The organism is Stenotrophomonas sp. YJH_SMC_123, assembly GCF_059368215.1.
Genome location: NZ_JCAFRM010000003.1, coordinates 1 through 56255, shown reverse-complemented (window position 1 = coordinate 56255; position 56255 = coordinate 1). Strand labels below are relative to the sequence as shown.

Below are 56255 nucleotides of genomic sequence, written 5' to 3'. Positions count from 1 at the left end.
TTGGCATAGCGTGCGCGTCGCAAATTCTGCTGATTGGCCAGCTTGATCGGAAGAATTCCTCGGATGCTTTCTAGGATTTCGCCCTGCTGGCGTGCCGCATGAACAATCTGATCTTCGTTTGCCCTCCACAACGGAGCAAAGAACACCCATCGAAGCATCGTGTAAAGTAGAAATAGGCCCGCCACCAGCGCCGCCAATCCAGGGCTGTAGAAGGTCATTATCAAAAGAACGACAAGTGACATCAGCCCGTCCAACAGTGAGCCGATGAACTGGACTGTCAGCGTACTTTGGATGATCTGGACTGAGCCAAGTCGCGAGACGATGTCACCCACCTGCCGCTTCTCAAACCAAGCCAAGGGCAGCCGGAGGAGATGCCCAACCATGTTGCTCATCCATTGCGCAGATGTTGTTGCACTGATCCAGCTGAGTAGCCAGGCGCGTAGTGCCGTGATGACAACCTGGAAGACCGCAACAATTGCGAAACCAATCGCCAGCAGCGAAAGAAGATCTCTATCAGCGGATACGATGACCTGATCCATCGTCCACTGGAGATAGAATGGTCCAATGAGAATGAATGCCTCTAGCGCCAGTGCAAGCCCCAGAACTTGGAGGCAAGCCGGCACGAGTCCCTGGATGGTACCTGCCAGTCGCCGAAGTGAAATAGATGGGGATCTGTGCGCTGGACGGAAGTCGGCGCCTGGTATGAGCTCCAAAGCGACACCGGTGAACTGGCTTGACACCTCCAGAAGATCGAGCTTTCGGACACCTCGTGCCGGATCGTGAATTACAGCCGATCGAGGGCCAATCTTGCACAGCACAACGAAATGATTCATGCCCCAATGCAGGATACAGGGCAGCTTCAATCTTGATAGGTTGCCAAGATCGAGCTTCAGCGGGCGCCCCTCCATGCCGAGTGCCGTCGCCAAATGCATCATCTGCCTCAGCGTGACGCCCTTCTGGGACGATCCGAATTTCGCCCGCATTCCCAGCATATCCACATGATGACCGTGATGCCCCGCGACCATGGCTAGACAGGCCAGTCCACATTCAGCGGTCTCTGCCTGCAGAATCAATGGCGTATCGCGACGCCACCCAAAACGGAGTTCGGCCCGCACGTCCGCTCGCGAATGTCGATCGGGGCGCCTCCGCTCTGCCGATGCGGAGCCATCAGCCATTGGAGTTTTCCTCGAACACACGTCTCTGGATGCCAAAAAGCGGCTCAAACAACCATTCGATAAGGCGTCTCCGCTCTATAAGCACATCTGCTTGTAGCGCCATCCCAGGCCGGATCGACTCCTTGATCCCATATGCGGAAACGTACTGCCGGTCCAGCTCTACATCTACTCGATAGAGTGGTCCTTGATCCGCTGGCGGTAGTCGGCCAGTCAAAGCGGAATGTTCCGCTGGCGTCAGTGCGCTTCGGGAGACGATGGATACCCTTCCGTACTGCTGACCAAATTTCTGGTACGGAAATGCCTCATAGCGGAGGATGACGCGATTGCCTGGAGCGATGAATCCAATTGCACGACTAGGAATAAGGAGCTGCGCCTGCAGCTTCGCGTCGCCAGGCAGTATCGTTATCATGGGCTGACCGGCACTCACCATTTGACCGGTCTTAACAAGTAGAGCTGCGACGACACCTCCTTGTCTCGCTCTAAACAGTGTGCCGCGTTGTAGATCGTTTTGGGCCTGCGATTGAGCTACGTCGGCAAGCTCTCGCACGATTTCGTTTCGGCGAGTTGCGTCCTCTAGCGGAAGTTTCGCCAAGGACTCCTGGGCGGCAGCAAGCTGTTGCTGGAGTTCGAGCCCCTGCCGCTGCAGTTCTGCCTTCCGGGAGCGTGCGGCACGTACCACCGCTTGCTGCCGCTGAATCTCAAATGCCGAAATGTATCCACCCTTTCCCAAAGGCTCGATCCGCTCCAAGAGCGCCTGCGAGCCTTCAACTTCCTCAGCCTGCAATGCAACCTGTTCGCCGACTTGGTCCAGCTGTCGTCGTATGAGCGATTCGCGAGCAACCAGCGCCTCTCGCTGATGCCGGGCGACAGAATCCTGGGAAACGAGATCGGCCCTGTAGCGCCCCTCCTTTTCCGCAAGCTGCTCATCAATTGATGCTCGGGTTGCACCAAGTCGAACCGTGTCCTGATCGCTTGAGATCTCCATCAGGACTTCGTCTGCCTGTATGGATTGGCCATCTTCAACATGTAGTCGCGCGACTGTTCCCGGGCTAAGAGCGGTGATATTGATCAGTCCGCTAGCGGGCACCAGTTGACCCGTCACCGTTTCTCGGCGGGTGTATTGGCCTAGGACCAGGAACAGGCCCATAGCAGTCGTTAGCAGAAGGATCAGGCAAAGCCATAGCCAGCGAGAAGGTGGTCCGGCAAGCAGGGTCTCGCCGAGGCCACTATGCTGATCTTCAGGTGAAGCCTCTCTGCGAAAGAGGTTATCTGCCACGGCATACCTCGCGCCATTGATGCACAGTCGCGATGTCGCTCAGCCTCGAAATGAGGCGATGTCCGCAATCGGTTCCGGTGGCTATGCCCCCCCCCAGCCGGGCATCTGTCGCCATTGGCGTCGGGCCTAGACCAGCCCCGCTGGTCCTTGATCGCAGCGCACGCGAAAACAGGAAATGCCCCCATCGAATTTCTCCGCCACCATCCTTGTATGCAATTTCTTTATGGAAGTATTTGCATGGCGTCAACCCCTTCGGCGTGGAGCGTGGAGCGGGGTGCATCGAAGATGGTGGCAATGCTTTGATCTCACATAGTCACCCTCGGCGTTGCGGTTTACGCAGGTCAGCGCCAAGCAGGCGAAAGGCGACACAATGGTGGGGGTGCGCTTGGATCCCCTGCATCACCAGTTGACTTGGCCGCCTGAATCCAGCCGCTACGAAAACCGAAGTGAGGTTCGGGGGAGTGATGTAGGTGGGGGGATGTATCGGCCCGTCCTGACCAGTGCTGCAATCGGCATGACATGTCAGGGGCTCCCTTCCTTACTGCCATGTGGATTGCGACACGATCAATCGTGGAGACATTGCTCTCTTTCATCGCAATCAGCATCAAATTGTCGGCCTGTTTTCGGGGGCATAACTGAGACCAGTGCAGGCAATCGTGAATGATGGCGGCCCGGCCCTACCAGCGTGTCTTGGGAGTGGCGACATGTAGGATTCTCGGGATGGACGCTCCGTCATGCACGAATCCCGCGAAATGTGGGTAGTGTGAGTGCTGGTGGGCCCACCGCAGGAATGGCACTTGGGTTCCGCCCAGGTGCTCATTTTTGTGCCGCGGGCAGAATTCACGTGGGGCAGGAGCGCGGGGTTGCCAGCGGTCCAGGTGAGCCTGATCGTCAGTGTCACGGATGTCCATGGTCATACCCCTCACCTCTGCTATCACCTCCGAAACAGCGATTGGTCTCTGATGGCCGGTCTGTCTCTGAATGCAATGAAGGATGGCTCAACCACGATGGCAACGATTTACCTGGTCGAAGGGCCCGTCGGTGCGGGCAAATCCACGTTTGTTGCCGAGCTGCGAAGTCTGCACACGGCTGCAGGATTCATTCTGGACGCGTGGTTCGTACGGCTGTACAGCCCGGACCGTCCCGCCGCCAACCTGATGGAATGGTATGCCGCAAGGAAGGCGCGTTGCATGGCGCAGATATGGATCACAGCCTGCGAAGTGCTCGATACGGGTCGCGACGTTGTACTCGAGCTGGGTCTGGTGGAGAGAGCCAGCCGCGAGAGCTTCTACGCGCAGGTCAGGAGGCGGGCTACGATCTGGCCGTGTATCTCCTGGATGCCCCACGTGACGTTCGTCGTGATCGCGTCCGCCAGCGCAATCGCGAGAAAGGCCCAACGTTTTCCATGGATGTGCCGGATGCCTTCTTTGAGTTGGCGAGCGACCATTGGGAGCCCATGGACCAAACCGAGTGCGAGATCTACGATGTCCAGGTAATCACCTGGAATCCAGGGTCTGCTTCTGGTGGATGAGGGATATCAAGGCTGCCGGGTGCTTCAGGAGCGATGCGATGGCGTGTCATCTGCCCTGCAGCCGCGATTCTGGTTCAAGGAAGGCGACAGCGGCAGCCGCCATGCGGCTGCCGCGCATGTGGACGTCCTGCTGCTTGCAACTACTTCGGCATCAACACCGTGTCGATCACGTGGATCACGCCATTGGACTGGCCGACGTCGGCGATGCTGATCCCCGCCTTGCCGCCCTTGGCATCGATGACCCACAGCTTGCCGTCATGCAGTGCGACGGTGAGGGATTCACCTTCAACGGTCTTCAGCGTCGCCTTGCCGCCGTGCTTCCTGGCATCGGCCATCAGCTGCGCTGAACTGTAATTGCCTGGCACCACGTGGTAGGTCAGGATCTTGGTCAGTTGTGCCTTGTTTTCAGGTTTCACCAGCGTATCGACCGTACCTGCGGGCAGCTTGCTGAAGGCTGCATTGGTGGGCGCGAAGACGGTGAAGGGGCCGACGCCATTGAGGGTATCGACCAGGCCCGCTGCCTTGACCGCAGCGACCAGGGTCGTGTGGTCCTTGGAGTTGATGGCGTTCTGGACGATGGTCCTGGTGGGATACATCTCCGCTCCGCCGACCATCACGGTACTGGCGGCGAAGCTCATTGAAGTGGCTGAGACGAGTACGGCGAAGCTGACTGTGGCGGCTATCCGCTGAAGGGCTTTCACGGCGCGTTCCTCTATAGGATGCCCGCAAGGCGCGGGCATCCTACATACGCGCTGGCGCGGCCCTTGGATGCAGGCAGATGCATCAGTGCGCGTTGTCGCTTGAAACGTCGCAGCGTTGTAAAAGCCGAGTGAACGACTGCCCCTGCCGGCGGCTACGCAGTACGAACTGCGCGCCGCTCAGCGGCGCGGATGGCGGATGTCGGAAGCGCAGCCAGAAAGGCGCGCGTTGCTGATGGCCTGGCGGACACCACAGCCACGGCATGACAGCACGGTTCCACCGGCAACGTGTTCCATCTCATGCTCGTCCCACACGCTCGTCGATCCGCAGGCGGTGCAGGTGGCGACGATCTGCAGTGCGCGGGCCAGGTCGCCCTGCTCCCCAGCCTTGTAGGTGAGATCGGTGATCTGAAAAATGCCGGTATGACTCATGGGAATGCCGGGGGGTGCTTGTTGACGAACGATAGGGCCCACCGGGTATCGGTCGTGTCGGTGCTGTGTTGATGGATGGTTGAAGTGCAGGCTATTCGTCGCTGCGTCGATTGAGCTCTTCAAGCCGTGCGCGGCTGACTGACTGGTGATTGCCGCAGGTTGGGCAACTGAGGGCGGCCGCACCGTCGAGATCGACAAGGCCATGGTTGGGAATGGCCCTGAACTGCCAGGAACACTTGATGCAGGAGCAATCGATTCGGGTGACCTGCAGCAGGGTGCCGTCTGCCCGCGTCACTCCCTCGACGCTGATTACGTAGAACTGTCCGATGTCACGCATGAAGATGAACGAAATCCCTGAATCCGTAGGGCGCCATCATGCTGTTTTGTGGGCCATCTGGGACAAAGGTGGCTTGGTCGAATTCTGAAGAGTTAAGAATTCGAGTGACGGTGCGGACTCGCAGCGGGACAGGTAATCCAACGCCGCGCGAGTGAGAGTTGGATACGACGACGTGAGCGCCTTCCTCAAGGTGTTCCAGAGCATTGTCGGCATGTCCCCGTCCGCATGCCGGGATCATTTCCGTATCCGGCGGCGTGCACAGGGGGAAGGCCGACGTCGGGGGGCGTGGTTGACGGGATGGTGTCGACCCATCGCCAGCATGCCGGTGTCACCGCGCGGGGTCGTCGACCACAGGCATGCTGGGCGTGCGGATGTTGATTCCGATCCCGACAGGAGATCGCATGATGCGCAGTGCTTGTGCGTTCTTCGTTCTGGCTGCATCGCAATGCGTTCGGGCATTCGCGTCCGACGCTGGCGAATCACCCAGGTCAAGACGCCGGCGCCGATCATCGATGGCCTGCAGTACAAGCGCGCCTTCAATGTGGCCGGACCCTCACAGCCGAGGGTTACGGTGCCATCGAGTACCTGCATGCACAGGGCAAGGTGATCCACACGCTGGCGCCAGAGGCCGAACTTCGCCGCTAGCGCGTGCACACTCCGAATCGAGGCTTACCCGCGCCGACCGCGCCCGTCGATGCTGTAGCGCCCGGCCCCGGTGCAGGCCAGCAGCAGGAACCCACCGGCCAGCCCCAGGTTCTTCAGGAACATGATCTGCTGGGTCTGGTCGGCGAAGTTGTGGTGGAAGATGAAAGCGGTGACCAGGCTGAAGCCCACCAGCACGATCGACACCAGCCGGGTCTGGAAGCCAAGCAGGATGCACAGGCCACTGCCGATCTCGAAGGCGACCGTTGGCCACAGCAGGATGCCGGGCACGCCCATGGCTTCCATATAGGCCTGGGTGCCGCTGAGATCGCCGAGCTTGCCCAGCCCGGAGACCAGGAACAGCGCCATCAGCAGGATGCGCGCAAGCAGGTAGGCAAGCGAATGCGATGAGGTGCTCACAGGGATGTCCTCGGGGATGGCCGACGAAGGCGATCGGAGCCCACCCGCAGTGAAGCCCGTGTCTACGCGGGGGCAAGCCGCCTTGACAGGCGCCGCGCGGCAGTAGACCTTTCCAGCATGACGATCGATATTGAATCGCTCAGCCTGCGGGAGCTGGGCGCCTTGGTGGTTGCCGCTGAACAGCGGAAGCAGCTGATTTCCAACCGCCGTCCTGCCAGCGCGGTGCGGCGTATGCTGAAAGCCGCCGCGGCGGAAGCGGGATATACCCTCGAAGAACTCTTTGGCGATGAAGCCATCGAAGCGGGCGCACCCAGCCGGAAACCGGCACGGCGCAGAACCGGCAAAGTGGCCGCCAAATACCGAGACCCGAAATACAAGCGGCTGACCTGGTCCGGCCGCGGGCGCATGCCGCGTTGGCTCGCTTCCAGGATCCAGAAGGGCCACAAGGTCACCGACTTCCTGATTCCCGGGTTGGCGCGACCGACGGCGCGCAAGGGCAGCCCGATCGGCAAGCGCACGGTCTTCAAGAAGGATTGAACCTGCCACGCTGCTACCCTGCCGGGGTCTTTGAACGAAGGAGCACGGGATGACACACGATGCAGGCAGGACGATCACGCCCACGATGCTGTATACCGCCGCGGCCGCGGCCGTGCTGGTCAGCCTGCTGGCCTGGGCGGTGGAATGGAGCGGGATGGCCTATGTCTGCCCATATTGCCGCGTGCAGCGCACGGTCATCGGCGTGCTGGGCCTGCTGACGCTGTTCGCGCGCCCGGGCGGCATCGTGGTGCCCTGGCTGTCGTACAGCGCGGGCGCCTTCGCGTTCGTGGTGGCGGCGATGCAGCACTTCAACGGTTGGAAGCGCATTTCCGCCGGCGACTTCAGTTTCAACGAACAGTGGTACATCGATCCGTGGCTGCTGTCGGGCTGCGCGATGCTGGTCCTGGTGGCGCAGCTGATGCTGGTGCAGGCCGCCTGCCGGCGCAGGTTGCACTGACAGTGTCGTCGCTGAGGGAGAAGTGCCGGGTATGGCAAGCGCTCTCAATCCTTCAAAGCGGTAGTGACATCGCGTGTGGCGCGCGATGCTCATGAAGTATGCCGTCGCACAGGATCCTCTACATACTGAATCCATCGGGCAACATGGCACGAAAGTTCAGCGTCATGCGTGATCGTGAAGGCGGCATCCGTTGCGACGAAATGGAACCCGGCGCGATGGATTGCGAACCCTTCGTCATCATCGACGAGCTCCCGGTCGAGCAACCGGCGATCAACTATCTTCAGTTCAAGCGCATAGTCGCTCAATCGGTGATCAGCCTGTCTGAGCCCGGCTACCCGACCAATGTGTACGATGACATCCAGAATCCGCAGAGAAGGGATGCGGTCAGCCAGCATCTGGGGCAGCGTTTCGAGACTTACATCTACCTGGCTTCCGGCGCGTACTCGCTTGGCATCGATGTCTGGGCGCCGCAGAAGATCCGCTATGCTGACGGGTCTACCGCTTCCTACAACTACAGCATGATCAACCGTCGCTGGGAGCCCAACGCCCTCCTTTACAAGGACAGGTTCGGTAACTCCATTCCGCTTAGCGTTACACAGTTGAGCGAGGGGCGAGGCGGCGTTACGCATCGCTTCGAATTCCCGAATGGGAATGCCACCGATATGGGAAGCTTCGTCAATGCGCTCAACAACATCGGTGTCCCGGTGACGGGGGCGGGCAATCAGTCTGTCACCTGCACCAGCACGATCAGGCTGACCGAGGTCAAGGTGACCTGCAACCGGAACTGATGAGGAATAGATCGATGCGAGTTTCACCAGGCCTGGGTTCCACGGTCATATTCGGTACTTCCTTTGTGGGAGCACTGCTATGCGGGTTCGTGTTTCCATCCATGTCGGCAGGTTCCCCGGAGCTGACCCCTTGGATGTTCAACGGCCTGCTGGCGTGCGGTGCGGTTGCGCTTTTTAGTGCTCCCTTTGGCTGGCGGGGCTACCTGAACTGGAGATCGCGTCGATTGAAGTAACGCATGGGGCCTGCGTGACTGCTGGCCCCTTGTTACCTGGGAGGAGGCGCAGCGCTAGGCGTCCTGGAAAACCGCCAGCTGCGCAGCAAACGCACGCTGGTAGGCGGGCCGCTGCGTGGCCCGGGCCACATAGGTGGCGACCTGTGGGTACTCGTCGAGCAGGCCGCTGCTCTTCAGGCGCAGCAGCACCGAGACCATCATCAGGTCGCCCACGCTGAATTCGCCGTCCAGCCACGTTGTCCTGGCCAACCACGTCGATAGTTGGGCCAGCCGCGTCCGGACCCGCTCATCGAGCATTGGCAGCCGTTGCGCGTACCAGGGTTGCTCGCGCTCAAGCACCCAGGCCATGGAGCGCTCGACGATGGGGGGCTCCACCGTGTTCAGCGCAGCGAACACCCACATGATCGCGCGCATGCGGGCGTCCGGATCGCGCGGCAGCAGGCCGGGGTGCTGTTCGGCCAGGTGCAGGGCGATGGCGCCGGATTCGAACAGGGTCCGGTCGCCCTCCTGCCACGTGGGAATCTGCCCGAACGGATTCCGTGCCAGGTGCGCGGGCTGCTTCAGCTCGGCGAAGCTGAGCAGTTGTACGTCATAGGCCACGGCCAGTTCCTCCAGCGCCCAGCGCACGCGCATGTCACGGGCCAGGCCCTGGCCGCGGTCGGGGGAGGCGGCGAAGGCGGTGAGGATCGGTGGCATTGGAGCGCTCCTGCAGGCCGATGGGCCTGCCTTTCCTGTTCCGACGAGCGACGGGGCGGGAAATCGACAGCCCTCGATGCGGGCCTTCACCCGGCCCGATGCTGCTCCCGATACTGATCGGGCGTGCACTGCGCGTGCCGCTTGAACATTTCGGCAAACGCGCTGACGCCTGAATAGCCCAGCTCCCCGGCGATGCGGCTGATCGGCTTGCGTGTGCACAGCGCCTCGGTGGCGCGCACGAACTTCACACGCCCACGCCGGCCGCCGAGTGACATGCCCAGTTCACTGCGCGCCATGCGCTCCAGCGTGCGCACGCTCATGTGAGGCCGCTGCGCGATCTCGGCCACGGATTCGGCCGTGCATTTGCCGCCTGCATCGTGCTGATGCAGCGCCGGAAGATTCCGCTGACGGTGCTGGAGTCACTGTTCCTGCAGGCCACGGCGGCGTCGCTGATCCTGCTGCCGGTGCAGCTGCCGGAGTGAACAACCTGACCGCGGTGGGCTGTTTCGGTTTCGCTGCGGTGTGTGCATCGATCCTTGCGCCCCTCAGCTGGATGACCGGTCTTTCGCGCTTGGGCGCGGCGCGCGTTTCGGGATTCTTCAACCTGGTGCCGATCGTGACCGCCGCACTGGCGGTGATGCTGCTGGGTGAGTCACTCAGCGGATGGGGTGCTGGGTGGCAGCCTGCTGGCGGTGTCGGGTGTGGTACTTGCTGAATATGCCGCCAGGCACGGGTGCGGAAGGCCGATGCGGCCCGATATTCCAGCAAGGTCTGCACGAAACGTGCACCTCACGTCGACGTTGTGCGATGCCGTTGCGCTTCAGTCTGGCAACCCCATTCCCCGCCCGCGCAGGAGCCCATCGATGAATACGCCTGGAAAGCCGAGACCCACCTGGAAGCAATGGCACGTGCTGCTGGTGATCCTGGCAATCGCGCTGCTGGTCACTCTGATCATCGTCACCGCACCGTGGTAACGCGTGCAACGCGCTCAGATTCCGTGAAAGCCGACGATGTTTGAAATGACGAAGTCAGCAGGTGTTTCGCATGGTGATGCGTGCATCAATTCGTGCTCACCTGGTTGGCACACGCGATTGCACACAGTGGGGTCGAAGGCAATGCAGATGCACTGCCATTCTCCACTGAATTTCGAGCACACAGGAGCGACGCCATGAGCACCCAGTCCACCATCGAACATCGCCTCAACGACCTGATCGAAATCGCCCGCGATGGCAAGTCGTTCTATGAAGAAGCGGCCACCAAGGTCAAGGATGCCGAGCTGTCGGCACTGTTCACCCGCATCGCTGGCGTCAAGGGCCGCATCGTGGCAGCGTTGAGCGGCTCAGTGGCCGCCAGCGGTGGCAAGCCGGCCGAACATGGCACCGTGGTCGGTTCGATGCAGCAGTTCTACGGCAAGGTTCGAGCCGCTTTCGGTGACACCAACTATGGCTACGTGGCTGAACTTGAAGAATCCGAGGACCGCCTGCTGGGCGCGTTCAAGGATGTGCTGCAGGACAACGAGCTGCCGCCGGCCGTGCGCCAGGAAGTGACCCAGCTGCTGCCGGAAGTGCAGGAATGCCATAACGTCATGCGTGCGCGAAAGCACGCAATGAAGGCCGCCTGACCGCATCGGTCGGCCCAAGCAGCGGGACTGGCAGCCGGGGCGGTTTACCGCCCCGGCTGTTGCATTTGCGGCCCGCGCCGATGGCCTTTGATCAGGCCGCGTCGTCGTTCAGCATGTAGCCCAGCCCACGCTTGGACTCGATGCTGACACTGGCCGAGCGCAGGGCACGGCGCAGGCGTGATACGTGCGGATCCAACACGGTGGTACCGCCATCGGCGCCGGCCAGGTGCACGGCAGCACTCAGCACTTCATGGCGGACGATCCGGCCCTGGCGGGCGCAAAGGGCTTCCAGCAGCAGCAGCTGGCTGCGCGGCAGGCTCAGGGGCGCACCGCCTACCAATGCCATGCGGTTGGAAAAATCGAACGTGAAATTGCCGATTCTCAGAATGTGGCTGGCATCAGCGTCGAGGCGCCGGGTAATCGCGCGCAGCCGCGCGGCCAGTTCGTCGAACTCGAACGGCGTGGGCAGGTAGTCATCGGCACCGGCATCCAGGCAAGCGATGCAGTCGGCAGCGTGGTTGTGGCGCCCCAACAGCAGAATGGGCAGCCAGGTACGCAAGCCGCGCACGATCTGCACCAGCTTCAGTGAATCGCCTTCGGGCAGCCAGCGGTCGAGAATGAGGGCGCGGTACTCCACGGCCTGTACCGCGGCCTTGGCCAGTGACCAGGTTGCCACGAGGTCCACCAGCATGTTGCGGCTCTGCAATACGTTGCGAAGCGCCTGTGCAAGTTCGGCGTCGTCCATGGCCACGAGGATGCGCATGCTGCGTCTTTTCCTGATTGCTGGATCCGGCGGGCGTGCAGGCGCACTGCGTAGCGTCCGTCATGGTGGTGAGGTCGCAGCGGGGCCGAGCAATGGTCACGGCTGCAGCACGTGCTGCAGCTGGCTGATCATCCCCCCCCCGGGATGCCTGTCCTGGCATTGGCAGATGCAGGACGCGCAGCGCGGGCAGCGGACGGCTGCCTGCCAAGCGATCTCTACGTCGTATGGAGACCTGCCACGTGGCGGTGCATCACGCTGTGGCAGATGTCGAGGTGGTGGGCGCGCACCACCACCTCAGGCAAGCCGGAGAGGCTTAGCCGTTGCAGCAGTTGCTGTCGGAGCTGCTGCAGCTGTTGCCCAGGTTTTCCTGCTGGTTTTCGATCATCAGGCGCTGCAGATTCAGGACGCGATTCATATCAACTCTCCTTAGTCGTACATGGGATCGGGAGGCATGCGTGCCTCCCACGCGTTGCGCAATGAAATGATTCACTGCGCGATTGCACCACGCAATCTCAAAGCCCTGTTGCAGTTGCTGAAGAACCCCGGTCTATACGTGGCGGATGGAAAATGGCATTGCCGATTGGAATGAGTCAAGTCAATTGTGGAATGAGAATCGCCTGCGCAATGTAGCGGCAAGGTACGGTGGCAATCATCGATCTGCAGGGACATTCCGGGCGGCTGCATTGCAGCGATAGCCGGCGGATTTCACGCCGTGCTTACGAATGAAGCAGGCAGGGAATCCACATTCCGCATTTTGCGATGCCTGCAGGCTGGAGCGCCCGCAATGCATCCATCGCGCATGTGCGAGGCGTTCGGGGATGTGTGCACCGGGCAAATGAGCCGTGGAACCGACCAGGGAGAGACGATGTCAGCGCGTCAACGATCACTGCGTGAAGCACGCCACATGGACAAGGCCGCCTATGTGGGGGGCGACGAGCGGTTCTACGAATTGAGCTACAACCAGTACCGGCCCAGCGAAGATTTCCGCAGTATCGTTGAAGCGGAGATCGAGGCGGCCGGCATGGCGTGGACGATCCATCGCATCGGTGTCTGGTCGCACCTGGCGACGCATGGCGACCCGGTCGCCGGCAACCTGCCGCCGCAAGGCTGGAAGATCCACGTTTCAGCCACGCAGGACAACTGCCAGCGGTTGCTGCGCACCGTCACCCGGATGGCCCTGGCCGAGCGCGTGAAGTTCAAGTTCGCCAATGACATGAACACGATGCGCATGATGAGCTCCAAGCGTTGGCCACGCGGTGGCTCGGGCAAGTTCATCACGCTCTATCCGCTGGACCTTGCGGTCTTCACGCGCTTCATCGAGCAGCTGCATGGGGCGCTGAAGGACGAAGATGGCTCGTACATCCTGTCCGATCGACGCTACAAGGACTGCCGCTGCCTGTATTACCGCTATGGCGGCATGCGCCAGGTGTACCGGCTTGATTTCATCGGCCAGAAGGTGCCGATGCTGGTCGCGCCCGACGGCAGCCATGTTCCCGACCTGCGCAATCCCTATTTCGAGGTGCCTGCCTGGGAAACCGACCCGTTCCCCAGCGAGGATGATCCCGGCGAGATGACGTTGAAGGAGGGCCGCTATCAGGTGCAGGCCGCGCTTGGGTTCTCCAACACGGGCGGGGTCTACCTGGCGTTGGATCAGGTCACCGGGGAGGAAGTGGTCATCAAGGAGGCGCGGCCCCATGTGGAAATGCACGGGGAAGGGCTCGACGCCACCAGCCGCCTGGCACGCGAACGACGCAATCTGGAGTTGCTGGGCCCGGTGGGCGCCTCGCCGCGCTGCCTGGATGCATTCACCGATTGGGAAAACAGCTATCTGGTGGAAGAGCGCCTGGATGCATTCGATCTTCGCGAGCTGATGCTCAAGCATTCGCCGCTGATGAAGGCCCGTCCCAGCGCATGCGATGGTAGTGACTACTACGGCATGTGCGTGACCATCTTCACCGGTCTGCTTCGCGCGGTCGACCGCGCACACAAGGTGGGAGTGGTGATCGGTGACATCTCGCCGTCCAACATCATGGTCGACCGCAGCGACATGCGTGTGCGCCTGATCGATCTGGAGGCCGCGTTCCTGGACGGCAGCGATGAGTGGGATGACATCCACACGCCCGGATTCCGCCGGATCATGAAGGGGCGCAAGCGCGCCAGCTGTTTCAGGGATGACCGTTACGCGACCGCAGTGGTGATGTTCTACTGCCTGTTCCCGCTGATGGCCATGGCCTACATCCGTACCGACCTGTTCGAAAAGGTGCTGCCGGTGATGATGGAGGACATCGGCTGGCAGCACACGCCAGTGGCCGAGGTCATCCAGGCGCTGGTGGACGACCGTATCGACCTGGAAGAGGCCGCACAGCTGCTGCAGCAGCCGGCGACCCTGCAGGCGCCGTTCTCGTCGCCGCAGCGCCCGTTACCGGCGCCGCGCCAGTGTATCCGGCGGCTGCTCGCGTTCATGGATGCACACAGCCGGCTGCAGCCGGAGCGGACGCTGTTCCCACTTGATCCGTTCGCGCACTCCACCAACACGATGAGCCTTGGTCTGGGGGCGACCGGTGTGATCCACGCCTTCCATGGGGTGGGTCATCAGCCGTCGCCGGCGGTGATGGAGCGCTATGCGCAGGAGCTGCAGGCCCTGGATCGCACATCGCTACCGCCGGGGTTCCTCACCGGCCTTGCCGGCATCGGCTGGTCGGCGCTGCTGCGTGGCGAGGTGGAACTGGCCCGCAGCCTGCTCGACAGCGCTGACGGCAGTGACCTGTTGCATGCGCATCACTCGCTGTATCACGGCATGGCGGGTATCGGAATGGCGCACCTGGCCATGCATCACGCGACCGGCCTGCCCGGGCATCTCGACAGGGCGCTGTCGCTGGCGCGGCGGCTTGCAGACACCGTCCACCACGGAGAGCGGGGTGCCTACTGGCAGGACGAAGGTGGCGTCCGCATCGGCATGGGTTACGGCCAGGCCGGCGTGGCGCTGTTCCTGCTGAGGCTGTCGCAGCTCAGTGGTGATCCGGCATGGCGCGTGCTTGGCGAGCAGGCACTGCGACACGATCTCTCCTACGGCTTCGAGCTGGAGACCGGAGTGACCACCTTCCCCAGCTCACCGGAAGAGGTCAACACCTATGAACCCTATCTGGAGCAGGGGACTGCGGGCATCGCCAAGGTCGCGATCCGTTACGGCCTGTGGCAGGACGTAAATCGGCTGGTGGATGACTTCCATCGCAAGTATTCCGGCTTCTGCGGCCTGTTGTATGGCCTGTCGGGCATGCTGGATGTGTTTGTCGACGCCCATCTCTACTCCGGTGACCCTAGGTACCTGCAGATGGCGGAGCGACCGTACCAGGGCATCGTCGATCTGTATCTGTTCGAGGAGGAGGAGGGAATGGCGGCGGTGCCGGGCGAGAATCTGTTCCGCATTTCCTTCGACCACGGTACCGGCATCGCCGGAGTGATCCGCGCCCTGCATCGGTACGACACGCTGGCGCCGGATGAGTTCTTCCTGGATGCACTCGATGTGCATGGCGCGGTGGTACGGGAAGTGGACGGAGTCGGGGTGGGGCAGGCGGCGGTTGCATGAATGCGCGCCCGCACCCGGCCGGACAGCCACTTCAGCGCGAGCAGACCGCGCAGCGGCACAGTGTGCGCGCCATCCTCGCCAGCTTCGCGATCCTGCTCGGCCCCCTCCGCGGGCGCTACCTTGCGGTGGCCGCCACCACCGCGATGTTCGGCGGACTGGGCGGGCTGCTGCATCCGCTGCTGATCCGCGCGATCTTCGACGAGGCCGCCAGCCGGCAGGATTTCAATCGCTTCCTGCTGCTTACCGGTGCATATCTGCTGCTGTGCCTGGTGACCAACCTGGGCAACTACAGCTGCGCGCTGTGGCAGCAGCGCGTGGATAACCGCATCGTGGAGCGGATCGGGACCTCGTTGCTGACCGCCTACTATGGCCGCAGTTATGACGAGGTGGTGCAGAAGGGGGCTGGCTACTATGTGGCGCGGATCCGCTCGGACGTGAAGGATGGCGTGGTGCCGATGCTGTCGGTCGCACGCACCACCCTGACCCAGGCGGTGACATTCGTCGCCTTGATCGCAGCCCTGCTGATCATCTCCTGGCGTGCGTTCCTGGTGCTGATGGCCATCATTCCCATCGCCACCACGGTCAGCGTGCTGGTCGGCCGACGCATCCGCGAGCTGACCGTGGTGGAGCGTGACCGCGAGGCCGAACTGGTTTCTTTGCTGACCCGGGCCGTGTCTGCCTTCAAGATGGTCTGTACGTTCGGCCTGGGCCCCAGGACGGTGCAGGCCCATGACCGCAGCCTGCGCGAGGTGCTGGATTCGACCTACCAGCGCTTCAGGGTGGTGAGGACCCTGCAGGGTGCGAGCGACCTGACGATGGTGATCTCGGATGTCTGCTCGATCTTCGTCGGCGCACTGTTCGTGTTCCGCCAACAGATGACACTGGGTTCGTTCATCGCCTTCATGAACGCCTTCTGGCGCTCAGCCACGACGCTCATCGGCATCTTCAAGAACATTGCCGAGATGCACAGCCACGGTGTGGTGGTGGTGCGGGTGGCGGAGTTCATGACCGCGCCGGCAGCCGCGGCGTCGGCCACGCACATCGAGGGTGGTCTGCTGGCGACGTCGATCGGCTACGGGTACGGCGCCACTCCCGTGTTTTCGGATTTCACCCTGGCCCTTTCACCCGGTGAACGTGCACTGGTGATTGGCGACAATGGCAGCGGCAAGACGACCCTGGCCAACGTCCTGGCCGGGTACTTCCAGCCCGTCGCCGGCCAGCTGCTGCGACCGGCGCGTATCCGCGCCATCACGCTTCCTCTGCAGTTCCCTCCGCTGAAGGTGCGCGACCTCGGCGCCGATCCGGTGCTGCTGGCGCGACTGGGGATGGACGGCGACGGGATCGCCGACAGCCTGCCGGAAACCCTGTCGGCAGGGCAGCAGCAGAAGATCGCCTTGGCGATGGTGCTGGGCGAGGACGCCGACCTCTACATTCTTGATGAGCCGGTCGCCAACCTCGATACGGCCAGCCGCGAGATTGCGATGGACGCGATCTTCGCACGCAGCCATGGCCGCATGCTGGTGATGATCATGCACGGCGCCGAGGCCTACCGCGCCCGATTCGATCACGTACACGAACTTGGCAGGTCCATGTGGCAACCGGCACGGGTCACGCCCGTGCACGTCCGGGGAGAGGCATGACATGAAGTCGATACAGGGTGCAGAAAAGGGTGCGGGCATGCGCAGGCTGGTCTACTGCGCGCAGGTGGCGCTGCACAATACACTGCGGAGCAAGGCCATCACCGCCCTGATGGTGCTGGCCATCGCGGTGGGAATTGGAGCCAGCATGACCACCTTGACCGTGGTCTACCTGCTGTCCGGCGATCCCTTGCCCGGGCGCAGCGGTGACCTCTACTACCCCCAGCTGGATGCCAACCCGAACTCGAAGGGCCGCGAACCGTACGACGTGCTGGACTATCGCTCGGCCTTCGACCTGTGGTCGTCCGGGCGCGCGGACCAGCAGACACTGGTGGTTGCCAATCCGGTCAAGCTGCGGCCCGATCAGGGCAGCGCGCCACCGGTCATCCGCTCATCGATCTCCACCACCACCGACTTCGCGACGATGTTCGCGGTGCCGCTGGCGCATGGACGCTGGTGGTCACGCGAGGAGGATGACGCGCGCGCACGTGTGGTGGTGATCTCGTCGGAGCTCAACGAGCAGATGTTCGGTGGGGGCGACAGTGTGGGGCAGACACTGCGGGTCAAGGACACCGCGATGCGCATCGTGGGCGTGCTCGCGCCCTGGCGACCCTCGCCGCTGTTCTACAAGGTGCGGGGCGGCCGCTTCAGCGGCGGCAACACGTCGGGCTTCTTCGCCTCGGCCGACGATCTGTTCATGCCGCTGACCTCCAGCCTGGAGATCAATGACGGCGACTTCGTGCCGTTCACCTGCTGGTCCACGCCGGAGGAGCGCGGCCGGCTGCAGACCGCGCCGTGTGTCTGGGTACACCTGTGGGTCAAGCTGGACAGCGCCGCCAAGGTGGCCGCCTATCAGCGGTTCCTGCAGAACTATGCCGCGGAGCAGAAGGCCCTGGGCCGGATCAGCCACGCCGACAACACGCGGCTGCGCTCATTGATGCAGTGGCTCGACTTCAACCAAGTGGTACCCAGCGACGTGAAGCTGCAGGCCATCCTGGCCTTCGCCTTCCTCGGGATCTGCATTGCCAATGTGGTCGGTCTGCTGCTGGCGAAGTTCCTGCGCTACAGCGGTGAGATCGGCTTGCGTCGCGCACTGGGCGCAAGCCGCGCGGCGATCTTCCTGCAGTGCGTGGTCGAGGCCGCGCTGGTGGGGGCACTGGGTGGCACGCTGGGCCTGTTGCTGACCTGGCTCGGCCTGAGCGCGGTGCGCAGCCAGCCGGTGGCCTATGCGGACCTGGCGCGGCTTGATACCACCATGCTGCTGTTCACCCTGGCGCTGTCGGTGCTGGCCAGCCTGCTGGCGAGCCTGATTCCCGCGATCCGTGCCAGTGCGGTCCAGCCCATCGCCCAACTGAAGCTTCTGTAGAGGAACCACCATGCAGATCGGCATCGTACTTTCGGCCCTGCGCCGGCACCGCCTGGCGACCTTCCTCATCGCGATGGAGATCGCATTGGCCTGCGCCGTGCTGTGCAACGCGATCTTCCTGATGATCGAGCGGAACGCTGCAATGCAGCTGGTCAGTGGCCTGGACGAGTCACGGCTGGGGGTGATCCAGCTCGACGGCATCGATGCCGAGCGCGCCAACGATGTCAACGCGCGGGTCGTTGGTGCATTGCGGGGGCTGAGCGGCGTGACGGCGGCCGGGCTGGTCAGTGCCATGCCGTTCGGCAGCCCGGGCATACGCGCCGGCGTCAACCTGGACGAGGACCAGCAGGTGCCCGGCGGTGTTCTGGATTTCTACCTGGCCGATGCCGTGGCCCTGGACGCGCTGCAGTTGCACCTGGTGGGGGGGCGCATGCCCGGTGCGGACGAGTTCGCACCGACCGATGAACTGGTGCCGGCCAATCCCCCGGCGCTGGTCACCCAGGAGCTGGCCCAACGCTACTGGCCCGGCGAAAACGCCGTGGGCAAGAGCCTGTGGGCGATGGACACCCGGCTGCGGGTGATCGGCGTGGTCGAGCACATGGCCGTATCCCGCCCCGGCCGCGGTGAAGCCAAGGGCTCGGACTGGTCGGTGATCGTGCCCGCATCGCAGGGGCCGCGCCTGACCGGCCGCTATCTGGTGCGCGCCGAGGCCGGCGACATGAACCGCGTAATGCGCGATGCGCAGCAGGCAATCCGCCGTGTCGCGCCGGACGTGGTGTTCGATGCCGAGGGCAGCCGGCGGATCTCCGAACTGCGCGAGCGGCATTTCGAAGGTGACCGGGTCATGATGGGGCTGCTGGGCGGTGTCATCATCGCACTGCTGGCTGCCACTGCCCTGGGCATTGTCGGACTGGCCAGTTACTGGGTGGAGCAACGTCGCAAGCAGATCGGCATCCGCCGCGCGCTGGGGGCCACGCGCACCGATGTGATGCGCTATTTCCAGATCGAGAACCTGCTGATTGTCTCCATCGGCATCGCGGCCGGGGCTCTGCTGGCCTACGCGATGAACCTGACCCTGATGCGCTTCTACGAACTGCCGCGCCTGCCACTGCTGTACCTGCCGGTGAGTGCGGTGATCCTGCTGCTGCTGGGCCAGGCGGCGGTACTGCTGCCGGCGCTGCGTGCCGCGGCCATCGCGCCGGTGTCGGCAATCCGTTCGTTGTGAGTCCCGCAGCTGCCTTGGCCGGTCGCTGCTTCCATCTGCAAGCGAGAATTCCCATGCTCAGGATGCAAGGCGTCAGCAAAGTGTTCCAGGTGGGTGAAGTCATGACCCATGCATTGCGCTCCATCGACCTGTCGGTGCAGGAGGGCGATTTCCTGTCGATTACCGGCCCTTCCGGCTCCGGCAAGTCCACACTGCTGAACATCCTCGGTCTGCTCGAGGGCTTTTCCGGCGGCCACTACGCGATCGGTGGCGTGGATGTTGGCGGCATGCGCGACGCGGCGCTCAGCGCGCTGCGCAACGAGAAGATCGGCTTCGTGTTCCAGGCGTTCAACCTGATTCCGGATCTGACCATCCAGGCCAATGTGGAGGTGCCGCTGCGCTACCGTGGCATGGCGGCAGCCGAATGCAGGCAGCGTGTGGTCTCGGCACTGGCCCAGGTCGGACTGGGCAGCCGCATGTCGCACTATCCCGGCGAACTGTCGGGCGGGCAGCAGCAGCGCGTGGCGATCGCCCGCGCCATCGCGGGTACGCCGGCCCTGCTGCTGGCTGACGAGCCGACCGGAAACCTGGACTCGCAGATGTCGCAAGGGGTCATGGAGATTCTGCGTGAGCTCAACCAGGGCGGCATGACCATCATCATGGTGACGCATGACAAGGAGCTGGCGGCGTGCGCGGGTCGCAGCGTCCACATCGTGGATGGGCAGATCGTCGAGGTCACAGCGCAGGCCATGCAGGCGCTGTGCGCCTGAGCTGAAAGAGCGTCACCCGCAAGCAGAAGGGGCGGCCGATCGGCCGCCCCTCCTGTTTTCATCGCACTGCAGGCACAGATCAGAAACGCACGGACCAGCGTGCATTCGCACCATGGTCACGGCTTTCGCTGCCGAACTGGCCGCTGTAGCCCAGCTCCAGCTGCTGGCGCGAGGTCAGCCACGCCGACAGGCCCAGTTCGGCCACCACCGCGTTGTCGGCGATCGGCGCGCCGTTGACCGCGAACGTGGAGCTGCCATTGGCAAACGCAAGGTTGGCGACCTGGCTGCGATCCCCCGAGGCACGACGATAGCCGACGCCCCCGCGCAGGTGCAGCCAGCTGTCCTGCTGGAACGAAGCCTTCAGCCCCTTGTCGAAGCGCACGCCGGCGGTGGCGATCGTGGTTCCGGTGTCGTCCACCTTGCCCTGCAGCGCCGCTGCTCCACCGCGTTCGCTGATGCGCTTGAGGTCCACTTCCACGCGCGCCACCTGCAGGTACGGCTCCAGCCCGGCTTCGGGGCCACCGAAGCGATAACCAGCTTCGATGAAGGCCTGGCGGGTGCGGGCGTCGTAACGCGCGCTCAGGCTGTCACTGAAACCTGCGAAGGCGACTTCACGCGTGCTCTTCACCTCGTGCTTGCTCCACGCCACACCACCGCGCAGGCCGAAGCCGCCCCAGGTGTGGCTGGCATAGGCACCGAAGTGCGTGTTGTCGATCTTCGACTTGGCGCGGCGGTCCTGCTGCTTGACGTCGGTACGGCCGGTACCGGCCAGCACGCCGACCTGCCAGCCGGAGAACTCGCGGTCGATGCCGACCAGCAGGCCGTTGCTGTTGGCCTCGGTGCGGGCGGTGTTGAAGTCACCGTCCAGCCTGCTGTTGCCACCGATGGCCTGCACCCATGCGCCCGTCGCATCACCCACGTCGCTGCCGGGTGCGGCGGCGCCGGCCCGGCGTGACAACGCGGCATCGCGCACGTAGCGGCTGCCCTCGACCAGGGCGATGGCCGTGGCCGGATGCAGCTCGCCGCTGAGGCCATCGAGCACGCCACCGACCTGCTGCGGGAACAGCTGGGTCAGCGGCTTGGGCAGGCCCTGGGCGATCGGCAGCAGGTCGGCGGCGGCCGCCACCGCACGCTGGTTGGGCGTGTTGGCAGCCGTGGCCAGCGAAGCCCCACGGGCAACGTCGATGCGCGTGCCATTGGCGCCGTAGGCCAGGCTGAACTGCAGGAAGGGCGAGAACGCACTGAAGTCGGTCTTGGCGAACTGGCCGCTGATGCCACCGTCGGCACGCAGGACGTTGAACTGTTCGCCGAGGTAATACACGCCCGGTTCCGGCAGGGCGACCAGGGTGCCGCCGAGGGTGGCGGTGCCGGTCACGTGCAGCTGGTCACTGCGACTACCCGGTGCCAGCTCCGCCGCATACACGCCGGTGGCGCCCTGCACGTAGTTGCCGTTGATGGTCAGCGTGCCGATCGAGTTCCCCGGCGCAATGATGCCGTCCACGCGGGTGTTGCCGAGCGTGCCGACGCCCTTCAGCAGGCCATTGGCGCCGACGGTGGTGGTGCCACCGGCCTGCGTGCCGTTGAAGGACACCACGCCGCCGTTGACCACCAGGTTGCTGTTATCCAGCACGCCGCTGGTGCTGACCGTGCTGACGCCACCGGTGGTGGTCAGGGCGGTGGAGACCAGGCTGCCGTTGAGCAGCAGCCGGCCACCCTGGACCTCGACCGCCGAGGTGAGCGTGTTGGCGCCGTTCAACTCCAGCATGCCGTCCTGCACCACGGCGCCGTTGAAGCTGTTGTTGCCGCTCAGGCGCAGCCAACCGATACCGGATTTGGTCAGCTTGCCGGGGCCGCCGATGTCGTTGGTCCAGTTGTCCCACGCATCGCCTTCCCAGACCTTCAGGCCGCCGGCCCTCTGGTTCATCACCACGTTGGTGTCCACGCGCAGCGAGCCATAGCCTTCGATGGCCTTGCGCAGGTCGACCATGCCCCAGCCGTAGATTGCATCGATGCCTGGCGCGCCGAGATCGCGTGCGGTGGTCAACAGCACGTCGCGGACCTGGGCGTTGTCCAGGTACGGGAAGCGCTCCATCAGCAGGCCGAGGGCGCCGGTGATATGGGGGGCGGCCATCGACGTGCCGGTCTTGGTGCCGTAGACGTAGTTGGTGTTCTCGCTGTCGATGATCAGCCGCACGTAGGCGGAGGTGTTCTCGATGCGGCCCTGGATATCGCCGGAGACGATGGTGCTGACGATATCGGTACCGGGGGCCGAGATGCACCAGTTGGCGGCAACCCCGCAGATGCTGGAACTGCCATCGATCACGTAGTCGGTTTCACCTGCGGCGGCGTCGGGCCGGCGGACATTGGCGACCGCCAGCCAGTACGGTTCCAGTTCGGGCTTCCAGCGCGGCATCGAGGCGGTGATGCCGGCAACCGCACCGCTGCCGTTGCCAGCCGACCACACCTGGATGAGAGTGGAGCCCGGGGTATCGCCGTTGTTGGCGTAGATGCTGCCGTACACGCCGTAGTCGGCACCGATGCTGGCGTACTGCTGGTCCAGCGCGGCGGCGGTCATGTTGCGCGTGGAAATGCCCCAGCTGTGATTGATGGCGCGTACACCCTGCGCCTGGATCTGCGCATACATGTCCAGCGTGGCGGCATCATCCGGATCGGTGCGGTACACCGCGCGCGGACGATAGAACCTGTCCGGGTCCAGGCGCCACTCGTAGTAGGTGTCACCGAACACGCGGGCGGCAGTGAGATCCGCACCAAAGGCCACGCCATGCATGCCAGTGCCATTGCGGTTGGCGCCGATGGTGCCAAGCACATGCGTGCCGTGATCGGCGTAGCTGAAGCCATAGGGCTGGCCGGCGGCGATCAGGCGTGCCGCCAGTGAGGCCGGAACGCCGGCGCCCAGTCCGTAGTAGTTGTAGCCGGGCTGTTCGCCGCGGGTCTGCCCGCAGGCGCCGGCCCCTGCGACCACGCCCGGCGTCGCACAGTCGGCACCGATGGTGATGCTGGAGGTATTGCGTCCTGCAAACTCCGGATGCGCCAGTGCGGAGCCCGAGTCGAACAGCGCCAGGCGTACGCCCTTGCCGGTCAGGCCGCGCGCATAGGCGTAGTCCGCGCCCATCGCGCCCAGGCCCCAATCGGCGTTGAATTCATCGCTGCGCCAGCTGGCCGGATCGCCGGGGTTGCCAAGAACGGCGGTGCTGCTGGCGGCGGCTGCAGTGGCCGTGGTTGCAGGTGCGGTGCTGGCAGCGGGCTGCGCCCACGCGGCCTGCAGCTGGCGCTGCTGCTGCCAGGCCTCGAGTGATTCGCTGGCCATGGCTGGCAGTGCGGTGGCCAGCAGCAGCGAGCTGGCGACGGCAAGCGCCAGCGGGCGATGCGACAGGGAGCGGGACGAACGGCCGTACAGCGGGTGATTCATCGGACAACTTCCTTGGTTGACGGACAACAAGGCCGTTAACGCCAAGGCATGGCGATATCCCCCAGTAATGTGAAGAGAATTTTATGAACGTGTTAATGTTTTGTGATCGGTGCATGGTGCGGCTCCAGCGGGCAGGGCACCGTGACCCTTCCTTCCGAGGCTTCGGAACCGCCCATGCGTACCGCATTCCGTAAACCACCGTTGGCGATATTGGGCGATGCCGATCCTGGCAGCGACGCGTTCGAGCGCGCAGCTGGTGGCCAGGTGCCCAGCGTCATCCCGGAAGGCAGCATGCCGCCGGCCGACTGGCCGGCCACGGTGGTGGTGCCCTGTGGCATGGGGGATGCGCGCAACCTGATCATGGCCCTTGCCGGTGATGCCTGCATCGTCAGCGGTGGGCGCGCCTGCACGATCTCGGAGGTTTGGCTGCACAAGCGGCCGCTGCTGCCGCTTGCAGGGGCAGGTGGCGGGTCCGACGCGCTGCCGGACACCCCGCCGGACGAGCGCGGCAATTCGCCGATCCTGCCGTGGCGCAACAGTGATGAGCTGGCCGGGCAACTGCGTGTCCTGGGAATGCTGCAACACTGAGTCCAGCCGCATCCGCCTTCACCCAACGTCCCGTGTGCAGCGCTAAGGTTGCCCGGCCTGGGCTCACCAGGCTTATCAAGGAGTGATGTCGATGCGTACTTTCAGGAAAGTGATCGCCGGTGCTGTGTTCGCGTTGGCCTGTAGTGGGTCGGTGGCCGTGGCCGGACCGGTCCAGCCCTGCGATTTTCCCTGCTGGAAGGCCTACCAGGCGTGTGTAGCCGGTGGGGGTGATGCCATGGAATGCCAGTACGAATACGATCGATGCGTCATGGAGCGCTGCGGCGCGGTGTAAGCCCAGCCATGATCGGCTGATGACGGGCCCCGTCCATGACGGGGCTCTTCTGTTTGTGCGCAGGGTCGGGCACTCTCGGCGCATTCTTCCTGGTGGAGTGGAACATGGCCGTCATGCGTGTCGTCGCCAACATCGCCACGTCTGATCCCGCCCGCGCCGCTGCATTCTATGGCGAGCTGCTCGGCATGCCGGTGGTGATGGACCATGGCTGGATCGTCACCCATGGCGGGCAGGGCAGTGCGCTGGCGCAGGTCAGCTTCGCCAGCGAAGGGGGTTCCGGCGCACCGGTGCCGGACCTGTCTATCGAAGTGGACAACCTGCAGGAGGTGCTGGAACGCATGCACGCGGCTGGCATCGCGCTGGACTATGGCCCGGCCGACGAGCCCTGGGGCGTGCGGCGCTTCTTCGTCCGCGACCCGTTCGGCCGGTTGTTGAACATCCTCGCCCACGCCTGAGCGACGGCGGGCGCTTCAGCGACGGGTGCCGCCACGCTTCGGCGCCGGCGACACGCCGACCATGCGCAGGCAATCGGCCACCACCGCCGCAATGAAGGTGTCGGCGTCCTGCGTGGGTGCAGCGATCAGGTCATCGGTGGCGCCGTGTACGCCGGCATAGATCAGCGAGGCCGTGACCTGCGGTGCCGGCAGCTGCCACAGGCCTGCACGGGTGCCCGCCTCGAGGATGTCGAGCAGCTGCTGCTGGATGGCGTTGCGCTCGGCATTGCCGCGCTGGTGGTGGTGATGGTTGGCGTAGACGACGTCGTGCAGTGCGTGCGTGCGCACATAGGTCTCGATGTTGGCGCGGATCCAGGCGCGCAGTCGCGCCACGCCATCGTGGGCAGGCTGCTGCTGAACGGCATGGTCGACCTCGGCCATGAACTGCAGCGTGTAGCGCTGCGCCAGCGCCTGCAGGATCTCGGTGCGCGAGGCGAAGTAGGTATAGAACGTGCCCTTGGCCACGTCGGCGGCGGCCACGATGTCACTGATGGTGGTCGCTTCCACGCCCTGTGACAGGAACAGCGCCTGCGCGGCGTCCATCAGCTCTTCCTGGCGGGTTTCAGCGGGTTTGGTGCGGGGCCTGGCGACTGCGGGAATCTGCATGGGGCGGGGTCCGGGTGCGACGGTCGCCATTCTAGCTTCCTCCGGCAATGACTGACCGCTGGTCATTGACTGACGGTCAGTCAGCAAACTACGATGCGCGCACGCTCCCTCCCGGCATCCGCACATGCAACGCTTCCGACGGCCGGCCCTGGTGCTGGCGGCCTACCTGGGCACCTTCCTCGCCTCGCTGGACATCAGTATCGTCAACGTCGCGCTGCCGACGCTGCAGCAGGCACTGCACACCGACATGGCCGGGCTGCAGTGGGTGATCAACGCCTATGCCATCGCCCTGTCCGCAATGATGCTGTCGGCGGGGCCGCTGGGTGACCGCTATGGCCACCGCCGCATGTGGCTGCTCAGCGTGGCGACCTTCACCGTGGGCTCGCTGCTGTGTGCCTGCGCAGGCAGTCTTTCCGCACTGGTGGCGGGGCGGGCGGTGCAGGGGGTGGCCGGCGCCCTGCTGATCCCGAGTGCGATGCCGATCCTCAGCCATGCATTCCCTGATCCGCGCCAGCGTGCACGCGCGATCGGGGGCTGGTCGGCGTTCAGCGCGCTGGCGCTGGTGCTGGGGCCGCTGCTGGGAGGCGAACTGGTGCAGCGCGCAGGTTGGCCCAGCATCTTCCTGATCAACCTGCCGCTGGGCCTGCTTGCACTCGCGCTGGGGGCCTGGGGCATTCCAGAGCGACGGCATCCGCAGCACGCCGCGCTGGACCCGGCCGGGCAGCTGCTCAGCATCGTCGCGCTGGGTGCACTCAGTTACGGCCTGATCGCGATCGGCGAGCACGGCCTGCTGGCACCTTCAACCCTGCTGGCGCTCGGCATCGCAGCATCCGGCCTGGCGCTGTTTGCGTGGGTCGAGCGCCGCGTGGCGCGGCCGCTGCTGCCGCTGGACCTGTTGGCGAAGCCGGGTTTCGGCATGCTCAACCTGGCCTCGTTCGTGCTTGGATTCACCGCTTATGCGAGCCTGTTCTTCCTGTCGCTGTTCTTCCAGCAGGCGCAGGGACATGGGGCTGCGCAGGCCGGTGCGCAGCTGGTACCGCAGTTCGTGCTGATGGCGGTGGTGTCGCTGCTGTTCGGCCGTCTGGCGGCGTGGTTCGGGCTGCATGCCGCGCTGGTGACGGGCTATGCAATGACAGGCATGGCGCTGTGTGCGATTGCCACGTTCGAGCCGACTACAGCGCACGGCCAGGCCAGCGCACTGCTGATGCTGCTCGGCACTGGCATGGGACTGGCGGTACCTGCGACCGGCATGGCGGTGATGTCATGCGTACCGGCCGAGCGTGCCGGCATTGCGTCGGCCACGATGAACGCGCTGCGCCAGGCGGGCATGAGCCTTGGCATCGCGCTGCTGGGCAGCCTGATGGGCCTGCGCGCGGTATGCCAGTTCACTGCGACCGCGCAGGCGGCAGGGCAGCCCGCAGTGGCCGCACAGGCGCGCACGCTGATCCTGCAGCCGTCTTCACTGCTGCCGGGGACGCAGATACTGGCCTGGTACCGCGGCGCGATGGCCAGCGGTTTCGGCTGGGCGATGGCTGTCGCCGGCGTGCTGGCCCTGTTGGCGGCGCTCGCCCTGTACCGCCAGTGCAGGCGCGCCTGAGCACGCTGCGGTCAGCCCTGCTGGCGTTGCGGCCCTTCCTTCGTCGGCGCGGGTTCGGCCGCGTGCTGCCGCTGTTGCCGTGCATTGGCGTGGCGCGCGTGCCCGCCTTCGCGGCCGATCGCTGCCATGTGCTGGCGATTGCGGCTGATCGCCTCGCCGCCCTTGCGGCCTGCCACGCGTGCCTCGGCCGGGCTGAACTCATGTGCATTGCCGGACGCATGCGCGGCGCGTCCACCCTTTGCGGCGATCGCGCGCTGCTTGTCCCGGTCCATCGAAGCGAAGCCACGATGGGAGGTGCCGTGATGCTGGTCAGCCATGTGAAGGCTCCCGGTGCATGGAAGGGAGCTCATCCTTGCGTGTGCCCGGCTAAGGCAGTGTCCGCACCGGCGGTGCTGCCCTCACGCCACGCCGCACCGGCTTTCACGGCGCAACTACGCCGCTGCGCGATGAGCGCCGCTTGGCTAGGATGGACCGGCATGGCGGATGACCGCCCAGACAGGAAAGGACGCCGTGAACAGATTCGGATGGCTTGTACTGCTGGCCTGCGCTGCACCGGCCCATGCGGACACTGCGCTGCTGAGCGGCAGTTTCGTTCACTTCGGTTACTCGTCCACCGATGAGCAGCTGCCAGCGGCGCAGCTGCCGCTGTTCCTCGACGAACTGCGGGACCTGGGCAACGACACGCTCATCATCGGCCAGACCCGCGCCACCCGTGCCGGCGTGGGCTGCGCCAGCAGCGCGCAGGATTTCGAATGGATCGCCGGCTTCCCGGCCAAGCTGGGCACGGTGCTGGACGCGGCCGCAGCGCGTGGGATGAAGGTCGTGGTCGGCACCACCTACAGTTCGGGCCAGTGTGCGGCGTTCTGGCAGGGCTCGAACGCTGCAGCGGTGGCGCAGGACGCAGCGCAGTCGATGGCGCAGCTGGCCCAGCAGTACGCGATGCATCCGGCATTCGCCGGCTGGTACATCACCGATGAGCCCGCGCAGGTACCGGCCGAGCGTGCGTCGTTCTATCGTTCAATCGTTTCCACACTGAAAGCGGCGACGCCATCCAGGCCGGTGATGGTGGCGCCCTATCTGGCATCCTCCAGCGTCGACCCGGCCAGCGTGGCCAGTGCTGCGCTACGGTTTCGCTCTGCCACGGGGGTCGACGTGCAGATCTGGCAGGACGGCATCGGCGCGGCGTCGCACGCGAAACTGTTCCAGTGGGATCGACCGGGCTATTCCACCGAGCAGTACTACCAGGCGTTGTCGGCGCAGCTGGGCGCCAGCGCGGTGTGGGCCGACATCGAGCTGTTCAACCATGGCAGCCCGCTGTTCCTTGATGCCGGTAACGGCCTGTCCGGTGCATACCGGTCGGCGTCGGTGCAGCGCATCAACCAGCAATTGTGGAGCGCGCGTTCGGCTGGCAAGCGCGTTGCCTGGCTCAACCAGTACCACATGTCCGAAGTGGTCGGCCCCGGCCAGGGCTACGGCGAGGCGCCGCGGATGATGAACACCTATCGCGGGTTGTACGGGTTGGGTGCCTCGTACATCGTCGATCCGGTGCAGACCACCTATCACTACAGCGTGGCGCCGGCGACCAGCTATCCCGACGGCAGCGGCCATGAGCTGTTCGACCGCCGGGTAGGCGACCCGCGCAATCCGATGGACGCGGGCTGGGTAGGCGTGCACGGCAACGTCAGCATCACCATCGACCTGGGCCAGCGCCGACGGGTGGACTGGATCGGCCTGCATACGATGACCCGCCCGGCCTGGGGCATCGTCACGCCGACTTCGGTGGAGGTGATGTGCGCCGAGCCCGGAACTGCCGCCGTAACCATCGGCACGCTGTCGGCACCCTTCACCCAGTCCGGCGTGATGGGCTCGACCGAAGAGGAGTACGTGCTCGGCAATGCAGCCCCCCTGGCTGCGCAATGCCGCACGCTGGAGCTGCGCGTGGCCAACGGCAGCTGGACCTTCCTCAGCGAGATCGAGATGGCTGCAGAGCAGTAACGCCTCAGCGCCGGCGGGCGTCCTGCAGGCGCTGTGCGAAGGGCCGTTGTTCGAGCGCCACCAGTGCTTTGCGCAGCACCTGCTCCAACGACTGCCCCAGATCGGCATCGAGGCTGCGTGCCGCCACTGCGGTGGCCTGCCATTGCGCCTGCAGCACAGGCATCGCGCGCTGCGCGCGCGGGCTCAACTGCAGGATGCGTTCGCGCCCGTCGTCACCATTGGCAGTGTGCAGCCAACCATCGCGCACCATCGCCGCCACGGTCTGGCTGAGCGCCGAATGGCTGAGCCCGCAGGCCAGCGCGAGGTCCTTGATCCGGCAGGGGCCCTGCGCCATCAGCGTGCGCAGCACCGGCGTGTAGCGCGGCCGGTAGTCCAGTTGCAGGTGCCGGTAGGCCTGCTCGACGGCCGGGTCCAGCTGGTCGAGCAGTGCGCGCAGCAGGGTACCCAGTGTGGCGTGTTGGAGATCCATGAGTGGGATGATATATAAGCGCTTATATATCCTCAATGCGGGGTGGATGATGGCGGTCTCCTGGATGCTCGGCGCGCTGCTGGCGACGGCCTGCCCGGCGCAGGATGCGGTGCTGCAGGCGGCCGCCAGCGCCGTGCAGGCGCAGTACCTGGACGAGGCGGAGGCCGCCCGCATCGCCGATGCCCTGCGCAGCTGGTCGGCGCAGCAGCGCTATGCGGACAGCTGTTCGGATCCTGCTGGGTTCAGCGCACGCCTGAACCAGGACCTGGACATGTTCGATGGCCACTTCCACGTTGAGCGCGTGGACGCAGCTGCCGGCCAGGACGACTGGTTGATGGCCTGGCGTGCCGATGCCCGCAGCAATGGTGCCGGTGTGCGCGAGGTGCGGGTGCTGGAAGGCAACGTTGGCTACCTGCGGCTGAGTACCTTCTATCCGCTGGATCTGGCGCGCCCGAAGTTCGCTGCGGCCTTCACGCTGCTGGCCGACACCGACGGCCTGGTGCTGGATCTGCGCCAGAACGGGGGCGGCGACGATGCAAGTGCCGACCTGCTGGTGCGCACGCTGCTGGACGCGAAGATCGGCGCGGTGCAGCAGCTGGACCAGCGTGGCCGGCGCACGCCGGTACCGCTGCCGCCTGCCAGCCTGCCTGTGTACCTGAAGCCGCTGGTGGTGCTGATCGACCGGCGTACCGGTTCGGCGGCCGAGTTCGTCGCCTATTCGCTGCAGGCCCTGGGCCGCGCGCGCATTGTCGGCACGCGCAGTGGCGGTGCCGCGCATATGTTTGGTGATCCTGTGCTGCTGCCCGATGGCTATCAGATCAGCATTCCCGACCGGCAACCGATCAATCTGCGCACCGGCGGCAATTGGGAAGGCACCGGCGTGAGGCCTGATGTGGCCGGCGGCGACGATCCGCTGTTCATCGCGCGGCAACTGCTGGCGCCTGCGAGGTCGTCAAGATGAACGCACGATTGCATGGCTGTCCTATCGCAGATGCGCGAATGCATGCCTAGAATCGAAGCATCCCGGTAGTTCCCGGGCGCTTCGAGTGAATGGACTCAATGAAGATTCTGTTGACCGGCAGTTCCGGGCGCATCGGGCGCGCGATCTTCGGTGCGTTGGCGGCCGCCCACGAAGTGGTGGGGCTGGACCGCAGCCCGTTCGCCACCACGCGCATCATTGCCGATGTCACCGATCGCCAGGCGGTCACGCGTGCGGTGCAGGGCGTGGACGCGGTCATCCATACCGCGGCCCTGCATGCTCCGCATGTCGGCCTGGTGCCGGACGCGGTATTCCAGCAGATCAACGTGGAGGCAACCGCGCACCTGCTGCAGGCCGCACGCGAAGCCGGCGCACGGCGTTTCGTGCTGACCAGCACCACCGCGCTGTACGGCCATGCCGTGGTAGCCGGTGGCTGCCGTTGGATCGACGAAGACACCGAGCCACTGCCGCGCACGATCTACCATCGCACCAAGCTGCAGGCCGAGACCCTGGCTGAAGCTGCCGCCACGCCGGGCTTCAGCGTTCGCGTGCTGCGCATGGGCCGGTGCTTCCCGGAACCGCCCGAGCGCATGGCGATGTTCCGCCTGCATCGCGGCATCGACGCCCGCGATGTGGCCAGCGCACACGCTGCACTGCTGCTCGACGAAGGCGCCCGATTCGCCCGCTATCTCGCCTGCGCACCGACGCCGTTCCGGCGCGAGGACTGCCTGGAACTGGCCACCCACCCGCGCAGCGTGCTGGCCCGTCGCGCGCCGCAGCTGCTGGCCGAGTTCGAACGCCGTGGCTGGCCGCTGCCATTGAGCATCGACCGTGTCTACGACAGTGCCCGCCTGCGCAGTGAGCTGGGCTGGCAACCGTGCTTCGGGCCGGACGACGTGCTGCAGCAGTATGCCGTCGGCAGCATCGAGGTACTGCCGCGCGCGCAGTGGATCAAGGACCGCGTGGCCGAGTGAGGCCATCGCGACGGACGGGTGGCTGACCCGACCCTGAGCAGATTCAGGAATGTGCAGGCCGGTCGCCTCAACCTCGTTGGCGGGCGGCCGCTAACCCGGTGCGCTTCCAGCGCCGGGCCCGCCCGGCGGCCGGTGGCCTGCGCGACGGATCGCGCGCCTGCGCGGTGCCTTCGTGGTGCCGGTCGTCCTGAACTGCCTTGCGGACCCTCCCATGCCTTCTTCCCGTTCCGCCGCTGCCCGCCGCCCGGGCAGCATCGCCCACAAGCTGATGCTGGGCACCGCCGCGATCGCGCTGCTGTGCTTCGGCCTGACCGCGTTCCTGATCTATCGCCAGGCCAGCGCCAGCCTGATCAGCGCCTCACGCCAGACCATGACCAGCGAGGCGACCGCTGAGGCGCGCCAGGTGGCGGCCGATCTGGGCACCGCCTTTGCCAGCAACGATGCCATGGTTGAAAGCGTGCTGGCCCAGCGCGCCCGTGGTGACGTGCCCGACCGCGCCAGTCTGGCGGCGGTGCTGGGCGAGCAGCTGCGCGCCCATCCCGAATGGCTGGGCAAGAGCACCATGTGGGAGCCCGATGCCTTCGACGGCAAGGATGCCGAGTTCGTCAACACCGAGGCGCACGATGCCACCGGCCGCTACATGAGCTACTGGGCCTGGCAGGAGGGCAAGCCGCAGCAGTCGGTGATGACCGATTACACCGAGACCGCCAGCGGTTCCGGTGACTGGTACATGGTGCCCAGCCGCGACAAGCTGCCGAAAGTGAGCGAACCGTATGCCTATGACATCGCCGGGCAGCAGGTGCTGATGAGTACGCTGAGCACGCCGATCATCGAGAACGACAGGTTCCTCGGTGTCTTCACCGTCGACTTCTCGCTGGCAGCGTTGCAGAAGCACCTGGCCACGCTGAAGCCGATGGGGGCCGGCCGCGTCGAACTGCTGTCGCCGAAGGGCGTGGTGCTGGCCTCGGCCAATGCCGCCGAAATCGGCAAGCCTCGCAACGATGCACTGACCCGCAGCATGCTGGCCGAGATCGCCGCCGACCGCCCCTTCGAGGCCTTCAGCCCCGATGCGGCCGGCAACGTGCGCGTGTATGTGCCGCTGCGCGTGGGCGATGCCCCGCAGCGCTTCGCGCTGGGCGTGGTGATGCCGCATGCGGTAATCGTGGCCGAAGCGCGCCAGCTGCTGTGGCTGACCCTGCTGGTCGGCGTGATCGCCGCGCTGACCCTCAGCGCCGGTGTCTACATACTGCTGCGCCGCCTGGCGATCCGCCCGCTGGCCGAAGCGGTGCGCGTGGCCGGTGACGTCGCCGCCGGCAAGCTGGACAGCACCCTGCCGGCGCGCAGCAACGACGAAGTGGGGCGCCTGCTGGACGCGATGCAGGGCATGCGCGGCCAGCTGCAGGCGGTGATGGCTGCGCAGGCCGAAATGGCGCGCCGCCACGATGCCGGTGAACTCAGCTACCGTATGGATGCCGCGGCGTTCCCGGGCGAGTACGGCCGCATGGTGGCCGACAGCAACCAGCTGGTGGCCTCCAGCAACGCGGTCACCCAGCGCCTGGTTGAAGTGATGCAGCGCTATGCCGTCGGCGACCTCAGCGTGGACATGGAAGCACTGCCGGGCGAGAAGGCGGTGTTCACCGCTGCGATGGCGACCACCAAGCGCAACCTGGCCGCGATCAACGAGCAGATCCAGCAGCTTGCCGCTGCGGCCGCCGCCGGTGACTTCGCCGTGCGCGGTGATGCACTGCGCTTCGACCACGATTTCCGCCGCATGGTGGAGACCCTCAACACCATGATGGAAGTCAGCGACCACAACCTGGCCGCACTGTCGACGCTGCTGCGCGCGATCGCCGGCGGTGACCTCAGTACCCGCATGCAGGGTGACTTCCATGGGGTGTTTGCGGTGATGCGCGACGATGCCAACAGCACCGTGCAGCACCTGACCCAGATCGTCGGCCAGATCCAGCAGTCGGCAGCCAGCATCCGCCTGGCCGCCGGTGAGATCGCTGCCGGCAACAGCGACCTGTCGCGCCGTACCGAACAGCAGGCTGCCAACCTGGAAGAAACCGCCGCGTCGATGGAAGAACTGACCTCCACCGTGCGCCAGAACGCCGACCACGCGCTGCAGGCCAACGCGCTGGCCGGTTCCGCGGCGGGCGTGGCCAGCGAAGGCGGCCAGGTGGTCAGCCAGGTGGTGCACACCATGGAGCAGATCGAGGCGTCTTCGCAGCGCATCGCCGAGATCATCTCGGTGATCGATGGGATTGCGTTCCAGACCAACATCCTGGCGTTGAACGCAGCAGTGGAAGCGGCGCGCGCCGGTGAGCAGGGCCGTGGCTTCGCCGTGGTTGCCAGTGAAGTGCGCGCGTTGGCGCAGCGTTCGGCGGGTGCTGCGAAGGAGATCAAGGAGCTGATCGACGCCTCGGTGGCCCAGGTCGGTGCCGGTGCGCAGCTGGTGCACGGCGCGGGGCGCACCATGCAGGACATCGTCGGTCAGGTCGGTCGGGTCAACGAGATCATGGCCGAGATCTCGGCCGCGTCGCGCGAACAATCGGCCGGCATCGAGCAGGTCAACCAGACTGTGGTGCAGATGGACGAAACCACCCAGCAGAACGCCGCGCTGGTGGAGGAAGCCAGTGCCGCCGCGCGCGCGATGGAGGAGCAGGCCGAGCAGCTGGCGGTGGCGGTGTCGCGCTTCCGCCTGCAGGCCGAGCCGGCGGCCGTGGCACGCCGCGCGGCCTGATCGCGCAAATGAAGACGCCCGGCGGGGGCCGGGCGTCGGTTGCGTCCTTGCCGCGCATCCCTGCGCCGGTCTGATGGCTTAGAACATTCCTTCAAACGGGTTCCAGCTGGTGCGACCTTCCACCTTCTCCAGGTAGTAGCTGTAGTTGGTGCTGGAGGCGACCAGCAGATTCATCGCGATGAACAGCATGCGCCCGACGACGTCGGGAAGGAACATGCTGACGATGGCCAGCGCGATGTTGATGCCGATGACCACCAGCGCCTTGCGCCACATGCCCAGGATCAACAGGTAGATCGCACCGAAGAACAACGCGAAGAAGTTCAGGTTGATCTTCAGGCGGTCACCGAACGACAGCGCCTTCCAGGCCTGCTTGAAACCGGGATTCTTGGGCGCGCCATGCTGGCGGAAGAAGTTGAAGCGGAACTGCCACTTCGGGCTGAACTGGGACAGGTCAGTGGTATTCATTTGGGGGAAACATCCCTGTGAGAAAACGTTTTCATGATAAGGCAAGTCCTATTCAGGATCCAAGGGCTGCCGTCAAAAATGTGACGCGTGCCGTGTTCCACAGGCTGCGGCCGGGTGCCGCACCGTCACCCGCCCGCCTTGTTTTTAGGATAGGGTGCGCAGTTCCGCTGCCGCCCCGGTTGGACCCGTGCGGCGGCGGGATGTCCATGGAGGTTGCATGACCACACCTGCTACACCGGAAAACGCACCGGGACCGGTGCTCCTGCCGACACCTGAAGTGGTGCAGGCACAACAACTGCTCGCACGCCAGCAACTGGCGGTGGCGATGGACCGTGCGCGCACGGCCGCCACGCGGGACGCGGCACCGGCCGCGCTGGAAAGCGAGTAACCCGCAATACCGTCGATCGCGCTGGCATGTCGCCAGCGCGATCACGGCGCGTGCCGCCGGTCAGAAGCGCGCGGTCATGCTGAGGAAGTAGCTGCGCCCGGCGACGAAGTAGTCGGTGGAGCCTTCCGCATACAGCTTCCTGTCGGCCAGGTTGCTGACGCCACCGCGCAGGGTCAGCACCTCGTTGACGTTCCATGCGACGGTCAGGTCATACAGGGTGTAGGCCTTGAGGAAGGTCGTGGCGGTGCCGGTCTGCTTGCCGGTGTACTGCGCCGACAGGCTGCCGGAGAACACCGTATTCGGCGACCAGTCCAGCGACGAGTAGCCGGAGAATTCCGGCGTATCGATCAGGTTGCGGCCGGTGGTCAGGTTCCTGGCTTCCTTCATCCAGGTCGCCGAGGTGCGCCAGCGCCACTGCTCACCGAAGCGGACGTTGAAGTTGCCTTCCATGCCGCTGGTGCGCGCGCGCTGCACGTTGCTCATGCGCGTCCACCAGATGCCGTTGAAGCGGCCCAGCGGTGCGTATTCGATCTTGTTCCGGAAGTCGGTGTGGAAGTAGGTCACGCCAACATCGATCAGGTCATTGTCGAAGCTGATGCCGATCTCGCGGTTGGTGCTGGTTTCCGGATCCAGGTCCGGGTTGCCGGCCATGTAGCACCCGCCGCGGGTATAACCCAGCGGGATCAGCGAGGTGCAGCCACGGCCGCCGGACTGGGTGGCAGCGGTGGCCGAGTTCTCGGTCAGGCTGGGCGCACGGAACCCCTTGGAGACGCCACCGCGGATGGTCCACTGTTCGGCCGGATGCCAGACCAGGTACGCACGCGGGCTGACGTGGCCGCCGAACTTCTCATGGTGGTCCAGGCGCGCGCCCACGGTCAGGGCCAGGGTGCGGTGCAGCTTCAGTTCGTCTTCGACAAACAGCGCCCAGGTATCCACTTCCAGGCTGGAGCCGCTGACGGCGTTGCCGGCGTAGTCGATCGGCGCGCGGCCGATGGTATCGGTGTTGGTCAGTTCCTGGCGCTTCCACTGCCCACCCACGGCAAACTGGTGTTCAACGCCCAGAGTGAACGGCGTGGTCAGGCTGCCTTCGATGATCGTGTCGGTGGCCTCTGAGCGGCCGGTGGCGCCGATGTCGTTCTTGTATTCGGTCCAGTACGCGCTGAGCCTGGAGGTGCCGAAGCTCCACGTGCCATCGTGGTTGAGCGCCAGCGAGCTGCGCTTGAGCTCACTGGCTCCCCAGGCGCCTTCGTCCTGCTTTTCCAGCGACGCATCGATGAAGGCCTGCTGCACGCCATGGCCGGCTTCCAGCGACAGTTCCTGTGCGTCGCTCAGCTTCCACTGCAGCAGCGCATCGACAGTGCGGTCCTTCTCGCCGGCGTAGGCATTGCCGTAGACACCGTGGTTGGACTGGTCCGAATCACGGCGCATGCTGTTGGCACCGATGCGCAGGCCGAAGCGTTCGCCCAGTGGGCCGGAGAAGGTCGCGCCGATCTGCTGGGTATCGCCGCGCTTGCCATCACCGGGACGGGTGTAGCTGTGGGTGGCGCTGCCGTTCCATTCGTCGCCGATGCGCCGGGTGATGATGTTGATCACCCCGCCCATGGCGTCGGAGCCGTACAGCGAGGACATCGGCCCACGCACCACTTCGATGCGTTCGATCTGGTCGGGCGAGATCCAGTTCAGGTCCTGGCGGCCGAGGTCGGGGCGGTAGTTGGTCGCGGCCGAGCTGCCCATGCGCTTGCCGTCCACCAGCACCAGCGTGTAGTTGGACGGCATGCCGCGCAGCTTGATCTTGGACTGTTCGCCGACGGCGCTGAGGCCGCCGGTCACGCCCGGCACGCGGCTGAGCAGGGTGGCCAGGTCGGGAACCGGCTGGCGCTCGATGTCCTCACGGCTGATCACGCTGATGCTGGCCGGGGCATCCTTGATCCATTGCTGGCTGCCCGAGGCGGTGACCACCACGGTATCCAGATCCTTGGTGGAGGCATCGGTGCCGGCCTCTGCAGCGGCCAGGCCTGGCAGGGCCAGCAGGCAGGCGGAGGTCAGGGCAGGGGCCAGGCGGGTGCGCGGCAGGCGCGCGGAACGGGAACGGGACGATGGGGACATGGCGGCTTCCATGGGAGGTGGGGTGACCCGGTGGAAGCAGCAGGCGCAGGCAGACAGCAGGCAGCCACCCTTCCGTGGGTCGTCGGTGCGCGCGGTGTGGACCGGCGCAGCTGGGTGGGTCGCGGCCGTGCGGAAGACGGTGACCTGCCTGGTTAATGAAATGATAACCGTTCGCGTTTGATACGATCCAGTACCCGGGGCGATGCAATGACATCTGGCCATCCCCCGACGTGATCGCCTGCTATTTGCTGAATGGGGATAAATCCCGGCGTAGGCCTTCGCACCCGGCTTACATTCAGCGCCCTAGACTGGGCCGCATTTTCGATTCCGCCCCGTTGGAGATCGTGTGGGTTCCGGTAGTGACAGACATCGACTGTGCGGCCTGAAGCCGACACAGTCTGGACAAGTGCGGGCGCCGGGAAAGCGCGCCGGGAACCTTGGTGCATGCAGCCCGGCCGGGATAGCCGGCCGTGCCGACGGCGCGGAGTAGGCGGCGATGGGGGTGCAGACCATCCATGCGGAAGCAGAAACGCCCCGGCTCGACGCCGGCTGGGCGCTGCTGCCCGCTGAATCTCCGTTGCAGATGCCCGAACAGACCCTGCGCGAAGGTGCACTGAAGGTCCGGCGGCATCGCACGTCGCCGCGCCTGATCGGCCTGCGCCGGCTGTACATCTTCGGTGGCACGCTCGGCATGACCGCCGTGGCCACGCGGATGATGTGGCGGGTGCTGTCGGCCAATGGCATCAGCGTGCTCGAAGCCTGCCTGCTGGTGCTGTTCGTTGGCCTGTTTGCCTGGATCGCGCTGTCTTTCGCCAGCGCCCTGGCCGGCTTCCTGACCGCCGTGTTCGACCGTGGCTATCGCCTCGGCATCGACCCGGACAAGCCGCTGCCGACCGTGCACAGCCGCACCGCGCTGCTGATGCCGACCTACAACGAAGACCCGCGCCGCCTGCTGGCGGGCCTGCAGGCGATCTACGAGTCGGTGGCGGCCACCGGCCAGCTCGGCCGATTCGATTTCTTCGTGCTCAGCGATACCCGTCGCGAGGACATCGCCGCTGCCGAGGAGCGGGTGTTCGGCGAGCTGCGCGAGCGGGTGCCGGACGGCCAGACCCGCCTGTTCTACCGTCGCCGTGGTGACAACAGCGGGCGCAAGGCCGGCAACATCGCCGACTGGGTCCGTCGCTTCGGCGGTGCCTACCCGCAGATGCTGATCCTCGACGCCGACAGCCTGATGACCGGCGACAGCATCGTGCGCCTGGTGGCCGGCATGGAGCACAACGCCGACGTCGGCCTGATCCAGACCCTGCCGTCGGTGATCGGCGGCCGCACCCTGTTCGCACGCATGCAGCAGTTCGGTGGCCGCGTGTACGGGCCGGTGATCGCCCGTGGCGTGGCCTGGTGGCATGGCGCCGAGAGCAACTACTGGGGCCACAACGCCATCATCCGTACCCGCGCCTTCGCCGACCACGCCGGCCTGCCGGCGCTGCCGGGGCGCAAGCCGTTCGGCGGCCACGTGCTCAGCCATGACTTCGTCGAAGCAGCGTTGATGCGTCGTGGCGGCTGGGCTGCGCACATGGTGCCCTACCTCGGTGGCAGCTATGAAGAGGGCCCGCCGACGCTGACCGATCTGCTGGTTCGCGACCGCCGCTGGTGCCAGGGCAACCTGCAGCACGGCAAGGTCGTGGGCAGCCGCGGCCTGCACTGGATCAGCCGCACGCACATGCTGATCGGCATCGGCCACTATTTCACCGCACCGATGTGGGCAATGCTGATGCTGATCGGCATCGCCATCCCGCTGTTCCAGGAGGGCATCGACTTCAATGCCCTGCTGCACCTGTCGCCCAGCGTGTACTGGCGCGCACAGGACGAAGAGCAGGTGCTGCGCCTGTTCGCCGCCACGATGGCGGTACTGCTGCTGCCCAAGGTGCTCGGTTACCTGGCGATGCTGCTGGACCCGGTCGACCGCCGTGGCTGCGGCGGTGCGATCCGTGCCTTCGTGTCGATGCTGGTGGAAACCGTGCTGGCCGCGCTGATGGCGCCGGTGGTGATGTACGTGCAGTCGCGGGGCGTGGCCGAAGTGTTGTCCGGCCGCGATTCCGGCTGGGATGCGCAGCAGCGTGACGACGGCGGCATCTCGTGGCTGGCACTGATCCGCGGCTACGGTGGCCTGGGTGTGTTCGGCGCCTTCATGGGCGTGCTGGCCTGGGCCGTGTCGCCGTCGCTGGCGGCGTGGATGGCGCCGGTGGTGATCGGCATGGTATTGGCCATTCCGGTGGTGGCGCTGACCTCCTCGCGTGGTCCGGGCGCCTTCCTGCATCGCCTGGGCCTGCTGGACATTCCCGAAGAGAACATCCCGCCACCGGTACTGGTCCGCGCCGCGCAGCTGCGGCGCGAAGCGGCCGAGCAACCGCCGCTGTACTGATTGCCCCACGCCAGCGGCATAATGCGGCTCGAACTTGAAGGAGCCGCATCATGCTGCAAACGGTGGAACAGGAAACCGGCGCCTCGCCGCAGTGGTCGGTGATCTGGCTGCACGGCCTCGGCGCCGATGGCCATGATTTCGCGCCGATCGTGCCGGAGCTGGTGCGGCCGCACTGGCCGGCGCTGCGCTTCGTGTTCCCGCACGCACCGGTGCGGCCGATCACGATCAACAACGGCGTGCCCATGCGCGGCTGGTACGACATCGTCGGCATGGACTTCCGGTCGCGTGCCGACATGGCCGGCGTGCAGGAATCGGTGGTGCAGCTGGACGCGCTGATCGCGCGCGAGATCGAGCGTGGCGTCGCGGCGGAGAAGATCTTCCTGGCCGGCTTCTCGCAGGGTGGTGCGATCATCCTGACTGCTGCGCTGTCGCGCACCGCGCCACTGGCCGGCCTGATCGCCCTGTCCACCTATCTGCCCGAAGCCGACAGTGCCACGCGCGTTGAAGGCGCGGTGCAGGTGCCGGTGTTCATGGCCCATGGCAGTGGCGACCCGGTGATTCCGCAGGCCGTGGCGGCCCACAGCGCACAGGCGCTGCGTACGCTGGGCCTGGACGTGGCGTGGCACAGCTACCCGATGGCCCACCAGGTCTGTGCCGAGGAAATCCGGGCGCTGGGCGACTGGCTCCAGGAACGGCTGGGCGCGGCCTGAGCCATGTCCCCGGCCAGCCCATCGCCGTGGATGCCGGAACTGTGCCGCCTGCCGCGGCTGGCGGCGATGCTGGGCCTGGCCGAGCTGGTGGTGGTGGTGCTGGCGCTTGCGCCGGATGGCAGCCGCCACTGGACCGTTGGCGAGCTGCTGTCGGCCAGCGGCTTCGCGCTGTGGCTGGCGCTGGCCGTGACCGCCAGCCTGTGCCTGCTGCGGCAGGCGCTGTCCAGGCTGCCGCAGGTGATGGGGGCGGTCGCTGCCATCGCACTGGCGGCCCTGATCGCGGTCGTCTGCGCCGGCATCGTGCACGCGCTGTACGCGGTGCTGGGTGACAGCTTCGCCAACGGCATCAGCTTCTGGCGCTTCACCCTCGGCAGCGCCGCCACCACCGCGCTGATCACCGCGCTGGCGCTGCGCTACTTCTATGTCAGCGACCGCTGGGCCGCGCAGGTGCAGGCCAATGCACGCGCCCAGGCCGATGCGCTGCAGGCGCGCATCCGCCCGCATTTCCTGTTCAACAGCATGAACCTCATCGCCAGCCTGCTGCATCGGGACCCGGCGGTGGCCGAGCGTGCCGTGCTCGACCTGTCCGATCTGTTCCGTGCTGCGCTCGGTGCAGGTGAGGGCGATTCCACCCTGCGCGACGAATGCGAACTGGCCGAGCGCTACCTGTCGATCGAATCGCTGCGCCTGGGCGAACGCCTGCAGGTGCGCTGGCAGCGTGACGAGCCGCTGCCGTGGGACCTGCCATTGCCAAGGCTGGTACTGCAGCCGCTGGTGGAAAACGCCGTGCTGCATGGCATTTCGCGCCTGCCCGAGGGCGGCACCATCGAGCTGCAGCTGCTGCGCGAGGGCAACGATCTGCAGATCCGCGTGCGCAATCCCGCGCCTGATCCGCAGGCGCCCGGGCTGGCCCTGGCGCGGGGGGCTGGCCATGCCCAGCACAGCATCGGCCATCGGCTGGCCTGGCGCTTTGGCAGTGCCGCGCGGATGACGGCTGGCTGGAGCGAGGGCTACTATGCCTGCCAGGTGACAGTGCCGATCCAGTGAGGGGACGATCGTGAGGGTAGTCATCGCCGATGACGAACCACTGGCGCGTGAGCGCCTGCGCAGCCTGTTGGCCGCACAGGACGGCGTGGACGTGGTGGCCGAGGCCGGCAACGGCGAGCAGGCCCTGCACGCGTGCGCGGAGCTGCAGCCGGACCTGGTCCTGCTGGACATCGCAATGCCTGGGCTGGACGGCCTGGAAGCAGCCCGCCACCTGGCCAGCTTCGAACCGCGGCCGGCGGTGGTGTTCTGCACTGCCTACGATGCGCATGCGCTGTCGGCCTTCGAAGCGGCAGCCATCGATTACCTGATGAAGCCGGTGCGCGCCGAACGCCTGGCAGCGGCGATTGCACGGGCACGCACGTTCCTGGCCGGTCGCGATGGCCAGCCGCAGGCGCACAGCGGGCAGCAGGCACGCAGCGTACTGTGCGCACGCCTGCGCGGCAGCCTGCGGCTGATTCCGCTGGACGACATCCACTACCTGCAGGCCGAAGAGAAGTACGTGGTGGTGCACCACGCGCGCGGCGAGGACCTGATCGAGGAATCGCTGAAGTCGCTGGAGGAAGAGTTCGCCAGCCGCTTCATCCGCATCCATCGCAACTGCCTGGTGGCGCGGCACGAGCTGGTGGAGCTGCGCCGCGGCTCCGGCGGGCAGGTGCAGGCAGTGCTGCGGCATGGCAGGCAGCCGCTGGAAGTCAGCCGCCGCTGTGTGGCGACGCTGAAGCAGGAACTGCGGCATCTGTGAGTGGTCCCGCGCGGCCTGCGGCCGCGACTGCTTACAGATCAACATCAACATCAAGATCAACAGCAGGTTGGCCGGCTCGTTGTTCTTACGTGCTGGGTCGGGCCGGGGTGGGGTGGCGGGACACGCCGTAGACCCATCCCTGGGGGCTCGATGGCGCCATCCATGGCGCCAACGGTCCCGCCACCCCACCCCGGCCCAACCCTCTCGTTTTTCCCGCGTCGGACGGCAAAGGCATTGTTGTTATCGGGTGGGGGAAGAGGGGTCAGATCCCTTTTCCTGCGGAAAAGGGATCTGACCCCGGAAGCCGTCGGCTGTTGCCTTTGCTTCTGCACTCTTTTTTTGATCTTCCGTGGCTGGCGCACACGGAAACTGTCAGAGGCCGGGCGGGGTGGGTTCGCGGGGGTGTCCGCGGCATGGGCCCGAGGCATGCCTCGGGCGGGTTGGGCAGGACGCCCAACCCCGGTCTTGCCGTGTGCGCAGGACAGCGCACACGAGCAAGCCGCGGCCAAGCCTCCACGGACGGATTCACGGCGTCCCCCGCGAACCCACCCCGCCCGGCCAAGCGCGGCTGTTGCTTTCACGACCCCTCCGCCAGCCACGAGGGGCTCCGCCGTTGGCCGTATCCGCGCCGAAGGCGCGATAATGACCGGATGGAAACCGTCCGCATCGCCACCCGCAAGAGCCCGCTCGCCCTCTGGCAAAGCGAACACGTCGCCAACCGCCTGCGCCAGGCCCATCCCGGGCTGCATGTGGAACTGGTGCCGATGAGCACCCGCGGTGACGAGGTGCTCGACCGCTCGCTGGCCGCCATCGGTGGCAAGGGCCTGTTCCTGAAGGAGCTGGAGCTGGCCATGCTGCGCGGTGAGGCCGACTGCGCCGTGCACTCGCTGAAGGATGTGCCGATGGAACTGGACGAACCCTTCGCGCTGCCGGCGATGCTGACCCGCCACGATCCAGCCGATGGTTTCGTCTCCAACCTGTACGCCTCGCTGGACGCGCTGCCGATCGGTGCGCGGGTCGGCACCTCATCGCTGCGCCGCCAGGCCCAGCTGCGCGCGCTGCGCCCGGATCTGGAATTGCTGGACCTGCGCGGCAACGTCAACACCCGCCTGGCCAAGCTCGACAATGGTGGTTACGACGCCATCGTGCTGGCCGTGGCCGGCCTGGAGCGCCTGGGCCTGGGCGGGCGCATCGTCGCGCGCCTGCAGCCGCCGCAGTGGCTGCCGGCACCGGCGCAGGGCGCGGTGGCGGTGGAGTGCGACGGTGGCAATACGCGCCTGATGGCGCTGTTCGCCACGCTTGATGACGCCGCTACGCGCGCCTGCGTGGAAGCCGAGCGGGCGATGAACCGCGCGCTGCATGGCAGCTGCCACGTGCCGGTGGCGGCCATCGCGCAGTGGCAGGGCGACGACCTGCACCTGCAGGGCCTGGTCGGCAGTGCCAGCGATGGTCGTGCGGTGCGCGCCGAGGCGGTGGGACCGGCCCGGGATCCGGAGGCGCTGGGCCAGCGCGTGGCGAAGATGCTGCTGGAAGCCGGTGCCGGCGAACTGCTGAACGTCTGAGCTACCGCCGGTAGTGCCGGCCGCTGGCCGGCAACCGCGTGCCCCAGTTGAATGCAGTTGCCGGCCAGCGGCCGGCACTACCGGAAGAAGAACGGGCGCCCTGGGCGCCCGTTCTGCTTACTTGAACTTGTAGACCACGTTCATCGTGGTCAGCGTATCGGTCTTGCGCTTGTCCTCGGCCACGTCACTGTTGTAGCGCGCCTGCCAGCCGGCCTTCAGTGCCAGGTGCTCGTTCATGCTCACCGAGACACCGAAGTCGTTCTGGCCGAAGGTGTTGTACGAACCGGATTCGACCAGCAGCGTGTTGACCAGGTCGGTGTTGTCAGTCAGCGAATACTTCATGTCGAACAGGCCACGGCCGATCAGGCCGGTGCGGGTGCGGTCGTCCTCGGTGCTGTGGGTGCGGCGCACACCGGGGCCGATCTGCGCGTCGAACGAGAAGCGCTCGGTGTTCCACAGGCGGGTGCCGTAACCCAGACCGAACGAGCTCTGGCGGTCGTAGGTGGCGAAGTCGTCGCGTTCCGTACGCACCGTCGCGGTCAGCTGGCGGTGTTCGCCCAGCTGCAGCGCGCTGCCGGCACTGCCGGTGTAGCGGTTGGCGGTGGTGTTGTTGCGGCGGGTGGTGGTGCCGTCGTCGTTGGTTTCGGTCACCTTGGAGCTGGAGCGCAGGCCGAACAGGTCCATGCTGTGCACCCAGTCACCGTCGGTGTAGCGCAGGCGCAGGCGGCCGTTGAAGCTCTCGGTGCTGCTGTTGCCGCGTGCCGAGGCAAACCCGAGCTCGCCACCACTGCCACTCCACGGCGAGGACATCGCCGCCAGTTCGGAGGCATCCTGTGCGTATGCGAGCGGCGCACACAGCAGCAGGGGGACCAGCAGGGACACGCGCAGGGACATCGAGGCTTCTCCGGAACGGTTGACAGCCGGTGATGATACTGGAAGCGTGATGGCGGTCCGAATCGATCCAATGCGCGCTTCAGCGAACGTTGGCGCGGTTGCCTATTCAGGGCAGATCGACGCGCACCTCAGGGTCGTTGAAGCGCGAATAGCGCAGGCGCAGCTGGAAGCTGCGGCCATTGCTGCTGCCGCTGCGTACGATCTGGCGTGGCAGGCCCTGGGCATCCACCCAGTACTCCAGGCGTTCCCCGGGCTGGGCACCGCGCAGCCGGTAGTGCCGGGTCTGCACCCCGTCCAGCGACTGGCTGCCGAGATCTTCGGCCTTCAGTTCGGCGGGCAGGCCATCGGCGGGCAGCGGGTTGCGCCATTGCTCGAGCAGGCCGGGCGGGGTCGGCACCTGGCGGATCGCGCCGTCGGCCTGCAGGAACATGGTGTCGCCGATGATGGTCTGCGGCCCCGCCGGCGTCTCCACCCGGAAACGATCGGGCGCGACGAAGTCCATGGCGCTGCGCACCGGCTGTGGTGCGCCCAGCACCTCCAGTTCGGCGTGGAAGCTGCGCAGGGCCGCGAAACGCTGGCTGGCGCCCAGCACCGCCTGCGTCGGATCGGCGACGGGTACCGGGGGCTCGGCGCCGGCCGGCGCCGGCGCGCGATCACAGGCGGCCAGCAGCAGGCAGGCCAGCAGGGACAGGGCAGGCAACCGGCGCATCGGGCATTCCATGGGGGTGGGGGCGACCACGATAGCCCAAACGTCCCACACAAGACCCGCGACTCGGACATAATCGGGGGTATGGACCGATACGAACGCATCACCGCCCTGCATCGTCTGCTCAAGTCCGCGCGCTATCCGGTGACGGTGGCGACCCTGCAGGACAAGCTCGGTTGTTCCCGCGCCACCGTCTACCGCGACCTGGCCTTCCTGCGCGATGCGCTGATGGCACCGATCGAGGGCGACGGCGAGGCGGGCTTCCGCTACCAGGCTGACGAGAGCGACCGTTTCGAGCTGCCCGGCCTGTGGCTCAGCTCGGAGGAGCTGCATGCCCTGCTGGCCTCGCAGCACCTGCTGGCGCGGACCGGCGGTGGTGTGCTGTCGTCGGTGCTGGCACCGCTGCAGCAACGCATCGAGAGCCTGCTGGCGGCCCAGGCCGGCGTGTCCAGCTGGCCGGTCGACCGCGTGCGGGTGATTCCGCACCGTGGCCGCAAGTTTGACGAAGGCAGCTTCCGCAGCGTCGCATCGGCCGTGCTGGAGCGCCGCCAGCTGGCGTTCGAGTACCGTGCCCGTTCCACCGACGAGCCGACCAAGCGCACCGTCTCGCCGCAGCGCCTGACCCACTATCGCGACAACTGGTACCTGGATGCCTGGGACCATGACCGCGACGCCCTGCGCAGTTTCGCGGTCGACCGCATCCACAAGGCGCGGGTGGTCGACAGCACCGCGCGCGACGTCGCCGACAGCGAGCTGGACGAGCAGCTCGGCGCCAGCTACGGCATCTTCTCTGGCGCGCCGAAGGGCTGGGCGACCATCCTGTTCAGCGCCAAGGCCGCGCGCTGGGTGGCCGACGAGCACTGGCATTCCAAGCAGCAGGGCCGCTTCCTGGCCGACGGCCGCTATGAGCTGAAGGTGCCGTACAGCGTCTCGCGCGAGCTGCTGATGGATGTGCTGCATTACGGCTCGGATGCCGAGATCGTCGAGCCCATGATGCTGCGCGAGCAGGCCAAGGCGTTGCTTGAGCTGGCCCTGAGCAACTACGAAAACTCCTGACACTCCCCCGAGAATTCAATCCCCCATGAAAAAGACCCTGTTGCTGCCCCTGCTCGCCGCTGCGCTGGCCCTGACCGCCTGCGGCAAGTCCGGCGAGCCCTCGCAGAAGCTGGTGGTGGCCGCCACGGCCGTGCCGCATGCCGAGATCCTCGAGGTGGTCAAGCCGATCCTCAAGCAGGAAGGCGTGGACCTGGACGTGCGGGTGTTCAATGACTACGTGCAGCCCAACGACCAGCTGGTGCAGAAGCAGGTGGATGCGAACTACTTCCAGACCGAGCCCTACCTGGATGCCTACAACCGCGACCGCAAGACCGACCTGGTGAAGGTGATCGGCGTGCACATCGAGCCGTTCGGTGCGTACTCGCGCAAGGTCAAGTCGCTGGCCGAGCTGCGCGAAGGCGCCGACGTGGTGATCCCGAACGACCCGAGCAACAACAGCCGCGCGCTGATCCTGCTGCACAAGGCCGGCGTGATCGAGCTGAAGGACCCGACCAACGCACTGGCGACCCAGCGCGACATCATCGCCAATCCGAAGAACCTGAAGTTCCGCGAGCTGGACTCGGCGATGCTGCCGCGCGTGCTGGACCAGGTCGACCTGGCCCTGATCAATACCAACTACGCGCTGGACGCAGGCCTCAACCCGACCCAGGATGCGCTGGCGATCGAGAGCAAGGACTCGCCGTACGTGAATTTCCTGGTCGCGCGCCCGGACAACAAGGACGACGCCCGCGTGCAGAAGCTGGCCAAGGCCCTGACCAGCCCGCAGGTGAAGGCGTTCATCGAGACCAAGTACAAGGGCGCGGTGCTGCCGGCGTTCTGACGCCAGCGCCCATTCGCCTGTAGAGCCGAGCCTATGCTCGGCTCTGCTTTTTGCGGTATCCCGCCAGCAGCAGCCGAGCATGGCTCGGCTCTACAGTGTCACTCCACGTGCCGCAGCAGGGCAGGGCATTGCCATTTCAATCGACGTGGAAGGCGAGGGTGGCGGCCACCGCCTGCTGCCATCCCGCATACAGTTTCTCGCGCCGGGCCACCTCCATCCGTGGCTCGAAGCGCCGGTCCAGGCCCCATTGCGCGGCGATCTGTTCGCGGCTGTTCCAGAACCCCACTGCCAGGCCGGCCAGATAGGCCGCACCCAGCGCGGTGGTCTCGGTCAGTCGCGGCCGCAGCAGCGGCACACCGAGAATGTCGGCCTGGAAACCGGCCAGGAAGTCGTTGCCGATCGCACCGCCATCAGCGCGCAGCTCGGTCAGCGCGATACCCGCATCGGACTGCATCGCATCGAGTACATCGCGGGTCTGGTAGGCCATCGCTTCCAGCGCGGCGCGCACGAAGTGCGCCTTGCGGGTGCCACGGGTCAGGCCGAACATCGCACCGCGCACATCACTGCGCCAATAGGGCGCGCCGAGGCCGACGAACGCCGGCACCAGGTAGGCGCCGCCACTGTCGGGCACCTGCGCAGCCAGCGCCTGGCTGTCGCTGGCGCGTTCGATCATGCGTAGTCCATCGCGCAGCCACTGCACCACCGAGCCGGCGATGAAGATCGAACCCTCCAGCGCGTACTCCACGCGGCCGTCCAGGCCCCAGGCAATGGTGGTCAGCAGGCCGTTGCGCGACCGCACCGCCTGCGCGCCGGTGTGCATCAACATGAAGCAACCGGTGCCATAGGTGTTCTTGACCATGCCCGGCTGGAAACAAGCCTGGCCGAACAGCGCCGCCTGCTGGTCACCGGCGATGCCGGCGATGGGGATCGGGTGGTCGAAGAAGAACTGCGGCCGGGTGTGTGCGTACACCGCGCTGGAGTCGCGCACCTGCGGCAGCATCGCGCGCGGAATGTCGAGCAGGGCCAGCAGGTCGTCATCCCAGTCCAGCGTGTGGATGTTGAACAGCAGCGTGCGTGCCGCATTGCTGTAGTCAGTCACATGTGCCTGGCCACCGCTGAGGTTCCACACCAGCCAGCTGTCGATGGTGCCGAACAGCAGCTCACCACGTTCGGCGCGCTGCTGCGCACCATCCACGTGGTCGAGGATCCAGCGCACCTTGGTCGCGGAGAAATAGGCGTCGATCAGCAGCCCGGTCCGCTCGCGGATCAGTGCTTCATGCCCCTCCGATTTCAGCCGCTCGCAGATGGCGTGGCTCTGCCGCGATTGCCAGACGATGGCGTTGTGGATCGGCTGGCCGGTGGCACGGTCCCAGACCACGGTGGTTTCGCGCTGGTTGGTGATGCCCAGCGCGGCGATATGGCGTGGGTCGATCTGCCCGCGGCTGAGCAGTTCGGTCAATGTGGCATAGACGCTGGTAAGGATCTCGCGGGGGTCATGCTCGACCCAGCCGGGCTGCGGGAAGATCTGCGCGAACTCGCGCTGCGCGCTGCCGACGATGTCGCCGGCGCGGTCGAACAGGATCGCGCGCGAACTGGTGGTGCCCTGGTCGATGGCCAGCACGTAGCGGGGCGTCATGCAGCGTCTCCAATGGCGATGGGGAAATCCTAATGCATCGATCGCGTCGCGCGCGGCTGCCCTGGTAGCTGCCAACCTGGGTTGGCACACGTGGCATCACGGGGGGCAGAGCCCTTTCCGTGGAAAAGGGATCCGACCCTCCATCCACGCCTGCAGCCGTGCCACCTGCGCAGCATCCAGGCGCAACCCCAGCTTGCTCCGGCGCCACAGGATATCGTCGGTGTCACACGCCCACTCGCGTTCGCGCAGGAAGTCCACTTCGCGTGCATGCAGGCCACCGCCGAAGTCCTCGCCCAGATCGTGCAGGCCGTGTACACCCTGCAGCAGTTCCGCGCTGCGACTGCCATAGGCCCCGGCCCAGCGTCGCGCGATACCTGCGGGCAACCACGGTGCCAGCGCCAGCAGGCGCGAGCACGCCTGTGCGGCGTCGCCCCAGTCGCTGCCCGGCAGCGGGTCTCCGCGCGCCGTCCAGGCCGGTCCCATCTGTGGCAGGGCAGGGCGCAGCAGGTCCAGTGCCTCCTCGGCCAGCACCCGGTAGGTGGTCAGCTTGCCGCCCAGTACATGCAGCGCCGGTGCCGGGTCCACCTGCACCTGCAGGCGGTAGTCGCGGCTCAGCTGCGCTGCGCGCGGATCCGGGTCGGCCAGCAATGGACGGACACCGGCGAACGCCCAGACCACCTCGTCCGGGGCGATGGGGTCACGCAGGTAGCGATTGGCCGCTTCGCACAGGTAGGTCACCTCGGAAGGCAGCACGCTGCAGCGCGCCGGGTCACCGCGATAGTCGGTATCGGTGGTGCCCACCAGCAGGTGGTCGTGGGCGAAAGGCAGCAGGAACACCACCCGCCCGTCGGGCTGCTGCAGCAGGCAGGCGCTGTCATCGGGCCAGGGCCTGCGCAGCACGATGTGGCTGCCCTGCACCAGGCGCAGCGCAGGGCCGCCGCTGCGCGTCTGCATCCGTTCCAGCAGGCCCCCGGCCCACGGGCCCGCCGCATTGACCACGGCGCGGGCATTCACGGGGTGCCGCTGGCCATCGGCGGATTCCAGAACGGCCCGCCACCGGCCCTGCACGGGGTGCAGGTCGATGCAGCGGCTGCGCACCTGCACCTGTGCGCCCCGCTGCGCGGCATCCAGGGCGTTGAGCAGTACCAGCCGCGCGTCATCGACCTGCGCATCGGCGTAGCTGAAGGCCTGCCGCAGCGCCGGGGAGAGCCACTGGCCGAGCGGATCGTGCTGCAGTTCCAGTGCGCGTGACGCGGGGAAGGCGGGGCTGCGCCGGCCCAGATGGTCGTACAGCCACAGCCCCGCGCGCAGCATCCAGCGTGGGCGCAGGTGCGGTTCCCACGGCAGGACGAAGCGCAGCGGATGGACCAGATGGGGCGCCTGCCGGCGCACCACCTCGCGTTCGCCCAGCGCCTTGCGCACCAGCCCGAACTCGCCCTGCTCCAGGTAGCGCAGGCCGCCGTGGATCAGCTTGCTGCTGGCGCTGGAGGTGTGCGCGGCCAGGTCATGCTGTTCGCACAGCAGCACGCGCAGGCCGCGGCCGCTGGCGTCACGGGCGATGCCGGCGCCATTGATGCCGCCACCGATCACCAGCAGGTCGACGTCGTCCATCGTGTCTCCGCGTCCTGTGTCTGTAGAGCCGAGCCGCGCCACCCTTGACCGTGGGCGCCATTGAACGTAACGCATCGCAATGCGCGCGGAGCCCGCCGCTCGACTCGGGATAGGGGGCTTGGCTCGACTCTACAAAAAAGCAGCCGAGCATGGGCTCGGCTCTACACGCGGAACGCGGGTGACGGAAACGACGACGGGCCCCGAAGGGCCCGTCGCGTTGCATCAGTGAAGCAGGTGCTGCCTGGATCAGAAGCGGGCGCCGATGCCGAAGCCGACGGTCCACGGATCCATCTTGGCTTCGCCGATCTTCTCGCCGCCGACCTTGATGTCCGGGCGGGCGCGCATGTAGCGGGCGTCGGCACGGGCGAACCAGGTGGAGTTGATGTTCATGTCGACGCCGACGGTGCCGATCACGCCCTTGGCATCCTTGAAGCGGATGTCGGTGTCAGCACCGTTGCCCAGCTTCTCGTTGCTGAAGCTCGACTGGTAGTAGCCCACGCCCACGAACGGGCGGAACACGTTGTCGGCCTGGCCGAAGTGGTACTGGCCGCTCAGCGCGACCGGCTGCTGCTCGACCGAACCCAGGCGGGCGTTGTTCGGGCCCTTGAACTTGTTGTCGAACTTGTCGGCAGCGCCCCACAGCTCAACGGCCCAGTTGTCGTTGATGTAGTAGCTGAAGCTGACGGTCGGCGCCGGGCCACCGTCGGTCTTCTTCACGCCGGTGATCGGGTCGTTCTTCGGCTCCAGCAGCGAGATGCCGCCAACAACGGCAAAATGCTTGCCCGAAGCGGTATCGGTGGTGCTGCTGTCCTGGGCGAAAGCGGCCGGCGCGAAGGCGGCGGAGGTCAGCAGGGCGAGACTCAGGATACGGATGGAGCGCATGGGGGTATCTCCTAATGTTTCTTGTTTTGGGCCCCCGGTTGCGGGGCGAGCACACCGTAGTCGCCCCAACATGAATCGAATCCGACGCACGTTAAAAAATAGTTTTCCTTGTTCAGCGACGGGTGCGGAATGCCTTTATTCATGGCGTTTTCTGCTCTCGCCGACATTCATGCAGTTGGAGAAGATGTGAGCACGGCAACGTTGTGCATTGGCCTGCCAGCGCAGGTGAACGTGGGATGCCGGGTGCTGCTGCTGGGCTCGATGCCAGGCGTGGCATCCCTGCAGGAGCAGCGCTACTACGCGCATCCTCGCAACCGCTTCTGGCCGCTGATGGCCGATATCTGCGGTTTCGACGCGGATCTGCCCTATGTGCAACGGCTGCAGGCGTTGAAGGCCGCAGGCATCGGCCTGTGGGATGTGATCGGGCGCTGCGAGCGGCGCGGCAGCCTGGATGCGGACATCGTGCGTGGCACGGAAGTGGCCAATGCACTGCCGGAACTGATCGCCACGTTGCCTGAGCTGACGCTGATCGGCTGCAATGGCGGCGCGTCATTGCAGGCATTCCAGCGCTGGGTGTTGCCGCGGCTGGAGGCCCCGCCGAAGGTGGTCGCGCTGCCGTCGACCAGCCCTGCCAATGCGGCGTGGTCGTTGCCGCGCCTGCGCCAGGCCTGGCAGCCGGTGGCCGACGCGCGGGCGACATGAAGCGGACATCGCCTGGACAATACGCTACCGACTGGTCGCGCACCCGACCCATGGGCAACAGCCTGTCCCGGCTGCGTGCGTACTGAAAACACCTGTAACGGTTGGCGCTGGACCCCGCTGGCCGCACAATAGACGTTTCCCTACACCAGATTGCCGGAGTTATCCCCATGGCCGAAATCAAGGAAGCACTTGTCCCCGATATCGGTGACTACAGCGATATCCCGGTAATCGAGGTGCTTGTCGCCGTCGGCGACACGGTCAAGAAGGACCAGGGCCTGGTGACGCTGGAAAGCGACAAGGCGACCATGGAAGTGCCGTCCTCGGTGGCGGGCGTGGTCAAGGAGCTCAAGGTCAAAGTGGGCGACAGCCTGTCCGAAGGCAAGGTCGTGGCCCTGATCGAAGTGGCCGAAGGCGAAGCCGAAGCCGCCAAGCCGGCCGCACCGGCACCGGCACCGGCCAAGGCCGCTGCCCCGGCTGCCGCCACCCAGAGCGCGCCGGCCGCAGCTGCGCCGGCCGCTCCGGCTGCCAGCGGTGGTGCGGTTGAAGCCCTGGTGCCGGACATCGGCGACTACGCCGGCATTCCGGTCATCGAAGTGCTGGTCGCCGTGGGCGATACGGTCAAGAAGGACCAGGGCCTGGTCACGCTGGAAAGCGACAAGGCCACCATGGAAGTGCCGTCGTCTGTGGCCGGCGTGGTCAAGGAGATCAAGGTCAAGGTGGGCGACAATCTGTCGCAAGGCGACGTGGTTGCCATCATCGAAGCCGAGGGCGCTGCCGCGCCGGCGCCGACCAAGGCCGCTGCTGCTGCCGCTCCGGCTGCCGCAGAGACCGCCACCAAGGTCGAGCCGGTTGCTGTGCCGGCGCAGCCGGACAAGCTGGCGGCCCGCGAGATCGCCTCGGCCGGTACCCCGTCCAGCCCGCCGGTGCAGTTCAATGCCGATGGCGTGCTGCCGGCCAAGGTGCCGTACGCCACCCCGGCGGTGCGCGTGTTCGCCCGCGAGCTGGGCGTGGACCTGCTGCAGATCAACGGCACCGAGAAGGGTGGCCGCATCACCAAGGGTGACGTACAGAAGTTCGTCAAGGCCGTGCTCAGCGGTGGCGTGCCGGCCGCTGCCGGTGGCGCCGTCGCCGCTGGTGGTGGCCTGAACCTGCTGCCGTGGCCGAAGGTCGACTTCAGCAAGTTCGGCGAGACCGAAGTCCAGCCGCTGTCGCGCATCAAGAAGATCTCCGGTGCGAACCTGGCCCGCAACTGGGCCATGATCCCGCACGTCACCCAGTTCGAGCAGGCCGACATCACCGACCTGGAAGGCCTGCGCGTGGCGTTGAACAAGGAGAACGAGAAGGCCGGCATCAAGCTGACCATGCTCGCCTTCCTGATCAAGGCCAGCGCCGCAGCGCTGAAGAAGTTCCCGGAATTCAACGCCTCGCTCGATGCCAGCGGTGAAAACCTGACCCTGAAGAAGTACTTCCACATCGGTTTCGCCGCCGACACGCCGAACGGCCTGGTCGTGCCGGTCATCCGCGACGTGGACAAGAAGGGCGTGGTGCAGATCGCGCAGGAAACCGGCGAACTGGCCAAGAAGGCACGCGACGGCAAGCTGGGCCCGGCGGACATGAGCGGCGGCTGCTTCTCGATCAGCTCGTTGGGCGGCATCGGCGGCACCGCGTTCACCCCGATCGTCAACGCACCGGAAGTGGCCATCCTCGGCGTCTCCAAGTCGTCCATCCAGCCGGTCTGGAACGGCAAGGAATTCGCACCGAAGCTGATGCTGCCGCTGTCGCTGAGCTACGACCACCGCGTCATCGACGGCGCACTGGCCGCACGCTTCACCACGTACCTGTCGCAGGTACTGGCCGACATGCGCCGCGTGCTGCTGTAAGGCACCGCTTCGCCCCCACCGTGCGGCCGCAGCCCCTGGCGCGGCCGCGTGAACAGATGCAGTGACAGCCCGCCGGCGCCGCCGGGCGGGCACGAGGAAAACCCACCATGGCCACGATTGAAGTCAAGGTTCCCGACATCGGCGATTACAGCGATGTGCCGGTGATCGAAGTGTTGGTCGCCGTCGGCGACACGGTGAAGAAGGATCAGGGTCTGGTGACCCTGGAGTCGGACAAGGCCACCCTGGAAGTGCCGTCCTCGGCCGCCGGCGTGGTCAAGGAAATCAAGGTCAAGCTGGGCGACACCCTGTCCGAAGGCGCCGTGGTCGTGGTGCTGGACACTGAAGGCGCCGCCGGAGCCCCGGCCAAGGCCGCCGCGCCGGCTCCGGCCGCCCCGGCCAGCAAGCCGCCGGTGACCCCGTCGCACCGCGCCCCGGCCGAACCGGCTGCGCCGAAGCCGGCGCTGTCCAGCGGCAAGCCGGCCGACATCGAATGCGAGATGGTCGTGCTGGGCTCCGGCCCGGGCGGCTACACCGCAGCCTTCCGCGCCGCCGACGTCGGCCTGGATACGGTGCTGGTCGAACGTTACGCCAGCCTCGGCGGCGTCTGCCTCAATGTCGGCTGCATCCCGTCCAAGGCGCTGCTGCATGCTGCTGCGGTCATCGACGAAGTGGCCCACGCCGGTGATTTCGGCGTCGAATTCGGCAAGCCGACCATTACCCTGGACAAGCTGCGCGCGTACAAGGAAAAGGTCGTCAACCAGCTGACCAAGGGCCTGGCCGGCATGGCCAAGCAGCGCAAGGTCCGCAACGTGCAGGGCGTTGGCAGGTTTGTCTCGGCCAACGAGCTGGAGATCACCGCCGCTGATGGCAGCACCCAGCTGCTGCGCTTCCAGAAGTGCATCATCGCCGCCGGTTCGCAGGCGGTGAAGCTGCCGAACTTCCCGTGGGACGACAAGCGCGTGATGGATTCCACCGATGCGCTGGAGCTGGCCGAAGTGCCGGGCTCGCTGCTGGTCGTCGGCGGCGGCATCATCGGCCTGGAAATGGCCACCGTGTACAGCGCGCTGGGCAGCAAGGTCACCGTGGTCGAGTTCATGGACCAGCTGATGCCGGGCGCCGACAAGGACCTGGTCAAGCCGCTGGCCGACCGCCTGAAGAAGCAGGGCATCGAGGTGCACCTGAAGACCAAGGCCTCGGGCGTCACCGCCGATGCCAAGGGCATCACCGTGACCTTCGAAGCCGCCGAGGAAGGCCAGGCGCCTGCGCTGGCGCAAGGCACCTTCGACCGCGTGCTGGTGGCCGTGGGCCGCTCGCCGAACGGCAAGAAGATCGATGCCGAGAAGGCCGGCGTGCAGGTCACCGACCGCGGCTTCATCCCGGTCGATCGGCAGATGCGTACCAACGTGCCGCACATCTTTGCCATCGGCGACATCGTCGGCAACCCGATGCTGGCCCACAAGGCCACGCACGAGGGCAAGCTGGCCGCTGAAGTGGCAGCCGGCCACAAGAAGGAGTGGGTCGCCCGCGTGATTCCGTCGGTGGCCTACACCAACCCGGAAATCGCCTGGGTCGGCGTGACCGAGACCGAAGCCAAGGCCAAGGGCCTGAAGGTCGGCGTGGCCAAGTTCCCGTGGGCCGCCAGTGGCCGCGCGATCGGCATCGGTCGCACCGAGGGCTTCACCAAGCTGATCTTCGACGAAGAGACCCACCGCATCATCGGTGGCGCGATCGTCGGCGTGCATGCCGGCGACCTGCTGGCCGAGATCGGCCTGGCCATTGAGATGGGGGCGGAAGCGGAAGACATCGGCCACACCATCCATGCGCATCCGACGCTGAGCGAGTCGGTGGCGATGGCCTCGGAAATCTACGACGGCACGATCACCGATCTGTACATGCCGAAGAAGAAGTAAGGCGTCCGCGCCGTTCCGAACGAAAAGCCCTGGCATCTGCCGGGGCTTTTTTTCTTCGATCAGTGCTGCAGCAAAGGGTGGGGCCACTGCACGGGTGGCAGGCATTTCGACAAATGTCCCCCGTCGCCCGCCTGCGGCGGTCGCCTCCTCCTTTACTTTGTCGAAATGCCCGCCACCCGCGCAGCAGCTCGGCTTGCGGACAGTCGAGAGCAGTGCCAAAGCCGCCCGGATGCCCACTCCCCCCAGCGCTCGACCACGCCTGCGTCTACGGCAACTGCCACCGCGAAGGTCTGGGCCGCTGCGCGGGTGGCAGGCGTCTGGACAAATGTCCCCCGTCGTCCGCCTTTGGCGGTCGCCTCCTCCTTTACTTTGTCCAAACG

51 protein-coding genes and 1 pseudogene (1 of these 52 running past the window's edge) are annotated in these 56255 nt (G+C 66.0%); 30 read left to right on the top strand and 22 right to left on the bottom strand.

The features are described from left to right. The 3 genes from AC5P5W_RS08365 to AC5P5W_RS08355 all read right to left on the bottom strand — a co-directional run. Positions 1-1175 carry the 5' portion of an ABC transporter transmembrane domain-containing protein gene (locus AC5P5W_RS08365; protein WP_197574298.1) on the bottom strand. 970 nt of this gene lie to the left of the window's left edge, so only the first 1175 of its 2145 coding nucleotides appear in the window; its start codon is at positions 1173-1175; its stop codon lies off the left edge, out of view. Further along, a complete protein-coding gene (locus AC5P5W_RS08360; protein WP_080354603.1) occupies positions 1168-2451 on the bottom strand; it encodes a beta-barrel domain-containing protein in 1284 nt (427 codons plus the stop codon). The genes AC5P5W_RS08365 and AC5P5W_RS08360 overlap by 8 nt, the downstream gene beginning before the upstream one ends. 341 nt (positions 2452-2792) lie before the next feature. Beyond that, entirely contained in the window at positions 2793-3113 is a 321-nt protein-coding gene (locus AC5P5W_RS08355; RefSeq protein ID WP_401729932.1) for a hypothetical protein, read from the bottom strand. 135 nt (positions 3114-3248) lie between these two features. Between AC5P5W_RS08355 and AC5P5W_RS08350 the strand changes: the two genes are divergently transcribed. After that, complete coding sequence (locus AC5P5W_RS08350; RefSeq protein ID WP_495221033.1) at positions 3249-3947, top strand: P-loop nucleotide/nucleoside kinase family protein; 699 nt, start codon at positions 3249-3251, stop codon at positions 3945-3947. 175 nt (positions 3948-4122) lie between these two features. Here the strand turns inward: AC5P5W_RS08350 and AC5P5W_RS08345 are convergent, their stop codons facing one another. The 4 genes from AC5P5W_RS08345 to AC5P5W_RS08330 form a co-directional block, all read right to left on the bottom strand. Further along, entirely contained in the window at positions 4123-4683 is a 561-nt protein-coding gene (locus AC5P5W_RS08345) for a fasciclin domain-containing protein (protein ID WP_046432710.1), read from the bottom strand. A gap of 177 nt (positions 4684-4860) precedes the next feature. Further along, positions 4861-5112, bottom strand: a complete 252-nt coding sequence (locus tag AC5P5W_RS08340) for a hypothetical protein (protein ID WP_014648542.1) — start codon at positions 5110-5112, stop codon at positions 4861-4863. Between the two features lie 91 nt (positions 5113-5203). Continuing rightward, entirely contained in the window at positions 5204-5449 is a 246-nt protein-coding gene (locus tag AC5P5W_RS08335; RefSeq protein ID WP_014648541.1) for a hypothetical protein, read from the bottom strand. Between the two features lie 669 nt (positions 5450-6118). After that, a complete protein-coding gene (locus AC5P5W_RS08330; RefSeq protein WP_032958324.1) occupies positions 6119-6511 on the bottom strand; it encodes a DoxX family protein in 393 nt (130 codons plus the stop codon). A gap of 117 nt (positions 6512-6628) precedes the next feature. Between AC5P5W_RS08330 and AC5P5W_RS08325 the strand changes: the two genes are divergently transcribed. The 3 genes from AC5P5W_RS08325 (at position 6629) to AC5P5W_RS08315 (ending at position 8293) form a co-directional block, all read left to right on the top strand. After that, positions 6629-7048 (top strand): H-NS family nucleoid-associated regulatory protein, encoded by a 420-nt coding sequence (locus AC5P5W_RS08325; protein ID WP_197574299.1) that lies wholly within the window; start codon positions 6629-6631, stop codon positions 7046-7048. A gap of 49 nt (positions 7049-7097) precedes the next feature. Beyond that, entirely contained in the window at positions 7098-7505 is a 408-nt protein-coding gene (locus AC5P5W_RS08320; RefSeq protein WP_197574300.1) for a hypothetical protein, read from the top strand. A 164-nt stretch (positions 7506-7669) separates the two neighbouring features. After that, positions 7670-8293: a hypothetical protein gene (locus tag AC5P5W_RS08315; RefSeq protein WP_495221029.1), complete on the top strand. Its 624-nt coding sequence runs from the start codon at positions 7670-7672 to the stop codon at positions 8291-8293. A gap of 287 nt (positions 8294-8580) precedes the next feature. Here the strand turns inward: AC5P5W_RS08315 and AC5P5W_RS08310 are convergent, their stop codons facing one another. Then, entirely contained in the window at positions 8581-9222 is a 642-nt protein-coding gene (locus AC5P5W_RS08310; protein ID WP_046432704.1) for a glutathione S-transferase family protein, read from the bottom strand. Positions 9223-9308: 86 nt separating this feature from the next. Further along, positions 9309-9578: pseudogene (locus tag AC5P5W_RS08305) on the bottom strand (helix-turn-helix domain-containing protein); the annotation flags it as partial. 122 nt (positions 9579-9700) lie between these two features. Between AC5P5W_RS08305 and AC5P5W_RS08300 the strand changes: the two are divergent. Continuing rightward, positions 9701-9937 (top strand): EamA family transporter, encoded by a 237-nt coding sequence (locus tag AC5P5W_RS08300; protein WP_227864594.1) that lies wholly within the window; start codon positions 9701-9703, stop codon positions 9935-9937. A gap of 453 nt (positions 9938-10390) precedes the next feature. Further along, positions 10391-10843: a PA2169 family four-helix-bundle protein gene (locus tag AC5P5W_RS08295; RefSeq protein WP_014648535.1), complete on the top strand. Its 453-nt coding sequence runs from the start codon at positions 10391-10393 to the stop codon at positions 10841-10843. A gap of 91 nt (positions 10844-10934) precedes the next feature. Here AC5P5W_RS08295 and AC5P5W_RS08290 read toward each other — a convergent pair whose 3' ends face one another. Beyond that, complete coding sequence (locus AC5P5W_RS08290; protein WP_197574302.1) at positions 10935-11606, bottom strand: response regulator; 672 nt, start codon at positions 11604-11606, stop codon at positions 10935-10937. Between the two features lie 313 nt (positions 11607-11919). Then, the gene (locus AC5P5W_RS08285) at positions 11920-12021 is read right to left on the bottom strand and encodes a class III lanthipeptide (protein ID WP_014038605.1); all 102 of its coding nucleotides are present in this window, start codon (positions 12019-12021) and stop codon (positions 11920-11922) included. A 450-nt stretch (positions 12022-12471) separates the two neighbouring features. On the opposite strand from AC5P5W_RS08285, the gene lanKC reads away from it, so the two are divergent. The 5 genes from lanKC to AC5P5W_RS08260 are packed head-to-tail and all read left to right on the top strand — an operon-like array spanning position 12472 to position 20169. Further along, positions 12472-15192, top strand: a complete 2721-nt coding sequence (gene lanKC / locus AC5P5W_RS08280) for a class III lanthionine synthetase LanKC (protein WP_197574303.1) — start codon at positions 12472-12474, stop codon at positions 15190-15192. Next, positions 15189-16832, top strand: a complete 1644-nt coding sequence (locus AC5P5W_RS08275) for an ABC transporter transmembrane domain-containing protein (RefSeq protein WP_014648531.1) — start codon at positions 15189-15191, stop codon at positions 16830-16832. Before lanKC ends, AC5P5W_RS08275 begins: the two co-directional genes overlap by 4 nt. A 1-nt stretch (position 16833) precedes the next feature. Continuing rightward, complete coding sequence (locus AC5P5W_RS08270) at positions 16834-18195, top strand: ABC transporter permease (RefSeq protein ID WP_425604375.1); 1362 nt, start codon at positions 16834-16836, stop codon at positions 18193-18195. Positions 18196-18205: 10 nt separating this feature from the next. Continuing rightward, positions 18206-19420: an ABC transporter permease gene (locus AC5P5W_RS08265; protein ID WP_197574304.1), complete on the top strand. Its 1215-nt coding sequence runs from the start codon at positions 18206-18208 to the stop codon at positions 19418-19420. 53 nt (positions 19421-19473) lie between these two features. After that, positions 19474-20169 carry an ABC transporter ATP-binding protein gene (locus AC5P5W_RS08260; protein WP_032958346.1) on the top strand — a complete coding sequence of 232 codons (696 nt, stop codon included), beginning with the start codon at positions 19474-19476 and terminating at the stop codon, positions 20167-20169. Positions 20170-20248: 79 nt separating this feature from the next. Here the strand turns inward: AC5P5W_RS08260 and AC5P5W_RS08255 are convergent, their stop codons facing one another. Beyond that, positions 20249-23599: an autotransporter domain-containing protein gene (locus AC5P5W_RS08255; RefSeq protein ID WP_197574305.1), complete on the bottom strand. Its 3351-nt coding sequence runs from the start codon at positions 23597-23599 to the stop codon at positions 20249-20251. Between the two features lie 174 nt (positions 23600-23773). On the opposite strand from AC5P5W_RS08255, the gene AC5P5W_RS08250 reads away from it, so the two are divergent. From AC5P5W_RS08250 to AC5P5W_RS08240, 3 genes are all read left to right on the top strand, one after another. Further along, on the top strand, positions 23774-24187 hold the full coding sequence (locus AC5P5W_RS08250; protein ID WP_111206677.1) for an SLOG cluster 4 domain-containing protein: 414 nt from the start codon (positions 23774-23776) through the stop codon (positions 24185-24187). Positions 24188-24278: 91 nt separating this feature from the next. Further along, positions 24279-24479 (top strand): hypothetical protein, encoded by a 201-nt coding sequence (locus AC5P5W_RS08245; protein WP_032958391.1) that lies wholly within the window; start codon positions 24279-24281, stop codon positions 24477-24479. Between the two features lie 104 nt (positions 24480-24583). Next, positions 24584-24934, top strand: a complete 351-nt coding sequence (locus AC5P5W_RS08240) for a VOC family protein (protein ID WP_032958352.1) — start codon at positions 24584-24586, stop codon at positions 24932-24934. A gap of 15 nt (positions 24935-24949) precedes the next feature. Here AC5P5W_RS08240 and AC5P5W_RS08235 read toward each other — a convergent pair whose 3' ends face one another. Then, positions 24950-25579: a TetR family transcriptional regulator gene (locus tag AC5P5W_RS08235; protein WP_197574306.1), complete on the bottom strand. Its 630-nt coding sequence runs from the start codon at positions 25577-25579 to the stop codon at positions 24950-24952. 124 nt (positions 25580-25703) lie between these two features. Between AC5P5W_RS08235 and AC5P5W_RS08230 the strand changes: the two genes are divergently transcribed. Further along, complete coding sequence (locus tag AC5P5W_RS08230) at positions 25704-27176, top strand: DHA2 family efflux MFS transporter permease subunit (protein WP_197574307.1); 1473 nt, start codon at positions 25704-25706, stop codon at positions 27174-27176. Positions 27177-27187: 11 nt separating this feature from the next. Here the strand turns inward: AC5P5W_RS08230 and AC5P5W_RS08225 are convergent, their stop codons facing one another. Further along, the gene (locus AC5P5W_RS08225) at positions 27188-27493 is read right to left on the bottom strand and encodes a KGG domain-containing protein (RefSeq protein WP_046432675.1); all 306 of its coding nucleotides are present in this window, start codon (positions 27491-27493) and stop codon (positions 27188-27190) included. 193 nt (positions 27494-27686) lie between these two features. Here AC5P5W_RS08225 and AC5P5W_RS08220 point away from each other — a divergent pair, with 193 nt between their 5' ends. Further along, positions 27687-29171 carry a DUF4434 domain-containing protein gene (locus AC5P5W_RS08220; protein WP_142235136.1) on the top strand — a complete coding sequence of 495 codons (1485 nt, stop codon included), beginning with the start codon at positions 27687-27689 and terminating at the stop codon, positions 29169-29171. 4 nt (positions 29172-29175) lie between these two features. Here the strand turns inward: AC5P5W_RS08220 and AC5P5W_RS08215 are convergent, their stop codons facing one another. Next, entirely contained in the window at positions 29176-29640 is a 465-nt protein-coding gene (locus AC5P5W_RS08215; protein WP_014648520.1) for a MarR family winged helix-turn-helix transcriptional regulator, read from the bottom strand. Between the two features lie 49 nt (positions 29641-29689). Here AC5P5W_RS08215 and AC5P5W_RS08210 point away from each other — a divergent pair, with 49 nt between their 5' ends. From AC5P5W_RS08210 to AC5P5W_RS08200, 3 genes are all read left to right on the top strand, one after another. Continuing rightward, positions 29690-30601 (top strand): S41 family peptidase, encoded by a 912-nt coding sequence (locus tag AC5P5W_RS08210; RefSeq protein ID WP_180835866.1) that lies wholly within the window; start codon positions 29690-29692, stop codon positions 30599-30601. A gap of 98 nt (positions 30602-30699) precedes the next feature. Next, positions 30700-31593, top strand: a complete 894-nt coding sequence (locus AC5P5W_RS08205; RefSeq protein WP_014648518.1) for an NAD-dependent epimerase/dehydratase family protein — start codon at positions 30700-30702, stop codon at positions 31591-31593. Positions 31594-31804: 211 nt separating this feature from the next. Then, a complete protein-coding gene (locus AC5P5W_RS08200) occupies positions 31805-34336 on the top strand; it encodes a methyl-accepting chemotaxis protein (protein ID WP_100450657.1) in 2532 nt (843 codons plus the stop codon). A gap of 78 nt (positions 34337-34414) precedes the next feature. On the opposite strand, the gene AC5P5W_RS08195 is transcribed toward AC5P5W_RS08200, so the two are convergent. Beyond that, the gene (locus AC5P5W_RS08195; RefSeq protein WP_142235139.1) at positions 34415-34801 is read right to left on the bottom strand and encodes a DUF2628 domain-containing protein; all 387 of its coding nucleotides are present in this window, start codon (positions 34799-34801) and stop codon (positions 34415-34417) included. 217 nt (positions 34802-35018) lie between these two features. Between AC5P5W_RS08195 and AC5P5W_RS08190 the strand changes: the two genes are divergently transcribed. After that, a complete protein-coding gene (locus AC5P5W_RS08190; RefSeq protein WP_005419553.1) occupies positions 35019-35189 on the top strand; it encodes a hypothetical protein in 171 nt (56 codons plus the stop codon). 60 nt (positions 35190-35249) lie between these two features. Here AC5P5W_RS08190 and AC5P5W_RS08185 read toward each other — a convergent pair whose 3' ends face one another. Then, positions 35250-37295 carry a TonB-dependent receptor domain-containing protein gene (locus AC5P5W_RS08185; RefSeq protein WP_197575527.1) on the bottom strand — a complete coding sequence of 682 codons (2046 nt, stop codon included), beginning with the start codon at positions 37293-37295 and terminating at the stop codon, positions 35250-35252. Positions 37296-37791: 496 nt separating this feature from the next. Between AC5P5W_RS08185 and mdoH the strand changes: the two genes are divergently transcribed. The 5 genes from mdoH to hemC all read left to right on the top strand — a co-directional run bounded on the left by mdoH (position 37792) and on the right by hemC (position 43778). Continuing rightward, a complete protein-coding gene (gene mdoH, locus AC5P5W_RS08180; RefSeq protein ID WP_197575528.1) occupies positions 37792-39717 on the top strand; it encodes a glucans biosynthesis glucosyltransferase MdoH in 1926 nt (641 codons plus the stop codon). A 50-nt stretch (positions 39718-39767) separates the two neighbouring features. Then, positions 39768-40427 (top strand): dienelactone hydrolase family protein, encoded by a 660-nt coding sequence (locus tag AC5P5W_RS08175; protein WP_197575529.1) that lies wholly within the window; start codon positions 39768-39770, stop codon positions 40425-40427. Between the two features lie 3 nt (positions 40428-40430). Next, positions 40431-41474: a sensor histidine kinase gene (locus tag AC5P5W_RS08170; RefSeq protein WP_185741895.1), complete on the top strand. Its 1044-nt coding sequence runs from the start codon at positions 40431-40433 to the stop codon at positions 41472-41474. A 10-nt stretch (positions 41475-41484) separates the two neighbouring features. After that, on the top strand, positions 41485-42216 hold the full coding sequence (locus AC5P5W_RS08165) for a LytR/AlgR family response regulator transcription factor (protein WP_014648511.1): 732 nt from the start codon (positions 41485-41487) through the stop codon (positions 42214-42216). A 650-nt stretch (positions 42217-42866) separates the two neighbouring features. Next, positions 42867-43778 carry a hydroxymethylbilane synthase gene (gene hemC / locus AC5P5W_RS08160; protein ID WP_014648510.1) on the top strand — a complete coding sequence of 304 codons (912 nt, stop codon included), beginning with the start codon at positions 42867-42869 and terminating at the stop codon, positions 43776-43778. Between the two features lie 117 nt (positions 43779-43895). On the opposite strand, the gene AC5P5W_RS08155 is transcribed toward hemC, so the two are convergent. Continuing rightward, positions 43896-44672 carry a DUF481 domain-containing protein gene (locus AC5P5W_RS08155; RefSeq protein WP_014648509.1) on the bottom strand — a complete coding sequence of 259 codons (777 nt, stop codon included), beginning with the start codon at positions 44670-44672 and terminating at the stop codon, positions 43896-43898. A 106-nt stretch (positions 44673-44778) separates the two neighbouring features. After that, complete coding sequence (locus AC5P5W_RS08150) at positions 44779-45381, bottom strand: LolA-like protein (RefSeq protein WP_180835182.1); 603 nt, start codon at positions 45379-45381, stop codon at positions 44779-44781. Positions 45382-45462: 81 nt separating this feature from the next. Between AC5P5W_RS08150 and AC5P5W_RS08145 the strand changes: the two genes are divergently transcribed. Next, positions 45463-46434 (top strand): helix-turn-helix transcriptional regulator, encoded by a 972-nt coding sequence (locus tag AC5P5W_RS08145; RefSeq protein WP_014648507.1) that lies wholly within the window; start codon positions 45463-45465, stop codon positions 46432-46434. A gap of 25 nt (positions 46435-46459) precedes the next feature. Beyond that, complete coding sequence (locus AC5P5W_RS08140; protein ID WP_014648506.1) at positions 46460-47254, top strand: MetQ/NlpA family ABC transporter substrate-binding protein; 795 nt, start codon at positions 46460-46462, stop codon at positions 47252-47254. A gap of 136 nt (positions 47255-47390) precedes the next feature. Here the strand turns inward: AC5P5W_RS08140 and glpK are convergent, their stop codons facing one another. The 3 genes from glpK to AC5P5W_RS08125 form a co-directional block, all read right to left on the bottom strand. Continuing rightward, on the bottom strand, positions 47391-48890 hold the full coding sequence (gene glpK / locus AC5P5W_RS08135) for a glycerol kinase GlpK (protein ID WP_014648505.1): 1500 nt from the start codon (positions 48888-48890) through the stop codon (positions 47391-47393). Positions 48891-48986: 96 nt separating this feature from the next. Beyond that, positions 48987-50501, bottom strand: a complete 1515-nt coding sequence (glpD, locus tag AC5P5W_RS08130; RefSeq protein ID WP_197575102.1) for a glycerol-3-phosphate dehydrogenase — start codon at positions 50499-50501, stop codon at positions 48987-48989. 246 nt (positions 50502-50747) lie between these two features. After that, positions 50748-51383 (bottom strand): OmpW/AlkL family protein, encoded by a 636-nt coding sequence (locus AC5P5W_RS08125; RefSeq protein WP_014648503.1) that lies wholly within the window; start codon positions 51381-51383, stop codon positions 50748-50750. Positions 51384-51569: 186 nt separating this feature from the next. Between AC5P5W_RS08125 and AC5P5W_RS08120 the strand changes: the two genes are divergently transcribed. The 3 genes from AC5P5W_RS08120 (at position 51570) to lpdA (ending at position 55875) form a co-directional block, all read left to right on the top strand. Then, positions 51570-52085 carry a DNA-deoxyinosine glycosylase gene (locus tag AC5P5W_RS08120; protein WP_197575104.1) on the top strand — a complete coding sequence of 172 codons (516 nt, stop codon included), beginning with the start codon at positions 51570-51572 and terminating at the stop codon, positions 52083-52085. A 167-nt stretch (positions 52086-52252) separates the two neighbouring features. Then, positions 52253-53965: a dihydrolipoyllysine-residue acetyltransferase gene (gene aceF, locus AC5P5W_RS08115; RefSeq protein ID WP_197575105.1), complete on the top strand. Its 1713-nt coding sequence runs from the start codon at positions 52253-52255 to the stop codon at positions 53963-53965. Between the two features lie 107 nt (positions 53966-54072). Continuing rightward, positions 54073-55875 carry a dihydrolipoyl dehydrogenase gene (lpdA, locus tag AC5P5W_RS08110; RefSeq protein ID WP_495221021.1) on the top strand — a complete coding sequence of 601 codons (1803 nt, stop codon included), beginning with the start codon at positions 54073-54075 and terminating at the stop codon, positions 55873-55875. Positions 55876-56255: the final 380 nt, after the last annotated feature.

What these genes read in the sequence shown, in the direction of transcription:
- AC5P5W_RS08225 (WP_046432675.1), bottom strand. Translation starts at nt 27,493, where the DNA reads ATGGCTGACCAGCATCACGGCACCTCCCATCGTGGCTTCGCTTCGATG.
- AC5P5W_RS08255 (WP_197574305.1), bottom strand. Translation starts at nt 23,599, where the DNA reads ATGAATCACCCGCTGTACGGCCGTTCGTCCCGCTCCCTGTCGCATCGC.
- aceF (WP_197575105.1), top strand. Translation starts at nt 52,253, where the DNA reads ATGGCCGAAATCAAGGAAGCACTTGTCCCCGATATCGGTGACTACAGC.
- AC5P5W_RS08240 (WP_032958352.1), top strand. Translation starts at nt 24,584, where the DNA reads ATGGCCGTCATGCGTGTCGTCGCCAACATCGCCACGTCTGATCCCGCC.
- AC5P5W_RS08265 (WP_197574304.1), top strand. Translation starts at nt 18,206, where the DNA reads ATGCAGATCGGCATCGTACTTTCGGCCCTGCGCCGGCACCGCCTGGCG.
- AC5P5W_RS08210 (WP_180835866.1), top strand. Translation starts at nt 29,690, where the DNA reads ATGGCGGTCTCCTGGATGCTCGGCGCGCTGCTGGCGACGGCCTGCCCG.
- AC5P5W_RS08335 (WP_014648541.1), bottom strand. Translation starts at nt 5,449, where the DNA reads ATGCGTGACATCGGACAGTTCTACGTAATCAGCGTCGAGGGAGTGACG.
- AC5P5W_RS08285 (WP_014038605.1), bottom strand. Translation starts at nt 12,021, where the DNA reads ATGAATCGCGTCCTGAATCTGCAGCGCCTGATGATCGAAAACCAGCAG.
- AC5P5W_RS08215 (WP_014648520.1), bottom strand. Translation starts at nt 29,640, where the DNA reads ATGGATCTCCAACACGCCACACTGGGTACCCTGCTGCGCGCACTGCTC.
- AC5P5W_RS08310 (WP_046432704.1), bottom strand. Translation starts at nt 9,222, where the DNA reads ATGCCACCGATCCTCACCGCCTTCGCCGCCTCCCCCGACCGCGGCCAG.
- AC5P5W_RS08175 (WP_197575529.1), top strand. Translation starts at nt 39,768, where the DNA reads ATGCTGCAAACGGTGGAACAGGAAACCGGCGCCTCGCCGCAGTGGTCG.
- AC5P5W_RS08230 (WP_197574307.1), top strand. Translation starts at nt 25,704, where the DNA reads ATGCAACGCTTCCGACGGCCGGCCCTGGTGCTGGCGGCCTACCTGGGC.
- AC5P5W_RS08295 (WP_014648535.1), top strand. Translation starts at nt 10,391, where the DNA reads ATGAGCACCCAGTCCACCATCGAACATCGCCTCAACGACCTGATCGAA.
- AC5P5W_RS08150 (WP_180835182.1), bottom strand. Translation starts at nt 45,381, where the DNA reads ATGCGCCGGTTGCCTGCCCTGTCCCTGCTGGCCTGCCTGCTGCTGGCC.
- AC5P5W_RS08235 (WP_197574306.1), bottom strand. Translation starts at nt 25,579, where the DNA reads ATGCAGATTCCCGCAGTCGCCAGGCCCCGCACCAAACCCGCTGAAACC.
- AC5P5W_RS08195 (WP_142235139.1), bottom strand. Translation starts at nt 34,801, where the DNA reads ATGAATACCACTGACCTGTCCCAGTTCAGCCCGAAGTGGCAGTTCCGC.
- AC5P5W_RS08260 (WP_032958346.1), top strand. Translation starts at nt 19,474, where the DNA reads ATGCTCAGGATGCAAGGCGTCAGCAAAGTGTTCCAGGTGGGTGAAGTC.
- AC5P5W_RS08320 (WP_197574300.1), top strand. Translation starts at nt 7,098, where the DNA reads ATGACACACGATGCAGGCAGGACGATCACGCCCACGATGCTGTATACC.
- AC5P5W_RS08140 (WP_014648506.1), top strand. Translation starts at nt 46,460, where the DNA reads ATGAAAAAGACCCTGTTGCTGCCCCTGCTCGCCGCTGCGCTGGCCCTG.
- AC5P5W_RS08315 (WP_495221029.1), top strand. Translation starts at nt 7,670, where the DNA reads ATGCGTGATCGTGAAGGCGGCATCCGTTGCGACGAAATGGAACCCGGC.
- AC5P5W_RS08270 (WP_425604375.1), top strand. Translation starts at nt 16,834, where the DNA reads ATGAAGTCGATACAGGGTGCAGAAAAGGGTGCGGGCATGCGCAGGCTG.
- AC5P5W_RS08290 (WP_197574302.1), bottom strand. Translation starts at nt 11,606, where the DNA reads ATGCGCATCCTCGTGGCCATGGACGACGCCGAACTTGCACAGGCGCTT.
- lanKC (WP_197574303.1), top strand. Translation starts at nt 12,472, where the DNA reads ATGTCAGCGCGTCAACGATCACTGCGTGAAGCACGCCACATGGACAAG.
- AC5P5W_RS08250 (WP_111206677.1), top strand. Translation starts at nt 23,774, where the DNA reads ATGCGTACCGCATTCCGTAAACCACCGTTGGCGATATTGGGCGATGCC.
- AC5P5W_RS08340 (WP_014648542.1), bottom strand. Translation starts at nt 5,112, where the DNA reads ATGAGTCATACCGGCATTTTTCAGATCACCGATCTCACCTACAAGGCT.
- AC5P5W_RS08170 (WP_185741895.1), top strand. Translation starts at nt 40,431, where the DNA reads ATGTCCCCGGCCAGCCCATCGCCGTGGATGCCGGAACTGTGCCGCCTG.
- AC5P5W_RS08155 (WP_014648509.1), bottom strand. Translation starts at nt 44,672, where the DNA reads ATGTCCCTGCGCGTGTCCCTGCTGGTCCCCCTGCTGCTGTGTGCGCCG.
- hemC (WP_014648510.1), top strand. Translation starts at nt 42,867, where the DNA reads ATGGAAACCGTCCGCATCGCCACCCGCAAGAGCCCGCTCGCCCTCTGG.
- AC5P5W_RS08205 (WP_014648518.1), top strand. Translation starts at nt 30,700, where the DNA reads ATGAAGATTCTGTTGACCGGCAGTTCCGGGCGCATCGGGCGCGCGATC.
- AC5P5W_RS08325 (WP_197574299.1), top strand. Translation starts at nt 6,629, where the DNA reads ATGACGATCGATATTGAATCGCTCAGCCTGCGGGAGCTGGGCGCCTTG.
- mdoH (WP_197575528.1), top strand. Translation starts at nt 37,792, where the DNA reads ATGGGGGTGCAGACCATCCATGCGGAAGCAGAAACGCCCCGGCTCGAC.
- glpD (WP_197575102.1), bottom strand. Translation starts at nt 50,501, where the DNA reads ATGGACGACGTCGACCTGCTGGTGATCGGTGGCGGCATCAATGGCGCC.
- AC5P5W_RS08125 (WP_014648503.1), bottom strand. Translation starts at nt 51,383, where the DNA reads ATGCGCTCCATCCGTATCCTGAGTCTCGCCCTGCTGACCTCCGCCGCC.
- AC5P5W_RS08245 (WP_032958391.1), top strand. Translation starts at nt 24,279, where the DNA reads ATGCGTACTTTCAGGAAAGTGATCGCCGGTGCTGTGTTCGCGTTGGCC.
- glpK (WP_014648505.1), bottom strand. Translation starts at nt 48,890, where the DNA reads ATGACGCCCCGCTACGTGCTGGCCATCGACCAGGGCACCACCAGTTCG.
- AC5P5W_RS08200 (WP_100450657.1), top strand. Translation starts at nt 31,805, where the DNA reads ATGCCTTCTTCCCGTTCCGCCGCTGCCCGCCGCCCGGGCAGCATCGCC.
- AC5P5W_RS08275 (WP_014648531.1), top strand. Translation starts at nt 15,189, where the DNA reads ATGAATGCGCGCCCGCACCCGGCCGGACAGCCACTTCAGCGCGAGCAG.
- AC5P5W_RS08145 (WP_014648507.1), top strand. Translation starts at nt 45,463, where the DNA reads ATGGACCGATACGAACGCATCACCGCCCTGCATCGTCTGCTCAAGTCC.
- AC5P5W_RS08185 (WP_197575527.1), bottom strand. Translation starts at nt 37,295, where the DNA reads ATGTCCCCATCGTCCCGTTCCCGTTCCGCGCGCCTGCCGCGCACCCGC.
- AC5P5W_RS08190 (WP_005419553.1), top strand. Translation starts at nt 35,019, where the DNA reads ATGACCACACCTGCTACACCGGAAAACGCACCGGGACCGGTGCTCCTG.
- lpdA (WP_495221021.1), top strand. Translation starts at nt 54,073, where the DNA reads ATGGCCACGATTGAAGTCAAGGTTCCCGACATCGGCGATTACAGCGAT.